General features: G+C 58.3%; 50 protein-coding genes and 4 pseudogenes (1 of these 54 only partly in view). 21 read left to right on the top strand and 33 right to left on the bottom strand.

All coding sequences use genetic code 11. The annotated features are described in order from the left end of the window. Positions 1 to 127: 127 nt before the first annotated feature. On the bottom strand, positions 128 to 583 hold the full coding sequence (locus AC56K1_RS11965) for a hypothetical protein (protein WP_497158066.1): 456 nt from the start codon (positions 581 to 583) through the stop codon (positions 128 to 130). Positions 584 to 714: 131 nt separating this feature from the next. Next, positions 715 to 1,722 carry a sodium-dependent bicarbonate transport family permease gene (locus AC56K1_RS11970; protein ID WP_497158067.1) on the bottom strand — a complete coding sequence of 336 codons (1,008 nt, stop codon included), beginning with the start codon at positions 1,720 to 1,722 and terminating at the stop codon, positions 715 to 717. Between the two features lie 92 nt (positions 1,723 to 1,814). On the opposite strand from AC56K1_RS11970, the gene AC56K1_RS11975 reads away from it, so the two are divergent. Beyond that, on the top strand, positions 1,815 to 2,720 hold the full coding sequence (locus AC56K1_RS11975; RefSeq protein WP_497158068.1) for a LysR family transcriptional regulator: 906 nt from the start codon (positions 1,815 to 1,817) through the stop codon (positions 2,718 to 2,720). Positions 2,721 to 3,275: 555 nt separating this feature from the next. Then, complete coding sequence (locus AC56K1_RS11980; protein ID WP_497158069.1) at positions 3,276 to 3,887, top strand: hypothetical protein; 612 nt, start codon at positions 3,276 to 3,278, stop codon at positions 3,885 to 3,887. A gap of 255 nt (positions 3,888 to 4,142) precedes the next feature. Here the strand turns inward: AC56K1_RS11980 and AC56K1_RS11985 are convergent, their stop codons facing one another. The 3 genes from AC56K1_RS11985 to AC56K1_RS11995 form a co-directional block, all read right to left on the bottom strand. Further along, entirely contained in the window at positions 4,143 to 4,532 is a 390-nt protein-coding gene (locus AC56K1_RS11985) for a YkvA family protein (protein WP_497158070.1), read from the bottom strand. Between the two features lie 143 nt (positions 4,533 to 4,675). Beyond that, positions 4,676 to 5,281, bottom strand: coding sequence for a DedA family protein (locus AC56K1_RS11990; RefSeq protein ID WP_497158071.1), 606 nt, complete (start codon positions 5,279 to 5,281; stop codon positions 4,676 to 4,678). Positions 5,282 to 5,404: 123 nt separating this feature from the next. Then, positions 5,405 to 6,889, bottom strand: a complete 1,485-nt coding sequence (locus AC56K1_RS11995; RefSeq protein WP_497158072.1) for a phosphoethanolamine transferase family protein — start codon at positions 6,887 to 6,889, stop codon at positions 5,405 to 5,407. Between the two features lie 794 nt (positions 6,890 to 7,683). On the opposite strand from AC56K1_RS11995, the gene AC56K1_RS12000 reads away from it, so the two are divergent. Then, a complete protein-coding gene (locus tag AC56K1_RS12000) occupies positions 7,684 to 8,178 on the top strand; it encodes a nuclear transport factor 2 family protein (protein ID WP_497158073.1) in 495 nt (164 codons plus the stop codon). Between the two features lie 353 nt (positions 8,179 to 8,531). Here AC56K1_RS12000 and AC56K1_RS12005 read toward each other — a convergent pair whose 3' ends face one another. Together AC56K1_RS12005 and AC56K1_RS12010 are read right to left on the bottom strand one after the other, a co-directional pair. Further along, a complete protein-coding gene (locus tag AC56K1_RS12005) occupies positions 8,532 to 10,127 on the bottom strand; it encodes a dienelactone hydrolase family protein (RefSeq protein WP_497158074.1) in 1,596 nt (531 codons plus the stop codon). A gap of 341 nt (positions 10,128 to 10,468) precedes the next feature. Next, positions 10,469 to 11,903 (bottom strand): annotated as a pseudogene (locus AC56K1_RS12010) (IS1182 family transposase); the annotation flags it as partial. A 416-nt stretch (positions 11,904 to 12,319) separates the two neighbouring features. Between AC56K1_RS12010 and AC56K1_RS12015 the strand changes: the two are divergent. From AC56K1_RS12015 to AC56K1_RS12025, 3 genes are all read left to right on the top strand, one after another. Further along, positions 12,320 to 14,275 carry a TonB-dependent receptor plug domain-containing protein gene (locus AC56K1_RS12015; protein WP_497158075.1) on the top strand — a complete coding sequence of 652 codons (1,956 nt, stop codon included), beginning with the start codon at positions 12,320 to 12,322 and terminating at the stop codon, positions 14,273 to 14,275. Between the two features lie 79 nt (positions 14,276 to 14,354). After that, positions 14,355 to 14,777 carry a YfiR family protein gene (locus AC56K1_RS12020; protein WP_497158076.1) on the top strand — a complete coding sequence of 141 codons (423 nt, stop codon included), beginning with the start codon at positions 14,355 to 14,357 and terminating at the stop codon, positions 14,775 to 14,777. Beyond that, on the top strand, positions 14,774 to 16,639 hold the full coding sequence (locus AC56K1_RS12025) for a putative bifunctional diguanylate cyclase/phosphodiesterase (protein WP_497158077.1): 1,866 nt from the start codon (positions 14,774 to 14,776) through the stop codon (positions 16,637 to 16,639). Before AC56K1_RS12020 ends, AC56K1_RS12025 begins: the two co-directional genes overlap by 4 nt. Positions 16,640 to 17,214: 575 nt before the next feature. Here AC56K1_RS12025 and AC56K1_RS12030 read toward each other — a convergent pair. Beyond that, a complete protein-coding gene (locus AC56K1_RS12030) occupies positions 17,215 to 18,315 on the bottom strand; it encodes a DUF4214 domain-containing protein (protein WP_497158078.1) in 1,101 nt (366 codons plus the stop codon). A gap of 842 nt (positions 18,316 to 19,157) precedes the next feature. On the opposite strand from AC56K1_RS12030, the pseudogene AC56K1_RS12035 reads away from it, so the two are divergent. Both AC56K1_RS12035 and AC56K1_RS12040 read left to right on the top strand, forming a co-directional pair. Next, positions 19,158 to 19,439: pseudogene (locus AC56K1_RS12035) on the top strand (IS3 family transposase); the annotation flags it as partial. A gap of 278 nt (positions 19,440 to 19,717) precedes the next feature. After that, complete coding sequence (locus tag AC56K1_RS12040; protein ID WP_497158079.1) at positions 19,718 to 20,092, top strand: hypothetical protein; 375 nt, start codon at positions 19,718 to 19,720, stop codon at positions 20,090 to 20,092. A 311-nt stretch (positions 20,093 to 20,403) separates the two neighbouring features. On the opposite strand, the gene AC56K1_RS12045 is transcribed toward AC56K1_RS12040, so the two are convergent. The 5 genes from AC56K1_RS12045 to AC56K1_RS12065 form a co-directional block, all read right to left on the bottom strand. After that, the gene (locus AC56K1_RS12045; RefSeq protein ID WP_497158080.1) at positions 20,404 to 20,805 is read right to left on the bottom strand and encodes a DUF7079 family protein; all 402 of its coding nucleotides are present in this window, start codon (positions 20,803 to 20,805) and stop codon (positions 20,404 to 20,406) included. A gap of 182 nt (positions 20,806 to 20,987) precedes the next feature. After that, positions 20,988 to 21,305 (bottom strand): H-NS histone family protein, encoded by a 318-nt coding sequence (locus AC56K1_RS12050; protein WP_497158081.1) that lies wholly within the window; start codon positions 21,303 to 21,305, stop codon positions 20,988 to 20,990. Between the two features lie 195 nt (positions 21,306 to 21,500). Continuing rightward, a complete protein-coding gene (locus tag AC56K1_RS12055) occupies positions 21,501 to 21,800 on the bottom strand; it encodes a hypothetical protein (protein ID WP_497158082.1) in 300 nt (99 codons plus the stop codon). Between the two features lie 230 nt (positions 21,801 to 22,030). After that, positions 22,031 to 22,552, bottom strand: coding sequence for a hypothetical protein (locus tag AC56K1_RS12060; protein ID WP_497158083.1), 522 nt, complete (start codon positions 22,550 to 22,552; stop codon positions 22,031 to 22,033). 667 nt (positions 22,553 to 23,219) lie between these two features. Continuing rightward, entirely contained in the window at positions 23,220 to 23,459 is a 240-nt protein-coding gene (locus tag AC56K1_RS12065; RefSeq protein ID WP_497158084.1) for a hypothetical protein, read from the bottom strand. A 390-nt stretch (positions 23,460 to 23,849) separates the two neighbouring features. Here AC56K1_RS12065 and AC56K1_RS12070 point away from each other — a divergent pair, with 390 nt between their 5' ends. Further along, positions 23,850 to 25,013 (top strand): GNAT family N-acetyltransferase, encoded by a 1,164-nt coding sequence (locus tag AC56K1_RS12070; protein ID WP_497158085.1) that lies wholly within the window; start codon positions 23,850 to 23,852, stop codon positions 25,011 to 25,013. Between the two features lie 660 nt (positions 25,014 to 25,673). On the opposite strand, the gene AC56K1_RS12075 is transcribed toward AC56K1_RS12070, so the two are convergent. Next, on the bottom strand, positions 25,674 to 26,009 hold the full coding sequence (locus AC56K1_RS12075) for an H-NS histone family protein (protein WP_497158086.1): 336 nt from the start codon (positions 26,007 to 26,009) through the stop codon (positions 25,674 to 25,676). Positions 26,010 to 26,149: 140 nt separating this feature from the next. Between AC56K1_RS12075 and AC56K1_RS12080 the strand changes: the two genes are divergently transcribed. After that, the gene (locus AC56K1_RS12080; protein ID WP_497158087.1) at positions 26,150 to 26,776 is read left to right on the top strand and encodes a tyrosine-type recombinase/integrase; all 627 of its coding nucleotides are present in this window, start codon (positions 26,150 to 26,152) and stop codon (positions 26,774 to 26,776) included. Positions 26,777 to 27,167: 391 nt separating this feature from the next. Here the strand turns inward: AC56K1_RS12080 and AC56K1_RS12085 are convergent, their stop codons facing one another. The 4 genes from AC56K1_RS12085 to AC56K1_RS12100 all read right to left on the bottom strand — a co-directional run bounded on the left by AC56K1_RS12085 (position 27,168) and on the right by AC56K1_RS12100 (position 30,856). Continuing rightward, on the bottom strand, positions 27,168 to 27,605 hold the full coding sequence (locus AC56K1_RS12085) for a hypothetical protein (RefSeq protein ID WP_497158088.1): 438 nt from the start codon (positions 27,603 to 27,605) through the stop codon (positions 27,168 to 27,170). A 75-nt stretch (positions 27,606 to 27,680) separates the two neighbouring features. After that, positions 27,681 to 28,349 carry a hypothetical protein gene (locus AC56K1_RS12090; protein WP_497158089.1) on the bottom strand — a complete coding sequence of 223 codons (669 nt, stop codon included), beginning with the start codon at positions 28,347 to 28,349 and terminating at the stop codon, positions 27,681 to 27,683. Between the two features lie 79 nt (positions 28,350 to 28,428). Further along, positions 28,429 to 29,319, bottom strand: coding sequence for a hypothetical protein (locus AC56K1_RS12095; RefSeq protein ID WP_497158090.1), 891 nt, complete (start codon positions 29,317 to 29,319; stop codon positions 28,429 to 28,431). A 1,147-nt stretch (positions 29,320 to 30,466) separates the two neighbouring features. Continuing rightward, on the bottom strand, positions 30,467 to 30,856 hold the full coding sequence (locus AC56K1_RS12100; protein WP_497158091.1) for a hypothetical protein: 390 nt from the start codon (positions 30,854 to 30,856) through the stop codon (positions 30,467 to 30,469). Between the two features lie 69 nt (positions 30,857 to 30,925). Between AC56K1_RS12100 and AC56K1_RS12105 the strand changes: the two genes are divergently transcribed. After that, positions 30,926 to 31,165 (top strand): helix-turn-helix domain-containing protein, encoded by a 240-nt coding sequence (locus tag AC56K1_RS12105; protein WP_497158245.1) that lies wholly within the window; start codon positions 30,926 to 30,928, stop codon positions 31,163 to 31,165. Between the two features lie 298 nt (positions 31,166 to 31,463). Here the strand turns inward: AC56K1_RS12105 and AC56K1_RS12110 are convergent, their stop codons facing one another. Genes AC56K1_RS12110 through AC56K1_RS12130 form a run of 5 tightly spaced genes read right to left on the bottom strand, consistent with a single transcriptional unit; the run spans position 31,464 to position 37,713 of the window. Beyond that, positions 31,464 to 31,691, bottom strand: a complete 228-nt coding sequence (locus tag AC56K1_RS12110; RefSeq protein WP_497158092.1) for a hypothetical protein — start codon at positions 31,689 to 31,691, stop codon at positions 31,464 to 31,466. 44 nt (positions 31,692 to 31,735) lie between these two features. Beyond that, positions 31,736 to 32,338, bottom strand: a complete 603-nt coding sequence (locus AC56K1_RS12115) for a hypothetical protein (RefSeq protein ID WP_497158093.1) — start codon at positions 32,336 to 32,338, stop codon at positions 31,736 to 31,738. Next, positions 32,322 to 34,772: a hypothetical protein gene (locus AC56K1_RS12120; protein WP_497158094.1), complete on the bottom strand. Its 2,451-nt coding sequence runs from the start codon at positions 34,770 to 34,772 to the stop codon at positions 32,322 to 32,324. Before AC56K1_RS12120 ends, AC56K1_RS12115 begins: the two co-directional genes overlap by 17 nt. Continuing rightward, complete coding sequence (locus tag AC56K1_RS12125; protein ID WP_497158095.1) at positions 34,769 to 36,334, bottom strand: hypothetical protein; 1,566 nt, start codon at positions 36,332 to 36,334, stop codon at positions 34,769 to 34,771. Before AC56K1_RS12125 ends, AC56K1_RS12120 begins: the two co-directional genes overlap by 4 nt. A 32-nt stretch (positions 36,335 to 36,366) precedes the next feature. After that, complete coding sequence (locus AC56K1_RS12130) at positions 36,367 to 37,713, bottom strand: site-specific integrase (protein ID WP_497158096.1); 1,347 nt, start codon at positions 37,711 to 37,713, stop codon at positions 36,367 to 36,369. Between AC56K1_RS12130 and AC56K1_RS12135 the strand changes: the two genes are divergently transcribed. The 5 genes from AC56K1_RS12135 to AC56K1_RS12155 all read left to right on the top strand — a co-directional run bounded on the left by AC56K1_RS12135 (position 37,693) and on the right by AC56K1_RS12155 (position 42,143). Then, entirely contained in the window at positions 37,693 to 37,944 is a 252-nt protein-coding gene (locus AC56K1_RS12135) for a hypothetical protein (protein ID WP_497158097.1), read from the top strand. The genes AC56K1_RS12130 and AC56K1_RS12135 overlap by 21 nt on opposite strands. Then, positions 37,866 to 38,285 carry an Hsp20 family protein gene (locus tag AC56K1_RS12140; RefSeq protein WP_497158246.1) on the top strand — a complete coding sequence of 140 codons (420 nt, stop codon included), beginning with the start codon at positions 37,866 to 37,868 and terminating at the stop codon, positions 38,283 to 38,285. The genes AC56K1_RS12135 and AC56K1_RS12140 overlap by 79 nt, the downstream gene beginning before the upstream one ends. 291 nt (positions 38,286 to 38,576) lie before the next feature. After that, on the top strand, positions 38,577 to 40,097 hold the full coding sequence (locus AC56K1_RS12145) for a Do family serine endopeptidase (protein WP_497158098.1): 1,521 nt from the start codon (positions 38,577 to 38,579) through the stop codon (positions 40,095 to 40,097). Between the two features lie 46 nt (positions 40,098 to 40,143). After that, a complete protein-coding gene (locus AC56K1_RS12150) occupies positions 40,144 to 40,806 on the top strand; it encodes a response regulator (protein WP_497158099.1) in 663 nt (220 codons plus the stop codon). After that, on the top strand, positions 40,803 to 42,143 hold the full coding sequence (locus tag AC56K1_RS12155) for an ATP-binding protein (protein ID WP_497158100.1): 1,341 nt from the start codon (positions 40,803 to 40,805) through the stop codon (positions 42,141 to 42,143). The genes AC56K1_RS12150 and AC56K1_RS12155 overlap by 4 nt, the downstream gene beginning before the upstream one ends. Here AC56K1_RS12155 and AC56K1_RS12160 read toward each other — a convergent pair. From AC56K1_RS12160 to AC56K1_RS12170, 3 genes are all read right to left on the bottom strand, one after another. After that, the gene (locus AC56K1_RS12160) at positions 42,140 to 43,219 is read right to left on the bottom strand and encodes a hypothetical protein (RefSeq protein ID WP_497158101.1); all 1,080 of its coding nucleotides are present in this window, start codon (positions 43,217 to 43,219) and stop codon (positions 42,140 to 42,142) included. The genes AC56K1_RS12155 and AC56K1_RS12160 overlap by 4 nt on opposite strands. Positions 43,220 to 43,436: 217 nt before the next feature. Beyond that, positions 43,437 to 43,832 (bottom strand): GFA family protein, encoded by a 396-nt coding sequence (locus tag AC56K1_RS12165; RefSeq protein WP_497158102.1) that lies wholly within the window; start codon positions 43,830 to 43,832, stop codon positions 43,437 to 43,439. 109 nt (positions 43,833 to 43,941) lie between these two features. Next, positions 43,942 to 44,277 (bottom strand): hypothetical protein, encoded by a 336-nt coding sequence (locus AC56K1_RS12170; RefSeq protein ID WP_497158103.1) that lies wholly within the window; start codon positions 44,275 to 44,277, stop codon positions 43,942 to 43,944. Positions 44,278 to 44,509: 232 nt separating this feature from the next. Here AC56K1_RS12170 and AC56K1_RS12175 point away from each other — a divergent pair, with 232 nt between their 5' ends. After that, a complete protein-coding gene (locus AC56K1_RS12175; RefSeq protein WP_497158104.1) occupies positions 44,510 to 45,649 on the top strand; it encodes a branched-chain amino acid ABC transporter substrate-binding protein in 1,140 nt (379 codons plus the stop codon). A 12-nt stretch (positions 45,650 to 45,661) separates the two neighbouring features. Next, positions 45,662 to 45,916, top strand: a complete 255-nt coding sequence (locus AC56K1_RS12180; RefSeq protein WP_497158105.1) for an antitoxin Xre/MbcA/ParS toxin-binding domain-containing protein — start codon at positions 45,662 to 45,664, stop codon at positions 45,914 to 45,916. Between the two features lie 292 nt (positions 45,917 to 46,208). Here the strand turns inward: AC56K1_RS12180 and AC56K1_RS12185 are convergent, their stop codons facing one another. From AC56K1_RS12185 to AC56K1_RS12200, 4 genes are all read right to left on the bottom strand, one after another. Then, complete coding sequence (locus tag AC56K1_RS12185) at positions 46,209 to 46,388, bottom strand: hypothetical protein (protein WP_497158106.1); 180 nt, start codon at positions 46,386 to 46,388, stop codon at positions 46,209 to 46,211. Positions 46,389 to 46,660: 272 nt separating this feature from the next. Then, positions 46,661 to 48,382: a response regulator gene (locus AC56K1_RS12190; RefSeq protein ID WP_497158107.1), complete on the bottom strand. Its 1,722-nt coding sequence runs from the start codon at positions 48,380 to 48,382 to the stop codon at positions 46,661 to 46,663. Beyond that, positions 48,369 to 49,859 (bottom strand): ATPase domain-containing protein, encoded by a 1,491-nt coding sequence (locus tag AC56K1_RS12195; RefSeq protein ID WP_497158108.1) that lies wholly within the window; start codon positions 49,857 to 49,859, stop codon positions 48,369 to 48,371. Before AC56K1_RS12195 ends, AC56K1_RS12190 begins: the two co-directional genes overlap by 14 nt. A gap of 234 nt (positions 49,860 to 50,093) precedes the next feature. Continuing rightward, entirely contained in the window at positions 50,094 to 52,508 is a 2,415-nt protein-coding gene (locus AC56K1_RS12200) for a TonB-dependent receptor plug domain-containing protein (protein WP_497158109.1), read from the bottom strand. Between the two features lie 218 nt (positions 52,509 to 52,726). Here AC56K1_RS12200 and AC56K1_RS12205 point away from each other — a divergent pair, with 218 nt between their 5' ends. Both AC56K1_RS12205 and AC56K1_RS12210 read left to right on the top strand, forming a co-directional pair. Further along, positions 52,727 to 52,852, top strand: a complete 126-nt coding sequence (locus AC56K1_RS12205; RefSeq protein WP_497158110.1) for an SDR family NAD(P)-dependent oxidoreductase — start codon at positions 52,727 to 52,729, stop codon at positions 52,850 to 52,852. Continuing rightward, positions 52,849 to 53,124 (top strand): annotated as a pseudogene (locus tag AC56K1_RS12210) (SDR family oxidoreductase); the annotation flags it as partial. The gene AC56K1_RS12205 and the pseudogene AC56K1_RS12210, both read left to right, overlap by 4 nt. A 125-nt stretch (positions 53,125 to 53,249) precedes the next feature. On the opposite strand, the gene AC56K1_RS12215 reads toward AC56K1_RS12210, so the two are convergent. The 3 genes and pseudogenes from AC56K1_RS12215 to AC56K1_RS12225 form a co-directional block, all read right to left on the bottom strand. Then, positions 53,250 to 55,082 (bottom strand): M61 family metallopeptidase, encoded by a 1,833-nt coding sequence (locus tag AC56K1_RS12215; RefSeq protein WP_497158247.1) that lies wholly within the window; start codon positions 55,080 to 55,082, stop codon positions 53,250 to 53,252. A 189-nt stretch (positions 55,083 to 55,271) separates the two neighbouring features. After that, a pseudogene (locus AC56K1_RS12220) lies at positions 55,272 to 55,481 on the bottom strand (RcnB family protein); the annotation flags it as partial. After that, positions 55,438 to 56,271 (bottom strand): PhzF family phenazine biosynthesis protein, encoded by an 834-nt coding sequence (locus AC56K1_RS12225; RefSeq protein ID WP_497158111.1) that lies wholly within the window; start codon positions 56,269 to 56,271, stop codon positions 55,438 to 55,440. The gene AC56K1_RS12225 and the pseudogene AC56K1_RS12220, both read right to left, overlap by 44 nt. A 98-nt stretch (positions 56,272 to 56,369) precedes the next feature. Here AC56K1_RS12225 and AC56K1_RS12230 point away from each other — a divergent pair, with 98 nt between their 5' ends. Continuing rightward, positions 56,370 to 56,700 carry the 5' end (the start) of an error-prone DNA polymerase gene (locus AC56K1_RS12230; RefSeq protein WP_497158248.1) on the top strand. Its footprint extends 2,852 nt past the window's final position, so the window shows 331 of its 3,183 coding nt (coding positions 1-331); the start codon lies at positions 56,370 to 56,372; its stop codon lies beyond the right edge, outside the window.

A 56,700-nucleotide genomic window follows, 5' to 3' on the forward strand; every position in this document is an offset into this window, starting at 1 on the left:
TCAGGGTCCAGCACCTGAGGCAGGTGCAGTAGTACGAGACCGGATATACGTGAGCAGTCGTACCTCACGGCCTGAAGACGGATTGTTTGCAAACGAGGAGGAGTCCATATACGGACGTTAAGCGCTACTAGGGATGATCGTGTATGCGCCATGTTCTGCTCTTCGGCACGTACGTCAAAAACGGCGTTTGCTCTGAGTTTTCAGGCGTGATGTCCGCAGCGAGTTCTAGAGCCTCCGCCAAGTTCTCGACAAATGACAACACCTGCTCATGTTCCAATGGACCGGTAATTTCCTTAGGTGAGATGTAGAGTTCTAACTGCTCGGCGACGAAGAAATGGCAGAAAATTTCAACCGGGCCGTCCAACGAAATCGACAACAGATGCGATCCTTCACGATTTCTCAGAACGTTGTGCGATCCCGGAAATGGAGCCGCCACTCCGTCAAAGGTGTACGAGCATTCGTATTCGCTGAGCAGTTGGTCGAAGCGATCCCAGTGCACAGCTTCGGTATCCTGCACGTAGATGTCCCGAAGCGACCCATCGCGTTCCCACAGTCCGGCTACTTCGTGGAAGTCTGGTTTCATGCAAGTGGATAATCGGCTGGTGAGTGTGGGTGTTGAATGTCCGCTCCTGGCCGGATGCTGCCCTACAGTGTATGGCAGCTGTCGACCCGAGGCGGACGCAGCCGAGTCTGTGCCGTAACCGGCCTTGTCCATCATCCCAAGACTGCCTGGGTAAGCATCGTGTAGGCTGGGATGCCGAACACGATGTTTAGCGGGAAGGTGATCCCGAGCGACATGCTGAAATAGATGGAAGGATTCGCCTCGGGAATCGAGTGGCGCACAACCGCCGGTACGGCTATATACGAGGCGCTGGCTGCGAGCACCATTAGCAGCACTGCGTTGCCGGTAGAGACACCAAACAGCATAGCCATCAACAAGGCCAGCCCGGCATGCAGCACCGGCGCCGCTACCGCATACCCCAGCAGGAGAGGAGACTGTCCACGCAAGGGCCCAAGATTGCGGGCCGTTTGCAGACCCATATCAAGCAGGAAGAACGCAAGCATGCCTTTAAACAGATCAACCGAAAAAGGCGCCATGACCTGTTTTCCTTGTTCACCGCTTGCCAAGCCTACCGCCATGGCGCCCAGCAGCAATAGCTGAGTGCCGTCGGTAAACGACTCATGCAGGATCTTGCCGAGTCCAGTCGGACGGGGCGCCCCGCCTGCCCCCAGCACAGCCACGCCACCGGTCGGCAATACTGCGCCAGCCTTCGCTGTTTGGCGCAGTGAATTGGCCAGCAGAATGGCAATGATGATCGCCGGCGACTCCATCAATGCCATCGCGGCAGCCATGTGTCCGCCATAGGCAAGCCCATGGCTGTCGAGGTACTGAGTTGCCGTGATAAAGGTGACGGCGCTAACCGAGCCGTAGGTCGCCGCCACGGCGGCGGCGTCGAATGGCGCTACCACCCGTTTGAGGAATTGATAACCAACCAGCGGAATGACGATTGCCAGCACAACCGCGCAGCCCAAGGTGGTCGCAATCTCCGCCGTCATGCCGGATTTGGCCAGGGCGAATCCGCCTTTCAGGCCCAGCGCCATCAATAGGTATAGAGAGAGAAAGCGCGCAATCGGCTGCGGGATTTCGAGATTGGATCTGACACAGCCGGCAACGAGGCCAAGGACGAAAAAAAGAATCGCGGGGTCGAGGAAATTCTGCATATTCTACGGACGAGTTGAAGTTGCGACATGCTAACGGCTCTCCGGGATAAAGAAAAATCGATTATCATGTATGAAAACATAGAGAAATTTCTATGAATGTCACCTTTCGCCAGCTCAAGATGTTCCTTGCGTTTAGCGAGCACATGAGCATCACTGCAGCGGCGCGCGCGTGCCACGTCACTCAGCCGACCGTATCTATGCAGTTGCGCCAATTGGCTGAGCAAATCGGGATGCCGCTGTACGAGCGTATCGGAAAACGGCTTTACCTCACGCCGGCCGGAGAAGCGCTAAAGCAGTCCGCGCGGGCTATGGTGCGCGAATGGGACAGCTTCACGCAACACATCGACGGCCTGCAGGGCAACACACGCGGTCAACTGCGCGTCGCCGTTGTGAGTACGGCCAAGTACTTCGTGCCGCGCCTGCTCGGGTCCTTTTGCGCGCGCTACCCGGACATCGACATCTCGCTCGAAGTGCTCAACCGTGACGGTGTGGTGGCGCGCCTGCGCGACAACCGCGACGACTTGTACATCATGTCGATGCCGCCCGCCGACATTGAATTGGAGCGCCGGGCCTTCCTAGACAACCCCCTCGTGGTGATTGCCCCGCTCCACCATCCGCTAGCGCAGAACAGCAGGATCGCGCTGCCGGCGTTGAGCCAATGGCGCTTTATCCTGCGCGAACTGGGTTCGGGTACGCGGCTGGCATGCGAGCAGCATTTCCGGCAGCTGGGCTGGCAACCGGACGTCAGGCTGGAACTGGGTAGCAATGAAGCCATAAAGCAGGCCGTCGCGGCGGGAATGGGACTGTCGGTGATTTCGCGTCATTCGCTGTCCGCCATACCGGCCAGTGAACAGTTGGTCGTGCTCGACGTTGCCGGGTTTCCTGTCATAACACACTGGTGGACGCTGCACCCAAAGGGTAAGCAGTTGGCACCGATCGCTCGGGAATTCCTGCAGCACCTCGAACGCAACACGCAGCAGTGGCAGCAGGCCGAGTGAATGCTGGGCGTGGTATCGATCGCTGCAGCGCTGCCGGCTTGTTGATAGCTAGCGAAAAATGTTGATCTTCGGAGGTCCGCTTCTGGCCGAAGTCGGCCGTTGAACTCAGCATAGCAGGCTCCCAGGCTTGAAAAATCGCAGACTGTCACGGAGGGCAGGAACCGACCCAAGGCAGACATTAAAATTCGCTAACGTACATGTGCTCGAATGGACTGGTACCAGCCTCGCTACGACGCGTTCGATACTCACTACCGCTGTCGGGCGCCAGTGTTGCCCTGCAGGTCGATTTCGATAGCTGAACCGGAAAGATGAGTTCTAAAGCGTTCCCCTCACGGTCCAGATGTGCTAGGTCATCGAGAACTAGGCAAGGCAGGGGTCTTGAACATACACGAACACCAACATAGCTCAAAGGTAAAATTGATGGAAATTAACGCAAATTTAACGTGCCCTGAAATATAATATAGTTAACGTCTATTTGCTTAAAGGGCGCATCTGCGAATATTTGGAGAGAAATTCAATGTTTCTAGTCACCTTATATTTAAGTGAAATTCTGCGATGAAAGATCTCTACACGTATATCGAGTCTTTGAGTCGCATGTCGAAACAATCTCGCTACTTCAGCAAATTTTTGATTGCAGTCGGGTTATTCTTGATGGCAGCCCTTGCTTGGCGTATCCTAATAGACCGCCCTTCAGCAGATGAACTCGAGAAAATGGACAAGGTACTCTTAAGGGAGGTGATCGAGTCGATTTCTAAGCAGGACTTGCGTAGGATATTGACACAATATGACAAAGATCCTGAAGTGAAGTTAAGTCTCTTCTCGTCTTGTGCCGATTCGAAGAGTTGCGTAACCCACGTAGAGATGATTTTCGAAGGGGCGATATCCCAAGTACCATCAGCAATTATTCGCGTCAACGCTCGCATGAAGTCAACAATTGATATTCCGTGCTCGATAAAAAACTTAAGTCGATATTGGCAATTGGAACTGGACGAACTACATTGGAACATCCGTGTAAACCCAACGTCGCATGCGTACAATCCTATAAACCATAGCGGGAAATTGAAGGGCGCCGATGTTATATACAAGATTGGCAATAGTGATGCTGCCACATCTATTGTAAAAGCAATTGCGCTCGGCTTGCAAAGAGGAAGCAATAGAAGCCACTGATAAAGTTTATAGCTAGTTAAACTGCAAGAGCCGCATTTTTCTAATTTTTAAATTGTTATTGGATCAGAGATCTGGACAGGAAACGAAGTAACGATGCACCCGGCTCTTTTCGGCCTGGCCAAATAATTGTAGGTACGATAATCCTGGAGGCGGTCAAAGGAGGAATGCCATATTTGGGCATCAATTAGGAACGTCATCAAGACAAGAACCTCCATGGCTTAGCCAATCCCTGCCCGACGCTAACCGCCCTCCAAATTAGGGGGATATCAGGTATTTCCAGATCGCCACGGACACGAGTATCCATACCAGCACGACAAAAACAATTCCCCAATTGCTTTTTGGCTTTCGGCCCTCGTTTGCCATCCATTCATCGGCCTGCAGCCTGCATTTAGCAAGGACATTCACTGGTATGAGTCTGACGGCCACCCAGATCAGGCATGGCAGCAGGATGACATCATCGAGGTAGCCGAGGACTGGAACAAAGTCGGGTATCAGGTCGATGGGGCTGAGGGCATAAGCAACGACCAGCACGCACAGAGCTTTGGCGATCAACGGTGTCCCTGGGTCCCTGCAAGCGAACCAGAGGGTGACCCCGTCATGCTTGATCTTGCGCGCCCAGCCACGCAGTTTGTCGGAAATGCCCACTTGGCGGCCCGTGCATGGAATGTCGATTTACTCAGTCTAGCTAACGCTGGCATATATTGCTCGGCGTGCACCCAAGTCATGCCCGGACATTGACGGCGTCACATGAGGCATGGCCACATGAAAACCTGGCGATAAGCCGCAGGTCAATTCGACGTCGATTTGCGATACGAGATCAGGCGCCAGATGTAGGTCACCACAATGGAGGCCAACACAATCTTTGCCAACGGATCGATATAACGCGCTACCTCGCGGTAATGGTCCTCGAGAACGTAACCGGCTACCATCAAAGTCGTATTCCACATGAGTGAACCGATCGTCGAATAGAGCAGGAAGCGCCCGAGCGACATCTCGGAAAGGCCAGCCGGGATCGAAATGAAGCTGCGAATTGCCGGAATCAGACGACCGATGATAACCATCTTGCGTCCATGCTCGCGAAAAACCTCGAGACCGTGATCGATATCGTCCATCGACAAGGTGAGCCAGCGTCCATGCCTGTCAGCGAAGTTACGAAGCCGACGATATCCAAACACCTTTGCCCCATAAAACCAGGGCAGCGTGCCACCGACCGAGCCCACAGTTGCTGCCGAAAGAACTCCGGCGATGGTCAGTTCTCCCTTCGCTGCGATAAAGCCTGCCAGCGGCATGATGAGCTCCGAGGGGATTGGCGGGAAAAGATTCTCGAGCGCCATCAATAAAGCAATGCCCCAGTATCCTGCCCCCTGCATCCATCCAATTAAGTTGTCGATCATATCAGTGCTTTCGTAGTGCCTGCGGCCGATTGCGTTTAATGAAAAGCCAAGTGCGGCTACGCGTAGACGTCGCAGTCTAAACCGACGATACAGCCGCCATTACCTTCGAAATGAAGAAGCACGCTATTCGGTATAAGTGCTCATCTCCATCGGTAATGTCGGTGGCTGCCAGCGATACTCTGCGCTAAGTACGTTATAGCGTGTTTCTCGCCCATGCCAATCGAGTTGCAATAGATCGCCCAGTACCCAGCCAGCCCAATCAGCACGAAACGCACGCTCATTCACGCCCGGACCAATTGCCCAAGGCTGGTTGTGCCAGATGAAAGCTGGAATACGGTAGCCAGCTTGCGTCGTACGGCTGTGCCCCGCGAAATCCGCGCTGTGGCCGACTTCCTGGCCATGGTCAGATAAGTACATCAAGGCATGCTTTCCCTTTTCACTTTGAAGAGAACCAGCCCGCACTATGTCCAGCAGACGTGCAACGATGCTGTCGTGATAACGCAGCGCAGAATCGTATTCCTTGCGCAGCACGCCGACACGCCATGAACGCCCGGCCGCATTCATTTGGAAATCGATCCGATCGTTCTGCGCGAAGGCGTCGGAGCCACTTGGATAGCGCAACCGATAATATGGATGAGCGCCCAACAGGTGCACAACGATAAACTTACGCTTAGCGCCATCAGCCATAGCAGTGTGAACGTTGCCCAACAAGTGTTCGTCAAGCCCACCACCAGAGCGACCAGGACTTCGGTTGACATTCTCGACGACGTCAGCCAGCTTGGCGTGCAGCTGGTCGATAGCAGTGTCGTCGTGATTACTGATCCACCAAGTACGATAGCCCGCTGCGCGCGCCACCGCGAGGATGTGCGGGTCTTCGCCGTTGTCATTGCCACTATCCAGAGCGAACATTTGATTTAGCGAGGGTAAGGTGCTCGCCTCGACCGACCATGCGTTTCGAAAAACTAACATGCTACTCCCAAGCTCCCGCTTCAGTCGATCTAGCGCCGGTGTCGTGGCTCGTGCATACCCGTATAGCGACATGTTGTCGCGATTGATGCTCTCGCCGATCACTAGTACCACGGTGGACGGCATATCGTTTGTAATCTGGGGCTGCAAGCTCGCTGCGAGCTGTTGCGCTCTTGCGCGGGCAGCGCCCTGCTTGCTCCAGCTATCGCGCATCTCTGCCACAGACTGGCTCCAGCTCGACCAGAACATGGCAGGATGCAATTTTCTCCAAGGCTTGAACGCGTACCCCAATGACGAAACTGCGAATAGCCCCGCGATCAAGAGGATTTCCATGGACGATAGACGGGTAGTGCGGTTTCCGAACGATGAAAAACCCAGTACCCCGAGAGTGCACAATGCCATTGCCGCTGCCCACTCAGCGAACACAGGAGTGAATGAACGTATATATTCGTCGCTTTCTCGCCAGCTGGTGTTGGCAACGGCAGTGGTGACGAAGGTGCTCTCAGGCGCTGCTCGGTAAGTTTCGAAAATAAACGCCCGCGCGGCGCTGTCCAGCAGAAACATCATCACCCAGATTGTCACAAAAGCCAGACGCAGCCGATGCGTTAGCTTCGTGCGCGTCGGCAACAGCAGTAGCAGCACCCCTGGAAGAAGTAGGGGTATCAGCTGCGTTGCGCGCAAGAGCGTATGCCCATATAGCAGGAACAGGGAGGTACCCGCACTAATAGTCACGGCGGCAAGCGTAGGGCTAGGCGTAGTGAGACGTCTTATTTTTTCGCCAACAGTTTTAAACATGTCTGATCGCTGCGATGGGAAGCCAGGCGCATCCAAATCTTTCTCCACAATCTACCTTTAATGTCTTTCTCATTGCCCGGACTCACTTACATGGACCGTATAGGGAAGCGCTACGGAAAGCGTACAGATCACTGCGACCTGTTGCGAACCGGAAATATCCGTCCTTAGGATATCCGGTGCAGCGTTAAATTCGTGTTAACACTGTTGAGGAAATGGCTAGAAATGCAGAATAGAACGGTTTGCTCTGTTAGACGGGGGGATCGAGCAAATCTTTTGGTGATCGCAGGCCTACCTCAGCGTCCGCTCTTGGCCGGAGTCGGGCGTTGAGCTCAGCATAGCAGGTCGCCAAGGCCGAAAAATCGCAGACTGTCACGAAGGGCAGCTACAGAGTTGCCCAGTGGTCGAAGGGCTCCTGTGACCGGTTCTGACCGACTTCATCATTGTCGTCGCTTCGGTTTCCTGGTGCGATTCCAGCATGCGCCGTTAACCGAATTCAGAACGGCAAAGTGATATAAATGCGGTACGTTCGCCCCCGCCATATTGCAATTTATACCACCGAAGCTACCGTTCATCGGAACGAGGCGGCAGCCAGACTGCGCCTGCATTAATCTGGTTTTCCATTGAACTTTCGCTTACTCGAAATGAAAACCTCTCTAGCCGCGGCAGCCGTAGCAGCGCTGTTGGCGCCGTGCGCCGCTTTTGCCGAAGTCACCAACGACAACTGGGAAGCCAGTGTTCGCCAATTCGACAGCGAATACTGGAAGGCGTTCAACGCCTGCGAAGTGCAGACACAGACAAAGATGAATGCGGAAGACCTCGAGTTCTATCACGACATTGGGGGGATTATGCGCGGCAGGGCAAGCTTTGCAGAATCGACTGCGAAGAATATTTGCGGACGCAGCGACTGGCGCCTGCGGCGCGCCGAGGTGCCAGGCACCGTGAAGCTCTATCCGCTGCGCAGCAATGGCAAAGTGTACGGCGCGGTCCTCTCCGGCGAGCACTACTTTTATCACACGAACAAAGGTCACCCTGAAACGCTGGAGGGAAAAGCGCGCTTTACGCATACCCTGCTGCTGAAAGAAGGCGAGTGGCAAGTGGCGCGCGTGCTCAGTTTCGACCACGGTCCTGCCAAGTGAAGCGTATCTGGCGGGCAGCTTGCGCCGAGGAGCCATCATCACGCGAGCAAGCGCGAGCCCTGCCAAGGGTAACGGTAAAGCCTTCTAGATCTTGGCCGACGAGCACTTTAGTCAGCATCGGGTAGGCTAGTATTAACAGCGTACCTTCCAATAGTCCAGTTTCTTAGGGTGACAGCGCTATCGCGACCGTCCGGTATAGCCGATCTCGGCCGTCCACAGTGCGGCAGCTCCCGACCCGAAGCAGACCAAGCGGCCACGAAAGCTTCCGCCGAAGTCTCGGAGGAGAACCTTGAGGTTCGAGCGATTGCAGGCAGTTCCAGCCCTTCCCACAAGCCTCGAGTCTCCTTTGAAGGTTAAGGTTTATTGGCGTTGACTGATCTGACCGAGCAGTTCTTTGATCGGGTATTCCACACGCACTCATTGTTTGATTGCCTGGTACTCAGTGCATTGATGCGCGCTGCGGCGTGGACGTTGGCGGGGTTGAGCTCAAGGGAGCGGCGGTAGCTAGCCAGTGCGCTAGCGTTGTTCTTCGCGGTTTCGTAGACTTCGCCCAGACTGTCGTACAGGTTGGCACTGTCCGGGTAAACGGTGGTCCCAAGCTTGAAGATAGCGATAGCCTTCGAGGTGTCCTCGTGTGCCGCCAGCAATTGATAGCCCCATTGGTTGAGCTCTTCTTCCGACAGCTCGAATGCCGGGTATGAAGCATGCAGGACCTTATAAAGCTCCAAGGCTCGGCTGAAGCCTTGCTTGGCCAAGGCCGCTGCGAAGCCTTCGCGTGTGGGCAGCGTGCCTTGCTTCGCCGGGGCATGGTCGAGACGGGCCATATGCGGCGGGGCGCCGTTCTGCCTAGGCGTGCGGCCGAGAAACGTCTTGGCGCGCGCGTCCTGCTTTAGGTAGGCATTTAGGAATTCCAGCGCGTACCTCGCGGTCCACGCGTACGCCTGCTCAACTTCGGCACGTGAGTAGTCGCTGAACCAATCAGGACGCTGGAAGCGCAGTATGGCTGAGGAGAAATCGACATGGCGCATGGGGTACATCACAAGCTGGTAGACGTCGGCGTAGCGCGCTTCGTTGAGCAGGCTGAACGAGGTCTCGATGCCGGCACGGCTCAGCTGCGCGACTGTCTCCGGGTGGCGTTGGATATACAGCCACGGCACGGTGACACGCTGCGGTGCGATCTTTTTGGTGAACTCCGGCTCGCGCGTGCCGTCGAAGCTAATCAGCGCGTCGATGCGATGGTCGCGCTCCGCCGCGAAGACGTTAGCCATGCCGCCCCAGCTCCAGCCCATTGCCGCGACACGCGTCATGTCAGCTTGCGGCAGCGTCCGCGCGTACGCGAGAAGAAATTCGATGTCGCTGACTTGCGATTCGATACCCACCAGGTCGGCGTTCATGCTGCTGGTGTGAGTGCCAAGACTCCGGCTGGAGATAACGATATAGCCGTGGCTGACCAGGAGTTCGGCAATGTCCGCAATTTCATGCGCGACACCGCCAACGCCCGGCGCATAGATCACAACCGGATACTTTCCCGGCAGCGGCGCGGCCTCGCGCACGGCCCACATACCTTGGGCGAGGGCCGCATCGGTCAGTCCGGCGCCGATGCGACTTGCGTATTTCTTGTGTTGCTCCAACAGGAAGTTCTCGACCCCGCTGGTCTTGACGCTGAAGTCCACGTCGCTGGCTTGCGTGCGCAGATAGTCGGCGTAGGTGAGGTGGGCGCCGCCCTTTTGCGCGGGGTACCAAACCAACATTTGAATGGGGCGCGCGGATTCGCCCTCCACCGGCTGGCCCGTGACTACGTCAACGCGACCGCGCCAAGTGCGTGTGTAGTCATACTGCTGGGCGACCCTAAAGCCAACGGCCTGCGGGCCGGCTTGAAGATGGGCAAAGCCTGTGTCGGCTTGGGCAAAGGTGAACAGGCAGGAGGACAGCAAAATAAGGAGACGCATTGGCACTCGGCAAATTTCAGAGGACAGTCAATGTAGCATGAGCTTTTGTCAATGTGCTAATTAAGCTAAAAGCTTCGCCACGGCTTATCGCCACGACAGCGAGTGCAATTGAATAACTCATGCAGCCTGATGAGAATTTGGCCTACGATTGGAGGCGTCTGCTTTTGGCCCAGCCTGTGTAACAACTCAAAATGAAGCATTGGCGGCCGATTTGTACGCGCCAACGCTAGTCCTGGAAAATAACGAAGCGTTCCCGCCGCGCAGTCCCACTTGGGAAGTTTCATCAATGCCAGCACAGAAAACGCTTCAAGCAGGGCTTGCAGCATCAGAAAACGGGCATACGCCCGGACTGCTGCCAGCATCTTCTCAATGCCCAGAACGCCATCAAGCGCCTGAAGTTATAGGCGAGCACTTGCAGGCTCATCTCGGCTTTCACACGCTCCAGGCCCTTTGTCAGGAAATGCGTCGCTCCCATCCACGCCTTAATTGTCGCGTACGGATGCTCGACAGTCGAACGTCGGATTCGCATGGCGTCTGGCTCCTGTTCAAGACGCGCCTGCATGTCGTCGAGCACGTCCTGATGTTCCCAGCGAGTCACGCGCCGCTGCGAGCTCGGCGTGCACTTATCCTTGAGTGGGCAGGCTTTGCAGTTTGAGCTTCAATACCGGTGGTTCGTCATGCCTTTTTCGACGCTTGCGAAACGCCATATCAGGGATTCGCCTGCCGGTCAGCGAAACTCATTCTTAAGTGGGTCGTAAATGAAATCGGCCTTATCGAATCGACCGTCGGCCTTGGCGCCGGAAGTTTTCGTAGGTGGCACCAGAGCTGAGATACCCGCCTCATGACAGGCCAGGATTTCTTCGCCCTTGAAGTAGCCGCCGTCGGCAATTGCTGTCAATGTCGTCGTGCCGATTGCAGCACGCGCCTTCTTGGCCATGCCGGACAATTGGTCGCGGTCGCTGCCGTTATTGGTTACCTCATGTTCGACAATCAAATGATGTTTGGCGTCGACGGCAGTTTGCACGTTATAGCCAACGATCCCTGAGCCGCGCGTCATCATCGAGCGCGCGTCCGGATCAGTGAGCGAGATCTGCGTTTCGCCAGCCTCTATCAGCTTCGCTTCGATTTCCTTGAGCGTCGCCATTTGCGATTTCATCGCCGCGATCTTGTCGTTCAGACGAGCGCTTTTCGACTTTGCAGTGCTGGTTCCTGACGGTCGGCCGTATCGAGTTCTGCCAGGTAGCGAGCGATATTCGCTTCGATCTCTGCCATCCTTCGCTTGAGTTTGGCATCGGTGAAATTGCGGTCGCTGCTGTTGACGGCCTTGAACTTGCTGCCGTCGATCGCGACGACTGCATCAGAGAAAAGGTCTAGCTGTTGGCACAGCACGACGAACTGTCGGCAGACCTTGCCGATCGCCTTGCCGTTATCTTTTCGGAAGTTTGCTATCGTCTTGAAATCGGGCGCAAGGCGTCCGGTCAGCCACATCAGCTCGACGTTTCGCTGAGCCTCCCGCTCCAGCCGCCGGCTCGATTGAATACGATTGAGATAGCCGTAAATGTAGAGCTTGAGCAGCACTGCGGGGTGGTAAGCGGGTCGACCCGTCTTTGCCGGTAGGACGCGGGTGAATCCCAGGGCGGCAAGGTCAAGATCTTCGACAAACACATCAACTACACGGACCGGATTACCCTCAGTCACGTAGTCGTCAAGGAGCTCAGGAAGCTCAGGAAGCAGCGTGCCTTGTCCGCGTTCTTCGCCTTCGATAAAGCGCTTTATGTGGCACCCGAAGTGATGAGATACTGAATCAACGTTTACCGATACGGTTTCGTTTACATGGCCTTACGTTTTTACACAGGCTGGGCCAATTGCGAACCTCTTGTAGCGTCCGCCTACGACCTAAAGCAGACCCAATCCACGGGCGGCTTTTACTTTTACCATGCTGTCAAGGCTCTTACTTCCGATAATGGATATCGCTCAGTCTACGAGCAAGTCCCTCGAGATCCAGCATCACGCCGATAAGAGTGTTGTTTTGTGTTTACACAATTGACACTTTCGGCTAGCACACTGTTTCTTTCGGTTATCATTGCTTCAGTGTAAGTCCCACCAATTACCACGCCCCCTCCCTCTCTTCTACCCCCCGTATTTCTATGCTGCGAAGTGTCTCAGCGTCCTATCCAAGCAATACTCGGTTGATGATTCGTTTCGCAGTTGTCTGGCTGCTGTGCGCCCCTTCGTTTGCTACCTCAGCACCTGCAGAGCTGGCGCAAGTGCCGCTGGAAGAGCTGATGGGCATGAAGATGGTGAAGGCCGCCTCCAAATTCGAGCAAGTGGTGGCCGAAGCGCCCGCCGCCGCAAGCGTACTGAGCGCATCCGACATCCGCCTGCACGGCTGGCGCACCCTGGGCGATGCCCTGGCCAGCCTGCCCGGCCTGTATGTCACGGACGACCGCAACTACACCTACCTCGGCGCCCGCGGCTTCCTCCGGCCCGGCGACTACAACAGCCGCTTCGTGCTGATGGTCGACGGGATACGCACCAATGATTCGACCTATGATCAGGCCATGCTCGGCAATGAAGGTCTGGTGGACATGGACATGGTGCAGCAGATCGAGTTCATTCCCGGCGCAGGCTCGGCTATGTACGGATCGAGCGCCCTGTTTGGCGTGATTAATGTCGTCACGCGCGACGGCAATGCGCTGGCGGGTCCACGCGCCGCTACGGCGGTCGGCAGCCGCGGCGAGCGGCGCCTGCGCGCCAGCTACGGCTGGCACGGCCAGCAGGGCGCCGACCTGCTGATGGCGGCCAGCGTCCTCACCGGCGACGGCGAAACGCTGAGCTTCCCCGAACTCGACGGCGAAGCGGTACGGGGGCGCGATGGCGAGCAGGCCCGCCAGTTCTTGGTCAAGGCCAGCTATGGCGGCTTTACCCTGTCCGCCAACCACGTTCACCGGACCAAGGGCCTGGCTACCGGTTCCTACGCTGCCATACCCGATGCCCCCAACCGGACGATCGACGCGCAAGGCGTGGCCCAGCTCGGATTCGGGCGCAGCCTGGCCCCGGGCCTGACCCTGTCGGCCCAGGCACTCTGGGGTCGGGCGGACTACCTCGGCTACTATCATTATCCCGACACCCAGGGCCGTCCGGCCGCGAACGTGGATGGTGGCCGTGCGCGCTGGTACGGGCTGAACCTGCACGTCACCCTGACCAGCATTGCCGGTCACAAGATCCTGCTCGGAGCCGAGATCCAGCGCGATGCACGGCGCGACCAGTTCAACTTCGACATCTCTCCATACCTGAGCATGCTGGACGACCGCCGCTCGGCCAACCGGCGCGCGGTCTTCGTAGAGGACGAGTGGCGCCTGGGCCCGCAACTGCTGGTCAACCTCAGCCTGCGCCATGACCACCACAGCACCGGCGCCCGCAGCAACAACCCGCGCGCCGCCCTGGTCTACCGCACGCCGCGGGGCGCTACCGCGAAACTCATCTACGGCAAGGCCTTCCGGGTGCCGAACGCCTACGAGATGTACTATCAGGTCCAGGGTGAAGGCGGCCAGCTGGCCAATCCCGGCCTGGCGCCCGAGCGCATCGCCACCACCGAGGCGGTGCTGGAGCAGGCCTTCGGTGCCAGCGGCCTCGCGCGCCTGTCGCTGTTCACCTACCACATGCACGACCTGATCTCGCAGCAGGAAGATCCCGACAGCAGCCTGCTGGTGTTCGGCAATGTCGACCATGCCCGGGCCAAGGGCCTGGAAGCCTCGGTCGAGCAGGTGTATGCCAGCATGGCCCGGGTCCGCGCCAGCTATACTTGGCAGCGCGCCACCGACGGCGGCGGCCAGACCCTGAAGTCCTCGCCGCGCCAGTTGGCAAAGCTGAACGTCGACCTGCCCCTGTTCGCCACCCGTGCATGGCTGGGCGGCGAGCTGCGCTGCATCTCGTCCCGTTTTACCGAACACAGCCGGGTCGGCGGCCATTGCGTGGCCGGCCTGACGCTGTCGAGCACGCGCCTAGTGCCGGGCGCGGACCTGTCCGTGAGTCTGTACAACCTCGCCGACCGGCGCTACGCCGATCCGGCCGGGCCGGCGTTCGTGCAGGAGGCGCTGCAGCGCCAGCGTCGTGCGGCCCTCGCCAAATTGGCCTACAGGTTCTGACATGCTGTCCCGCTCCGCCCGTCTGGCCGGCACGACATTCGGCAGCCTACTGCTCGCCGTCCTGCCCTGCCGCGCCGAGGTGCGCGATGTCGAACTGAAGGCCGCCTACATCTACAACTTCGCCCAGTTCACCTCTTGGCCCGGCGAGCGCGCCCGCCATCCGCTGGAGGTGTGCGCCGAGCGCTCTGGCGTGCTGTGGCAGGCGCTGCAGGCATACAACGGACGCCAGGTCGGCGGGCGCGCCTGGCGCCTGATGGACGCCACCGGACGCCAAGGCGGCCTGGGCTGCGACATTCTGGTGCTCGGACGGGCCGCCGAGACCCAGACCGGCCCTGGCGTGCTGGTGGTGCGCGACGGCGCGCGTCCAGGCGCCTCGCCCTCCGCGATCACGCTGGTCGACGACGACGAGCAGCTGCGTTTCGACATCAATACGCGTGAGACGGAACGTGCCGGCCTGCGGATGAGTTCCAAACTGTTGCGGCTCGCTAGGAACGTGATATGAACAAGGTATACGCCCCCCGCGTACCGGACATCGCGCGCATGCTCGGTACCGGACAGCTGCTCGCCGCCGCGGCCGGCCTCGTCGTTCTGGGCGGGCTGCTGTTATCGTACCAGTTCGTCACCTTGCGCCAGGGCTTACAAGCCGACCTCGAGATCCACGCCAAGGTGCTCGGCGAGAATATCTCCGCTCCCCTGATGTTCGGCGACCGCGAGGATGCCAACGATGTCCTGTATGCCTTCCTGGCCGACCCGGTCCTGATCGAGGCGGTCGTCTACGACGAAACCGGACGCGAGTTCTCCGCCTTCCGGCGCAGCCCCGCACCGTCCGGGGCGCTGGCGCGGCTGGTGCATGGATGGCAAGGCTCGGCCACGATCGAACATCCGATCGTTCACCGTGGCCGTGTCCTCGGCAGCGTACTGCTGCGCGCCGATACCGGTGCGATCGCTACCGCGCTGTGCAACCATGGCGCCCTGTTCAGCCTGTCATCGCTCGGCGCCTTGCTGGCCAGTACCCTTTTGTCGCGCCGTAGCCGCCAGCGCGTGGCGCGCGCCGAAGCCGACCTTGCCTATCTCGCCTACACCGATCCGGTGACCAGCCTACCCAATCGCCGCCGCGGACAGGACGAACTCGACGCGGCCCTGCTGCACGCCCGAGCGCACGGAGAGCGCGTGGGCCTGATGCTGATCGATCTCGACAATTTTAAGCTGATCAACGACAGTGCCGGCCACGCCGCCGGCGACCAGCTGCTATGCCAGGTCAGCGCCCTGCTGCGCGCGGCGGCGCGCGATAGCGACCTGGTGTGCCGCTTCGGCGGCGATGAGTTCATCGTCATCGCCAGGCCTCTTGCGTCGCACGCCCAGCTCGCCGTCCTCGCGGCCGCATTCAGGGAGCGCTTGCGCCGGCCAGTCCAGCTGAATTCGATGGAGGTGACCGTGACGGCCAGCATTGGTACCTGCCTGTTCCCCGACGATGCGGCAAGCGCGGAAGAATTCATGCGCAACGCCGATGCTGCCCTGTACCATGCCAAGGACGGTGGGCGCAACCGCATCAGCGAATTCCAGCCCGCCATGATGCACAGCATACAGCGCCGCGCCCAGCTCGAGCGCGACCTACAGCGGGCCTTGAACGCCGGCGAGCTGGCTGTGTTCTACCAGCCTCAGTTCGACTGCGCAGGCAAGGACATCATCGGCGTGGAAGCGCTGCTGCGCTGGATGCACCCCGAGCATGGCTTTGTACCGCCGGACGAATTCATCCCGATCGCCGAGGAATCGGGGCTGATCGTCGAGATTGGCGAATGGGTCTTGGAACGCGCCTGCGCCGATGTCGTGGACTTGCGAAAAAAAACCACCTACCCGCTGCACGTGGCGGTGAACGTCTCGGCGCGCCAGTTCCGCGAATGCGATTTCGCAAGCATGGTGGAGCGGATTCTGGAATGCACCGGCCTGCCTCCAACCTCGCTCGAACTGGAGCTGACCGAAAGCATGGTAATGCAGGATCGCGGCGCCGCCGTCGCATTCATGCACGCGATGCGCGCGATGGGCGTGCGCCTTTCGATGGATGACTTCGGCACTGGCTATTCCTCGCTGTCCTACCTGCAGTCCTTTCCGATCAATAGCCTCAAGGTCGACCGCAGTTTCGTGCGACCACTCCCTGACGCGGGCCAAAGGCTGGTGAGCGCCGTGATCGGCCTGGCGCATGACTTCGGCCTGACCGTCGTGGCAGAAGGGGTGGAGGACGACGCGCAGCTGGAATGGCTGCGCCAGGCTGGTTGTGAATACGCCCAAGGCTACTTGCTGGGGCGTCCGATGCCTGTTTCGGCGCTGCAGTCACGGCTGCTCGATCAGTCGCGATCGGTAGCTTGACCGACTGGCTGAGGCTCGCGGTTTTTAAACTCTTCATCAAGTACGTCAAAGGTTACGACCCCATACCAAGGGTAACGCTTTTTGCCTACATGTCCGTAAATCGGGTGTATTTAGTGTATGCCCAGTCTCATTCATAATTGCTTTGACACAGTCACCTGCTCGGAGAGAAACAATTAGCGACATTGAATTTGCCTTATATTTAACGAAATTCTGCTCGCGACCAAACAATTTCTGAATCTTCAACCAAGACGCTGATATCCCAAACCGCCTTGCTAGCTCTACAGGAAATCAAGTACTGCGCTGCGCTGCAGTCATATTGTGCTGCGTCCGCCGACGACCCAGAGCGGACCACGTAGGTTGCAGCCCAAGTAGTGTCTCGGAATAGATGTCGCGTGTCTTCGGCCGCAGAGTTAAGTGGTCACTCGACCGACTTTCCGGCACTGACCCGTACGCTGCGCTGACCCCGTACGCTGCGCGTTTGCTGCGATCCGCTAATCTCCGAACTGCATGACCTCGGCGGTGGAACATACGCCACCGGGTGACCGGCCACGTTTGCTCGACGGAGCGCGAAAGGCCTACCCCCAGGTCTGGAACACGATTCCCTGTTCCATCACACCGATCAGTTGGGCATAGTTTTCCGGGCTCTCGCTAAATGCGGTCAGAACGTCCGGCAGGGTAGCGCTGCGCGAATCAAGTACACTGACCCAGTAATTGACCCCGGCCACATCGGGCGCCCGGTGCAGCACGTTTTCGTACATGTCCTGCACAATGGAACGGTTGCTCGGGTTGGCGCCGTACATGAGGCGAAACTCGTTGGACGCGGCAAATTGCGAGGCGACCGCAGTCAGGCTCACGCCCCTGTCCAGCTGCGCAATCCAGTAGCCCAACCCGGCCTGATCGGGCGCGCGGTCAAACGCGGCCTGGTACAAGCGGAACGCCTCGCCTGCGTTGCCATTGATATCAAAAGCGACAGTGACATCTTTGAAGTCGAGCCGCTCGATATTGGAAAGCAAGTCCGTCCCTTCGGTGGTGGCGCGCGATCGCACCATAATGCGATCGAACGTGCCGGTCACATTGTAATCCGTTCTCACGCTGTTGTAGAAGGCCGAGTCAGTGCCCCTGCCACCATCGATGAAGTCGTCGCCGCGCCCGCCAAACAGCGAATCGTTGCCGTCATGGCCATAAACATCGTCGTCGCCGGTAGTGCCGTTGAGCGTGTCGGCCCCGTTGGTGCCATTGATGACGTAGCCCGCGAGCGAGCCGATGTCTTCCTGCACCGTCAGCGCTACCGCCTGCTGGGAGGCGAAGTCGCCTTGGACCCACGACGCATCGATGTAAAAAGTACCGGAGTAAGGAGCGACGAAGCTGATGTGATCAGTGCCGTAAGGGCCCAATCCATCGTCGTCCAGGATGGCGTAGCCTGCGTCGTCGAACACCAGGAGCACGTCAGGATCGAGATAACTGGCCGACGTAATCGAATAGATAGCGCCCGCGCGCGCGGTGAAGCTGAAGACCGCATCGGCCTCAGCACCGGCGTAGTTGGCCACATAGACGGCAGCCTGGTCGTACCCCCATCCAGCGCCTGGGACTGAATGTGGCGACAGCTTCAAATGCGGCGCATTAACCCGCTCATATGTGCTGAGGCGACCGTACAAATCGAGGGTTTGATAGTCCATGTGCGCTCCAGGTGATAGGGTCAAGCTCTGGCCGATCTTAGGGCAGGTCCCTAGCGCACCTAGAGAGATTTACAATTTGTTTCCGCAAACCGTATCGCTTACGTTCAAGTGCAGCTTTCAAAGATCTGAAAGGCAAGTTTCTTCAGTTTGTCCCAATCCAGACGGCCAGGTGTGGAGATTGCGGATTACCCGGTCTGGCAACAGACACCGTGGACATACGACACGCAGCTACGCTGCCGCAAGCTCGTGCTGATGATCCGTTAACTCCCCTGTTTGACCGACAGATCCCAGCCACACCGCCTTCGCTTCGGAAAGCGAGATGCCAATTACTTCTCGAACGGCACGAATGGCCGCAACGGGATTCCCGGTTTCCTTGAGAATCCGTGTGTGTTGGCGCTGGCGCCGAATTGACCCAGCCTGCTGATGTAAACTGACCCACCCTCGGCCAGGTACCTACCGCTCTGGTTCTACGTTTGCCGTTTACGCGGGTGGGTCAACTATTTCCAGCGGACTGGGTCAATTCAGGGGCAGCGCCAACACTCAGCCGCATCCAGCACCACGCGCGGGTACAGGGCGCTATGCAAGATGCCGCCACAGTGCTTACAACCGGCACTGCGCACCCTCGCGGCTATGTCCTGATCAACTGCGAACAGAAATCGGCGCAGTTTGTCGCCGTCTTGAAATGTGGCTGCCATTGTCTGCCATTGAAATGGTTGGTAACAGTCCAAATCTGCCGCACGGTGTCGCCATGGTCAACCATTTCGCGGTCATGCAGGTTGATGGGTACATCCGCCAGCCATCACGCTACGTGTTCAAAAATGGACTGAAACCGTAAGCGACAGGAGGCGCAGGCATGGACGCAGAAATTCGTGCGCTGGTACAACCAGGATCACAAGCACAGCGGCCTGAAGTTCGTGACACCGGCACAGCGCCACTGCCGCCAGGACGCGGCAATTCTGGAGCGCCGTGATCAGGTCTATCACGAGGCCAGAAACCGCAAGCCGCAGCGCTGGTCATAGGGCATCAGGAACTGGGGGCTGGAAGACCAAGTCCGGTTGAATCCGGAACGGATTCAACCAGAAGCACTAAGCAAGCAGCTTGAGGTGACGCGACAGCTACGTTGACAAACACCGGACTCGCAGCGATCAGTATCGACGCTGGCTACCTCGGCCGCCAAGCACAGGGGAAAGTGGCTTAGCAATTCCGCGAACGCTGCGTACAACCACGTGACGACGCCGATCGCTCCCAGCACCGCTGGAAATCGCGCATCTCGCTAAGCTCACCTGTAAACGTCCTTACTCGCTGTTACATCTGTTGCCACTTCCTGTCACATCACATTCCACCGACGTTCTAAGCTCTATGAATGGTCGGCTTGCATGTAAAGCCGTTAAACGAGAGGAAGATGATGAAAAACCATACGAAGGCATTCATTGCGGGTGTACTGACATTAGCATTCGTCGGCAGCGCCGCAGCGCAGGTGCGGGTTGGCATATACGCTAGCACGGTTCAACCTTATTATCCCCAAGTTTTAGAAGCGCGCCCACAGTACGTTATTCCTAATCAGTATTATTTGGAGGGTGAAGAAATATACGTAGAGCCAAGCTGGCAAGAGCGTCGCGAATGGCGTGAACGGCGCGCATGGAGACGCGCGGAGCGGCTGCGGCGGGAGGAGTGGCTAAGAGAACAGTGGCGCAAAGAACAGTGGCGCAAAGAACATTGGTGCAACGAACACGGGCGTTATGAGCAGGATCGGCGTGATTGGCATGACAGGGATTAGGGCCTACCGCCATACGACAATGATGCGGTCAGGTAGCCGGTTGCGTACAAAACTCGGGGGGAACTCTTTGACGTACCGGTAAATGATCGCCGTTCCCTCAGCTTCGTTTCTGGAAATAGCGGTAGCCCATACTTGCGCACTGGATATTTGGGACATGAGAAATAGTGTTGAAAAAGTAAGAACTGGAGAACGATGGCGGGGTTTCACGGAACTCTTTCGCACTTGAGGTCATACATCTTATTGCGACACATCTCAAACCCCTGAGATCCGAACGACTGCCTCCGAACCATTGCGGACATCGGCATTTCCTTCTATAAATTTCCACTGCGCAATTTCTGAACACGAGGTAAAACTGCGCGCCAGTAGCGAGCGGTGAAGAGCCAGGAGAGCGGTCGCTGCAAAAGTACACTGATCCGGTATCTGTAGGAGGCGCGCCTGCGCGCAATCTCCGTGCTTCTCGACTTCAACCACTCTGTATCGAAACCCGCCCACTCGCCAGCCATACTGAAAAGGTTAATGCACACAACCGGGGCTACCTCATAGTTGTGTATCGAACGCACTTCAGACACGCTATACGGAGAGTCGGCGATAACGCGAGCGATCCAGTCGAGCTGAAACTCACATAATTCCGTGTCGAGCCAGAACTCGGAAAGAGCCTCCCACAGCAGTACTCGCTGCTCTAGCTCATCATCGGTTAGCGTTATTGCATTCATCCTTCTACTCAATAAAGTTACGGTGCGTGGTCATCACTAGCCTCGTTAAACCCGGCTAGTTCAATGCATTGGGATGTCCGCTTCTGGCCGAAACCGGTCTGTCGTGACCGGTCACTGCGATCTGAAGCGGCGTTAAGCGATTACGGGCCTGACTAAAGCACCTAGATCAAGCGCAGATAGCATTACGCTTTCGCGTCCTCGAGGGACTTTCCAGATGCAACCCAAGCCTTGACCCATGCTGGCTGGCGTCCACGACCACTCCATTGCTGGGTCGGATCTTCTGGATTACGGTACTTGACCTGCACGTTGCGTTTTTTTGACGCGTTACCGACTTTGATGGCACGAAGCTGCTTCTCAGACAGGCCAGCGTTCCGAGCAATGTGAAGAATTTGTTCGCGCGCCTTACTGATACTAAGGAAGTGTTGAGTTTTCAACTCATCGATCACTTGTACTTCTAGGGCGCGAAGTTGAGCCAGCGAATATTTTGATATGTCGTGCATTTTGCGTGTTGTCTTCCATGGATGAAGCTGCACCCTACCATGAACGAAGAGCCAACTGAAGCTCACCGTCCAAGTTCCGACCGCACGCGTTCGGTGGCCTTAGGCTGATAGATCATTGAGTGCTATAGTGTCACGGAGCGACGACGTAAGTACACGGACTCTGGCGACAGCGATCGACCCAAAGCGAACACCGCTTTAACGAAACTTGCGTGCGACGAGGTACGAGATAGCGGTCCCGCCAATAAGCGCACCAAGAGCTATTGCAGAAAGATAGACAGTGACCTGTGTTGTTGACGTAAGCGTGGCATCAGTTCCCATTGCCAGAGCAAGTACCCCTCCAGACAGCGTCGCGCCGATACCGGTTCCTATCACAAACCCACCTGCGCGCCGAAGCGCATCAGCGGTGCACAGGAACATTCGCAACACGAGAAATACCACCGCAAACAGTGCTGCCGATGCCACCGCTATCAATACCAGCGAGAACAGAGGTCCCATTGACGCTCCTGTGAGAGAAGTACTGGTTTCGTTGCAACCGTCTGCTTCTGGCCGATCTCGGCCGTTGAGCTCAGCATAGCAGGTCGCCAGGGTCGAAAAATCGCAGACTGTCACGAAGTGCAGGAACCGACCCATAGCGGCCCCGAGAACCCGTACGACCAGCTGCTACCTATCGGAAAGCATATGACCGGGCAGAATAGCTACCCGGTCATTTTTGAGATAGTATCCCTTTATGTTCTTTTCTCTTTAAACCGGCGGCTAATGCTTAAATATAGCCAGCGCAATGCTGTCCATTCCAGCATGGCTAGGGCAAGGCAAAACACCCATACAACTATCGTTCGCGCAATAATGCTCTCATTACCTAAAATGTTCGCTAACGAAGCAAGATTGGGATATGCGAACGGAACAGTTATGGACACGGGAAACACCATGATACTCACCGCGTAAGTGAAAATGAGTTCGCCCGTTCTGGCAGCTTCGGTGCCGAGTTTCGAAAATGCGACTGTGATTATTAAGATTAGTAGTGCGCCGACAAAAAAATTCGTTCTCGCCCTTGCGCGGTTCCAGTCGTTCATGCCTGGTCCCACGAGCAGGCAGTAAAGCGACAGCACTGAAACAGGTAATATGGCCAACATCGACGCGCCGAAGGATCGATCGGTTAACAGGTCGTAGATGAGCGCCGGCCCACAAATGAGCCCGTAGCCCACCAAAATCCAGTTTATAGAGCGTACGGCCTGTGAAGGAGGTTTCATCGCTTGCCCTTGCAAGTTGACTGGCACTTCGACATGGTGCTATCGGCCCGTCCTTGGCAGTTCTGTCCACCTTCATGGGAAGGTAGATGAGGTTGAGACCATCTGGATGTCTGCTCCTGGCCAAAGCCGGCCGTTACGCTCAGCATATCAGGTCGTCAGGCCGGAAAAATCTCGGACTGTCACGAAGGGCAGGAACCGACCCTAAGCGGACGTGGCCGGTGTCAGACGGAAGTTGTAGTGAACGTAGTTTCGTCTCGCTATTCCTACGCAAGGTCCGCGTACAAACTCCGGAGTACTGCGTCGCCTGCGTCTGAATTCGCAAGCAGGTAACTACCGCTCCAGTTGTCCCATCCGGCAGAAATCTCAAGTTCCGCACGTAGAAACGACGGACATACACCTTCGTCAAGTCCAGCGACAATGGTCCCCTGCCTAGAAAATCCGAGTTCGTTTTCAAGTTTGGCGCACACCTGCTGGTATGCCACGGAATCGTAACCGCCGAATTCTAGGACCACGTGTCCGTTCGCGGCGATGTACAAGGATGGGTTCATAGCTATCCGTTTATGGCTGAGCTCACACAACAATCCATTTGCGCCGCAGGTCCGCTTCTGGCCAAATCCGGCCATGAGCTCAGCAGAGCAGGTCGCCAAGGCTGAAAAATCGTAGACTATCACGAAGGACAGGAACCGACCCGGGCCGGAAATTCAGCAGCGGACTCGAAACCGACGCCTTCGTTTACATCAGCACCTTCTGTGGACGGGTCATCAGGACTAAACGCTGCGGTAGGATTGTCCTTGTAGCGACCGACCGTCTGCCGTGGCGATGCATATGATGCAAAATTGAAATGTTTAGTACAAGTCAAACCTGACTTGGCGCCATTGAATTTAGTGAGAGCAATAGAGAGCAGCATGTGCTTTGATAATTATCAATCCCCTTAATGGATCACCGGTAAAAAAAGCTCGTAACATTTTATAATTTAGCAAACTCAAGTGGTCTTGGCCCTTTGAAACAACATTAGAGCCGCCTAACTCTGCAGGCGACAAATAAGATGTACATCTTGTGCGCGCCTATTCTAGGCACGCTGGTTTCATTTCCCTGAGGCAGGAGTCCAATTCACCTCAACTTCCACCATGTAAGCGACTAGCCTAAATTCGCTTTAGTCACGATCCTCAACAGTGCGTTGCACTTCTCCTATGCATCGAACCAACAGTTCCGAACGACGTTAATTTTCCCGAATGCGATAGCTGAACGCGAGCCGACCTTCCACCACCGCAATCCAAACCTGCAAGTGGGGACGACCATGACAGATTTTTCTGCAATAAATATTGACGTTCAAACTGTGAAAGATCTTGTTAATGAGAACCGACCCAAGACAGCCAATACTGGAGCCGACGAGGAAGTAGCTTTCTACGAAGGATGGATTCCAGATTTCGTAGAAGGTGAGTTGGAGAGGCTGTATTGTAGCGTGATGACAACTTTAGCGCGCTTCTCAATCTATAACGCTGCTCCGGATGCAAGCACCTACGTTGTTCGTCGAAGCGGCGTTGTGCATACTCTGATTTTATTCAGACGTGAACGCCGCTATGTCAAAGTTTATAATGAACAAATAAAATTGGATCAAGCGGATATTGCAAATTTCGTGAATCGAACCCTTTCGCGGTACCCATCGGTAACCCGTGTATCCTTTTATGCGATTGACTCGGAGACCGACGCTATTCCCTATCCTCTCATGAAGTTTGAGTGTCTTGAAGACATCGTGCTTCCATTACCCGAAACCGAAAGTGAATATTTTGCCTGCCTGGAGAAACATACACGAGCTAGTATCAAGCGACGGCACAAAAGAATCTTGCACGACTTCCCTTCATTTCGCTTCGATGTAGTTAGTAAAAATACAGTCACGTTGGAGCAAATCGAAAAGATAATCAGTTTCAGCCAAGCCAGAATGCTTGCAAAAGGGGAGACATGCTACCATACTAAGCAGTCAACAGAAAAACTAGTTAGTTTAATCAGAAAATATGGGGTAGTGTGCCTTGCTGTCATCGATGGGCGCCTCTGCGGCGGGGTCATTGGGCATCGCCTGGGAACACATCACTTTGCGCAAATAGCTGCACATGATCCCATGATGGATCCATACGGTTTAGGCATATTGTGTAATTATTTAGGCATTTGCTTGGCGATTTCAGATGGAATTAAATTGTTTCACTTTGGATGGGGACGTTCTGATTATAAATACCGACTCCTCGGTAGAAATCGGAACCTTTTCCGCATTGACATTTATCGCAACCAGATTTCTAAGTTGACGCACATTAATCATATTTTTCGTACGATTCGAATAACGAGAATACGTCACTTCAAGCTATGGCTATCGAATATCGAGCATGGAGAAAATCCAAGTACTAAGCGTATCGTCGAAGTCATCAAATTTTTAAGGAAAATCAAGCGAAAATTCATTTTGAAGAATTGACTGAGGACAGTTCATGAAAATAAACTTCCGCTCACATAATTGATTGCCAACCCTACGATTACTTAGCGAGGTTAGCGACTAATCCAATCACGACGGTTCCGAAGCAGCTTACTGTGCTCAGAAAGGAATTTGCTGCCATTAGCATTATCGTCCGATCAATACAACCAGCCGAAGCAGCTTCTGGATGCTTGATTGACAATAACGGCTTGGATAGCACCCTGCTTTTTCCAATTTATTTATACCTCATGCTTGCACGCGAGATGAATGAGGCAACCTCGCGAATCTCGAAGTACGCCGTATACGTCTGGTTTTGGCTGAGTGCAGACCTTCGCACCTCGCGCACCTAAGCGCACGCGCCCAACCTTATGCGGCATTGATCTACGTCATGGTCGCGACAGACGAGTTCTCTATCATAGACCGATGACTACGCAACTTGAACCCAACCTCCACCGCAACGCTAGGTTGCTGGTCGCTGCAGTCCAGTTACGGAAGACGCATGGGCTGCTTTACGCCATGCGATTCCTCGAGGATCACGACTTCAGCAATGTAGTCATCTGGGAAGTACTGAACCTCATCCCACCTAGAACAGTGGGAGAGGTCCCGCAGCACTAAGCGGCGTGAAAGGGCGCAGTCGGTAGGAGTGAGGTCAATGCGGTGCTCTTAGATTCGGAAGTCGTCAATTGACTTTCCGCCAGCGATGCCTTCTGCAATCCACTTTGGCTGACGCCCGCGACCCGTCCATGTTTGAGTTTTGTTTCCTGGATTTTGGTAGCGTGCCTGCACCTTCTGCCCTTTCCCTTTTCCTTGTTTCAGCTTCTTGTCGCCGGTAGCTAGCAGTTCCTGAACCGATACACCAGCCTCTTGGGCAATCGCCAAAATCTGCTCGCGCGCCTTCTGCAAGTCTTGGTGTTGGCGACTCTTGATTTCCTTTTCAATGTCGTGTTGAAGACCCTTTAGTTCGCTGAGGTTGTAGCCTGACAGATCGATGTTTGCCATTGATTAGATCCCTTAAAGTTAGTGTATCTTTTCCAGTACTGCTTTCATTCTACTATGCGACCAACGTTGGCTTGACTGCGGATGTAATGTCCTGGACTAGCTAGCGTCAAAATCGGACCTTGCTCACTGAGGAGGTCATCATGAACACAACTAGCGCCACCACTTGCCAGCGCGTTCCATGGAACAAAGGACGTCTGATCGGTCAGAAGCTTCCCTTGAAGTTTAAGGAAATTTGGGCCATTAGGATTCGACTGCAGCTCGCGGAACGTTTGAGAGATCTTGCGCTGTTTAATCTAGCAATCGACAGCAAGCTCCGCGGTTGCGACCTGGTCAGTTTGAAGGTCAACGACATCGCTCAAGGTGGCAACATATTTCACCGTGCGATTGTCATGCAGCAGAAGACCCATCGGCCTGTTCAGTTCGAAATTACAGAGCAGACTCGTCAGGCACTTCAAGGCTGGATCGCAAGCCGTGAGCTCGCATCAAGCCACCATCTGTTCCCAAGCAGATCGATGAACACCCGTCACCTGTCGACTCGTCAGTACGCACGTACTGTCGTCAAGTGGGTCAGATCCATCGGTCTAGATCCAACGGCGTATGGCACTCATACGATGCGACGAACGAAGGCAACATTGATCTACCGCCGCACGAGAAATCTTCGTGCTGTACAGCTGCTTCTCGGCCATACTAAGCTAGAGAGCACAGTGCGGTATCTCGGCATTGAAGTTGACGATGCACTCGAGATCGCTGAGCAGACCGAGGTCTGATTTACGCTAGAGCAACTGTTTGCTCAGGACGGTTTGGAAGTGGTTCTCAGTGAGGGCCGCTTTCGGCCATGAGCGGACCTTCACTACCCCTAGATACCTGCTGAGAGATAACGATGATTGTTGAAGTGAGCGCGAAGTTGATGCGCCGGCATTTGGCGAGGATACCAGCTTGTTCTTGGACAGCGGCCGGATGCGGCATGACTTTGATCAAGAAGTACACCGAGAGCTATTAGTCGTCGGCCCCGTAATTGCGTACTTAGATCGAAGGAATGACTGAACGCTTGTGGACCGCTGCGGACAAATTTAGCAATTCCCGCATCGGGACCGCAACTGTCATCTTCTCGTCAAACTGGAATACCGTTACAGGACAGTTTCCGTCATCAAAGGAGCTTTAAATCGTCCACGACTCAAGAAATGCCGATTCGACATCATGATTTGCTAACTGGCGAAGCCCGAGGACGAAGTTGTCAATCAAAACCGGTTCAGTTCTGAAATAAAAATCTGCATGCGTAAAAACGCTCCTGCCTAAAAACATGCAAGGCTCACCCCGAGTAGTAATTGACAGAGCCACCCGAGCATTAGGCATAGTTTCGAAACTCAAGCGACCCGCACCGCCGGCAAGACCACCATCCATGTCACCAAACGAAATATCAATCTTTTGACCAGATAAAGTTGAGTCAAGCATCTCCAAGCAATCAGCATTCTGCAACAAAACTTTTGGAGTCAAATAAACGAAAAATGAATGTGACAAGCCTTCGGCATTGACTTTCAGATAGAACTGACTAAAACCTTCATCTCGATTAATTTCAGTAAGCCAAAATCCGAACATTTTTCACCTATAGAGCTAACAACACACCAAAAACTGAGGCCTTAGGCCTCAGATCCAACGAAGCTTCAGCTCCTTCTAAGACTTGATTCCAATGCAGCCAGCTTCAAATGAGTTCTTGAGCTTAACCTGCTCGACCGCTTTTGTCAAATGGTTGTACATGTAATGCATCGTATGTCTTTTTCGCGCAGCGAAATATCCAGGAGCTTCGCCCGTAATATCAACTGTGTCGCTGATTTGATATTTTGTCCAATTGCCACCCGAATAAAGCGGATCTCCGAAATCAGTCATGATTGGAATACCAGCTGGCTCACCATTCGCGTGTATGACTGCCACTTGAGACTCCACCCATAACTGCTCAGAGAGGCATCCAGGCTGCCGACCAGGAACATCCGCTTTGCCACGTGTTCCATCGTCATACCAAAACGGTGTATATCGCCCATTGCCATTTCCTCCGCTTAAAGGGATTACTGGCATTTCTTCAATGAAAATCTCAAAATATCCGTTCTCGCTCGGAAGACGCTGTCCGGTAACGATAACCGTTTGAATCTCGACCTCAGGGCAGGTCATTGTGATGTATTCACCCTTGCTCTTCTTGACCTTGACTTCTTTCTTTACACTTGTTGAAGAGCTGAAGCTCGTCAAAGGTGACGATACTCTCTCTGGATTTAATGTTATGTCACATTGTGCGCTAGCGAATCCAGAGACCAGCATTAGCCAAAAAGCTACCATGAATGATTTTTTCATACTTTTCCTTAGTGTAAATATTTACCTGCGAAAAGCCGCTCTTCCCTTCCTGCCGCCACAACAACCTCTGTGAAGTGTATTAAAATGGACTTAAAATGGATGAATTCGCGCCTGGGCAACCAAAGGCTATCTGCTGTCCTCTAGACAATGAATCTGGGCCTAACTGACCCGCGACTTTCTGAAAAAAATCTTGAAAGCCAGTCATCGAACTCAACGTTTTTACATTCGCCTCCTGAAGCGGCAGCATGTAGGCATATGTCATCGTCGAATCGCGCGTTCCAAATAGCCCGGTGTAGTAAGCCCTAGTCATAAACAAAAAGGCTTCGGCAATACCGGCCTGCGCTGCCTCTCTACCATATTGCTCGGATTTTTGCTGAAGGTATTTTGCTGCAATAACAGATTCGTTACTGTTGAGTGACTGCAGTATGTTTATGTGCGTCACTGCATTAATTGCGTAGACATACTTCGCATGAGCTGATCCTTGGGAGGCACCGGCTTCAAGTATGGAGAATCGATTACGAACAAGTGACTCCGGCAATGGGGCGCAATTTGGATTGCCTGATATTAATTCATCCCTATTTTCATATACCTTTTTTCGACTAAAGCAACCTTCGATAATTTGAAAAAGCGCTATCCCTGCCCGCGTATTACCAGATGAAATTAATTCGGTGAGGTTTGACGGGGATGCGAAATACTTCTCATATAACTTGTTAACCTCCGCTTCTTCTGCCTGAATCGAAAGGATTGGAGTCTGTGCCAGTTTCATGTCTGGATTCTTAAGGAAACATTTTTTCTGCTTGTCCAAAGAATGAATTTCGTTTCCTTGGGAAACGCTTGGCAAATCGGGCTGCTGCGCCTGAATTTTTAATGGGATGGCCGGTTCATTTGAAAGGGAAGGTGGAAACTGAAAAAGCAAAACAGACATAAATATCACAAACCCAACACCCGCATATAAAGCCTTGTTCTTCATATATTTTTCATTGATAACGTTCGATTGGCTCGAGGCAGAGAAATTTGATTCGCCAAGCACAAACTAATCCTTGAATTCCAAATTCTTCGAAGGCCGGATTTTGTTCTAATTCAGAGCGTTGCCGAGCCGATGCGAAGCAAATCTCAACACGTTAGATCGTTTCATCAAAATTTTTTTGCCCGATTGTTGGTGCGATATTACACAGAAATCACGCTCGTACGCTTGGGGTAGTAAAATTATTTACCTCGCATAGAAAATTAGGACCTAGCAAAAACAATTGAACACAATCAAGATGTAATATCTATTAATCTTTTCGTACAAGTCATGTTCTGACTGTGTACTACAGGAAGGTAGTAGCTGAATTGACGAAGTTGACTCTAAAGAGTAATCGCGCGCCCAAACTGAAGACGTTCAATGACCATCGTGGCTCACGGATCGCTGTCCATCTGGCTTAACATGTAGGCGAGCTTGCGTTGCCAGCCGAGCCGCAGGCATGGGTATAGCCATATTTTTAGTGACGAATTGATGCAGTTATGTCCGGGCCTTAACATGCCTAATAAGACTTCCTATTTGCTCCGGCAACAAGAACTCCGTAAACTACGCCGATGTCGGCTATCCGCCAGGATGGAACCTTGCTTGAAGCCGTTTCGCCTGAACAGGGCATTGTGCCGACGTTTAGGCAGCTTGCTCAAGGGGCGGCTTGGAACGATGTTGTTTCCTTTGGCTTCGAATGCCAAACATGCGGTAAAGCGTTCCGCCTTCACGCAGAGACGTACCACGGATCAGGCGGATATTGGGAGCCCGTGTGAGCGTTGGGATCGTCTGCTTTGGGTCGTTTGCGGACGTAGACAGCCTCAGCGCGGGCGTCAAGATCGCGGCCGTGTTCGCGGCCAGCAAGATGCCATAGCCCGAGCATTTTTACCTGAAGTCCTCTAATCTCTCATCACCACTCACCTGCTCAATCATCATCTATTGCCCAAAGGCAGACGCCCGCGTGTCAGGGATTGCGCGGCGCTGATGGGGATCTTGGTCCGCGTCAAGGCTGCAGTACCGTGGGAATATCTACCGCGTGAGCTCGGCTACGAAACCATTACGACTTGCAAAAGTCGCCCTCACGATGAGTGCGATTAGCTGTCTGCCAGCGTGTTCATGAGGCCGCCTTGCGTCGGCTGCGTGGGCTCTTAGGGGAATGGAAGATAGTCTTTTTGTCAGCCGCTGGAGCTAAAGCAACACCCCACCGCCTCAGCTTTTCCATTGCTAATTCCATTCGATACAGTCCCAAATAGTCAAAAAGCTTCTCATCTGACATCACAATCGCGCCTGATGCCAATTCTTGACTTAGCAAATGCAGCACCAGGTCCACAGGAATACGCACGAGTTCGAAGTCTGCTTTCTCATCAGCTTGAATTATTCGCTCTGCTCCCTGAAGTGCGGTATCTAGCCAACGGTCGGTCAAATTTGACGGTAGCGCGGCAGAGGGTGAGCTGTGTAGTACCTCATGCGCAAGTTGAGAACGTAGGCTGATCGAATTGTTCACGAGGCTCCCCTGAGGAAATGAGGCGTAGATGCCGTGGTCTATTTTGCCCCAAAACCTAATGATTGGGGGATGAGACTTGGCGGATATGAAAATTTTGAGGAGCTGGTGGCAATTGGTGCGGCCATACGAACTCGTCGGCGGAACCAGGGAATATCTCAAGAGCAACTTGCTTATATGGCTGGGATCGACCGAAGCCATATGGGGAAGATTGAAAGAGGGGAACGCAATGTAAGTGTGTTGAACCTCATCCGCATATGTACCGCATTAGAGGCTCGTGCGTCGGAACTGCTAGCGGCTGCAGACTGCTAAGCTATGCGTTCGACGATACAAAACTGCCGGATGATTCCGGATTAAGGCCGCAGCCGTCGCAGAGACGCCGCATGAATACGCTGCCAAGCGCCGGCATATATTCGTCGTGGAGTCGATGCCAGCATATCCTTCCACTGCCGAAGCCGAGTTCGCGCAGCAGATATTCCCACGGTATTCTAGTCCTAAGCACGCACAGGCTTTGGTCAGCGTCGATAGATCTTCTTCACCTGCGCCTCCGATGATGCAGACCGGCGCGGGTCCCGCCGAATAACCTCCACTGGATTAGCAACTCGTGGCATCAGGACGCCAGGTCTTCAGGCTGACGTATCAGCGCAGGCCAGATTGTCTCGTATCTCAGGATTCGTGTAGAAGACGTCGCGTTCAGGCCGCACTCGCGTGCCACCCGGCTCACAGAAAAAGTGCCCTGATACACGTAGGGCTTGAAATCGGCGATTTCAGTCTGACAATCAAGGAAGCGGTTCGCATTGGCGATGCCGTCCATCACACCATTGCTTTGATCACCCACGGGTCGCCTTTCTTCGTGCATGTGCCATAAGTTCGTCTCCCGAATTAGTCATCAGTGGACTCCGAAGCTGGGCGTTCGATCGTTGCATCAGATGGTTTCACCGCCTTGCGTCGGGGGGAGGTAGCCTTCTTGCCTACGAGTGAGAGGGCCATTCCGGGGTTCGGCCGCGGATCATTGTTGTCTTCCACAGTTTGCTCGGCCATGGACTCCACCACCCGGTGCAGTGGAGTCCGTATGTCCAGCAAAGAGTGGGCCTCGTCATATTGTTGTGCCCTTATCTTGGACAGTTGTTCACGCAGGACCAGATTTTCGGCTTGCAGCTTGGCAATAATCAGCCGCAGGCGTGAGCGCGGGTTATCTGCGTACTTGGGGGCTTTCTCCTTGAGCATTCGTTTCTGGATGTTTTCAGCTTCGTCGAATGCGATCGCAATAAGTTTGTCGCCGCTCCACTCCTTCTGCGAAAGAGTGTTGCGGTGGAACTTGACGCCGTAACGTCGGTTGACCTGCTCGATGACGTTCTTCCAGTTGACCTCGATTCCGGCATCCGGGAACTGTCGAACCATATTGGCGATCTTTTTTGCCAAGTCCTGTGTCAGCGTTTCCTTGCGCCCGGCCTTGCCCTCGGCTTGCTTAAGCTGCTTCGTCATATCCCGCTCCTTCATCATCGTCGCCATCTAACAGATGGCGCTCGTCCTGCAGGCCCAAGTTTGCTGGAGCCAGTTCGGGATTTTGCTGATAGAAGAGCTCACTTTGGCGGTGCATCTCCTCGCCGCTGCCGAAATGCGCCTCCATGGCAAGCTCGTGGCCGGGCGCAGCATGCCGCTTGGGATTCTGGTACTTGATCAGTGCTCCGGTTGGAATCTCGGGGTCATCCAACCTCTTAACTACACCACGGGCGACGAATGCTTGCTCAAGTTGGTGCCTAAAACTAATGTCGCGGATCTGGTCCTTGATTTCGTGGAAACTGTCGATGAGCTCATTGGCCATTGGCTGCGGGTCAAGCCCGTGCTGGACCAGCGTCATCAAGTGAGCGTCGAGCATCTGAGGGTCGTCGGCGATGCCTCTGTTGCGTGCCGTGATCAGGGCCTGCAGCTGATTGACAATGCTTCGGTTTGTCAGATTGGCTTCCTTGCGCCATTCCTCATTGGTTGGCAGATGTCCTTTAACCGTGCGCTGCTCATCGCATGGAGTACATACGTAAGAGCGGCATGGCTTTTCGTGGTGTTGATGCACGCATGCACCGAACCTCGTCGGGTACAGGATAAGGATTTGCCCGCCTGTACGTGCCACGGGGCGGCCCTCGGTAGCTTTACACACCGCTTCCATGCTCGTGACCGAAATTCCCTGTCCATGCGCAACCACTATTTCTGTAGACAACCCATATTGAGAGGCCTGTTCTTCTAGCTCTTGTAGACTTTCGCTAAGGTCCGTCAGTTCGCTCGGAAGGGGCGTGGCAGCTTGCTCTGCCTTTTGTTCATCCGATCTGAGGTCATACGCCTGTAGTTGCCCGAGACGCAGACGGTTGGCCCACTTATTGATCAGGACATCGCTCAACCGTTCGCGCGCCGCAAGTGCCTGTGTGGTTAGCCACCGTCGTGGGTCGTGCGAATTTAGGTAGCAATCTACCTCGTTTCCGCCCTGGCTCATCCTAAGACCAAGCCTGACGAAGATGCTGGGTTGCCTATTTTTTTGGGACTTGAGCCGAGCCCGGATCATCTCGTCGCTTAATGCTTGCGGCGCGTAAGGCGTAATGTTCGCATCCACGAGCACGAGCATCTCGCTTAAGAGGCCGTCATAGTGATTTATGAGCGTTATCCTACGCATTCTAGCCATGCGTTCATGCACCTCTTTCAATAGATATGCCTCCACTGGCTCCCAAGGCAGGGCTATGATTTCGCCCGCTCTCATACTGTCTGGATTACTGGGCCGGATTGTATCGATCTTTAAAACCTCGGCTGGCACCCGGCCATCCTTGGGGTCGACGATATGGCTCCAGTAGTTTAAGGAGATACCACTTAGTTGATTACGGCTCGGCTCCCCAGTTGACAGGTTGACGATCTGCCAGAGTGAACGTCTGGAGACAGGCTTGCCTCGAAGGTGTTCAAGTTCGCGCGGCAGGTATAGCTGTTGCGGGTGTTGTTCGTACCATGTCGCGAGCATGCGCGAGCGCTTGCCCCCATCAAGCAGGATCTGCCAGCATTTTTCTACCAGCGCGATCATGAAGTTCAGGATTGGCTTAGGCGACCACTCAGCGCCTTTGCTCCCCTTCATTAAGAGCAACTGATGGGTGCTGTGCATAACGCTGGTTTCACGGTCATTGGAACGTTTCGCGTAGTCCTCGATCGTGAATCGGTCGCTGATTTTGCAGCTCAGCGCTTCGTTAATCCGCGAGGGTGCGCACATTAGTATGTTGGTTAATGCGACGGCTGAGCGGTCAACTTGGTCGAGTCTTTCGTCGTCCAGCAACATTGCAGAAGTCACTTCTGAGAACGCTTCTATTTGCCGGTCCAAAACCTCAGCTTTTTCGAGCTTGAAAGTCTTTCTTCGGTCACGCGTCAATTTCTTCAGCGTTCTCTTCGTCTCAACGCTCGGTTGCCACATGAACCGATCTACGACGCCCTCCCGAGCCAAATAGTCGAGATTGGTAGTAAGGGCGCTGAGTGAAGAATTCGTAGCAGTTGCAGACCCTGGGGTCGCCTCGTGTACTGCCTTGGATTCCATTTCTAACAGGTGATCGCGTCGCAAGGCTGCGAGGTGGACAGGGAGTGCCAGATGGGATGCGAGCAAGCGCCATGGCAACTCCAGTCCACCCCAAGTTGCTTTCTTACCTTCGAGTACAACTAAGGCGACCAGGCACCGTAGGGCAAGCAGATAGCCCTTGTCCCAGCCAGCGAAGGAGGCGATTGATGCACCGAACCGCACGTCGCACATAACCGTTTTGTAGCGTGTCCTGAGTGGCCAGATGTCGGCGTCGAAATCGATTTCTGGCCAACGCTGCCTCATGTCCTCTCGAAGCCTGAGGGCCAAGTTTTGTAATGCAGTCGTGCGCCTAACGAAATCCAAGTCGGCTGTTTGATTCATTTAAAACCCTTCATTGGCACGGTCGAACTCATGGCAGCACGCTTGAGCTCGCATACATTGATGACCGTGCGAATACGGTTGGCGATGTGCGAATAGCGCTTCACATCGGTCTGCCGTTGCAACCCTCCGCCAAGAGCGGAGTTGATTTCTTCAGTGATTAGGTCAAGGTTGATGTTGTGGTCCGCGTCGTAGGCAGGTTTGAAGCGATGACAGTCGTAACAGCTAAGCGGTGCGTACTCGCAGATTCGACGGCGCCCGCACGCGCCCGTAATTTCATGCCGTATCCGATCTGTTGAGTGCGAGACGATACGACTTTCGGGATTGATCGGGTCGTTCGTAGACACGAACTCCTTAAAAACTGGGAAGTGATTTATGAAAGCGTCTTCCATCGAGTCGCTGAGTTCATCGATCACCCCCTCGAAGATTAGGTCGACGTAGACCCGTGCGGTATTGGTAGTGGCATGGAGCAAGACTGCTGCAATCGTACCCGCTGAGCACCCAGAGATGGCCAATTGGGTGGCCATTGTGTGCCGCATGGCGGTGCAGGTTAGGCGCTTGCCGGTGAGGTTTTTGAGAGGCTCGACATACGCCTCTGTAAAGGCAGCGCTATTAGGATACATGCCAAGTCCGGATGCGGTCTCTTTCTCAATTCGTTTGTGGCGCACCACTGGGAATAGCGGCAGGTCACCTACCGTGTAATTTGAAGACTCGGCCAGTTCTTTGCTGAGCGTGGCGTTCTTGCTTTCCACGAGATATCTTAGACGACCGACTACTGCTTCCCGTTGCTTTTCGAGCAGTTGCCCGACTTCCCGGTGAATTGACACCGCTGCCTGAGGTCTAGTCGCTGTTTTCGCCTTAGGGATTGTGAGTGTAAGGAAATAGGACTTGACACCGCCGCTGATGTCCACGCGCAGATCCTTGCACCTCAAAACCCTGTAGGTTTCTGGTCGTGCAGCCCTACTAAGCATTAGGCGGCTAAAGGCGTAGCGCGCGATGCTCAACTCGCCAGTCTCATAGGCTGCCTCAGTAACATTAAGAATTTCTACGAGTACTGAACGGCTCATTGCGGTAGTAAGCACCGACTTTCGGAGTCGAGCCCATTGTCCTTCGTCATTGGACCTCGTTGGAAAGTCACCAAGATGCAGATTAGGCGCGAAGAGTACTGCGTTGTCGCTGTTCTCGGTGTAGAAGGCTCTGAGCGTCTTTAGGTAACTGCTCGGCACCTCGTTTTTGATCGCTGAAAGGCCTAGGAGGAAGACTGAGTCGATGCGCTCAAACACGACTTGGGAAAGCAACTCTTCCTTACAAACCTTGGCGAAGTGATCTTGGCAAAGCACGGCCACGCGGTAAAGTTTGAACGATGTGTCCTTGATACTTTTTGTCTTGATCTTTAATCGCATATTGACCAGCACCTCTTTAAACGCAAGCAGGAAGGTGTGGCTGTAGCCAGTAGACAATGGCATCAGATCGAAGGAGGTTGTCGTTTCGAAGGCATGCTTACCCTCGCCGAGAGTTTCGCTTAGCCTCCACCGTAACGGTTCATCGTCGTGCCACTCGATCATCGCATTACCGGCCGGCTGTCTCGCTACACTCATTAGGAAATTCTCTTAGTTGCGTTCTTAGCAATCGCCGCATCAGCTAGCAGCGCTTCCAAGAAGTCGTCTACTGTCAAACTAGCCTCATCGCTCATTGCCCTCCGAGCGTAAACCCTTGGCATGCTGCTCTGTTCCGACCAGCCGAACCGCAACTTCATCAGGTCTTCCACGACTTCGCCCTGCAAGCGCGGGATCTTGCTTGAGTAGAAGAGCGTCGCCGCAGAGTGCCGCAGTAAATAGGCGCTGAAGTTGTATTTCTCGCCTTCAAGGTACGGATCGTTTTCATCCTTGGCCAGCATGCCAAGTCGCTGCAGGCCAATGCCGGCGCGTTTGAAAACCGTAGAGATCGTTGAGCGGTCCCCGATCGCCCCGCCATGTTCAGCGAGGAACAGGAATCCCTCGCTTTTGTTTCGCAGGGTACGGCCGGTAATCTCCTGCCTCTCGCCGTCGATGTAATCCCGAACCGCCTGGGCTGTTGTTGGCCAGATAGATATCATGCCCTCGGAGTTGTAGTTCTGACGGCTCCGAGTGCCTTTTTGCACGGGCGTGGCAGTGGAGAGACGCTTGGAGCGCCTAGACGTATTGTCCTCAATCGCGATGTGGCCGCGTGCTTTGCCGCCGGGCCACTTAAAATTCGCGAGGGCGATATTTCCTATGGCGCCGGGTCTAATTCCTTCAGCGGCCAGAAGGACCATAGCGCGATCCCGCATGAGGTTACTGCCGGGCCGGCCGCTATCGGTCAGCAATATGTCCTCCGGCCTGGAGTAGACCGCCGCATAAACTTCTAAGAACCTTCTGGTCGGTACCGACCTGATCCTGTGTGGATGTAACGACTTAGTGCCAGCCACTGCCCGCTTAAGTTCCTTCGCGCATAACTCGTACGCGCGCCGCAGTGCCTCGATCACGGGTGATGCCAAGGGAATGCGCGGCTCCAGCACCTTTTTGTGATACCAGAGCAAGAAGTCTGCGATCTGGAAGAGTTGCTTGACTGCCGTGTTCGGCTCCACAGCCCCCCGGATCCGAGTAGTGTCCTTGTTTTTCTGTGCCGATGCGATCAACCGCACCGTGCGATCAGACATAGCCTCAATCTGCTCAATGGGGTAGAACACGAGTTGATAAAGAGCTTTCTTCTCTCCCTCGGTCAAGCAACAGGCCTCGAGCGCGCGGGATGCAATATCAATGTCAAATGCGTCGACAAAGCGACTGAAAACTCGTAGCCCCCGCGCCGCCGCGATCACCGTGTGTGGGTTGTCATAACTGCTATTGAGATACAACGTGAACGGCACATGCACCACCCCGTCATCAGTAGTCAGGAGGATGCGTGAATGAGCCAGTTCAATCTTCATTTTTGTGCAAAATCAGGTAAATTCAACGGCATAAAAAATCAATATACCAAAAGTGCAACATATTTGCATCAGAAATTTTTAAATCATTGTTTAGAAAGGTATATTTGGATTGGAGTGCAAACCGGGGGTGTCATTCACCATGACGTTCCGCCATTGGTTTCGATCGCCTGGCCAACCTGCTCGAGCAGCGCGGCGAGCCAAGCTACCCGCCGTACAACATCGAACTGGTGAGCGAAGACCAATACCGCATCGTGATGGCCCTGGCCGGCTTCACCCGCGACGAAGTGGAAATCGTGACCGAGCGCGACACGCTGCACGTCACCGGCCGCAAGCAGAAGGACGAGACCCAGCGCACCTTCCTGCACCGTGGCATCGCCGCCCGCGATTTCGAGCAGCGCTTCCAGCTGGCGAACCACGTGAAGGTCACCAGCGCGTCCTTCGACAACGGCATGCTCACCATCGAACTGGTGCGCGAAGTGCCGGAAGCCTTCAAGCCGCGCAAGATCAACATTGGTGACGCCAACGGCAATACCGGCAACGTCCAGCAGCTGGAGCAGCGCGACGCAGCTTAAAGCAGGGCAGTAGTATGAAAGAGGGCGTCCTGCGGGGCGCCCTTTTGACGATGGGTTAGCGGTCTTTCGCAGGGTGGGCAGGTTTCCAGGTGTTCGAATCACCGTAATGAACACGCGCCGTGTTTATTCCCCGTTCGTTGAACGCGCGGTCGGCAGAGCCGACCACCCTACGTTAAGGCCAACCTAAGCCCCAAGCTTGCCAGCTTAAGCATGGTCTAAGCCAGCCTTGCGAAGATACACCCATCGATAGACACCATCATCGGTCAACCATTTTTCATCAGGAGCACAAACATGCGTAACGAAGGTGCCGTCACTGTCATCACTGCCAAACGCCTCACGCTGGCCTTGTGTGCCGCGGGCGTCGTCGGCGGAGCGGTCGGTGCGCTTGCCGTCAACCACAACAACGTTGCAGCCGAAACCGCGCCAGCCGCCGTCGCTGCACCGGTGCAGGCCGTCCTGCCGGCTCCCGCCCTTGCCGCTGGCGTCCCGGCGGCGACGGTAACCCTTCCTGATTTCACCCGCATCGCCGCCAGCAACGGCAAGGCGGTGGTGAACATTCGCGTCGTCGGCGGCACCAAGACCGCGAACCGCGGCAGCGTGCCGCAGATGGATCCGAGCCATCCGCTCTACGATTTTTTCCGACAGTTCCAGGATCCGCGCTTCGGCGGCGGCCGCGGAGCTCCCGTTTTCGGCGCCGGATCGGGCTTCATCGTAAGCCCGGACGGCGTCATCCTGACCAACGCCCACGTGGTGCAAGGCGCTGACGAGGTCACCGTCAAGCTGCAGGACCGCCGCGAATTCCGCGCCAGGGTCCTCGGCACCGACCCGCGCACCGACGTGGCCGTATTGAAGATCGATGCCAGGAACCTGCCGGTGGCCCCGGTCGGCAAATCGCGCTCGCTGATGGCTGGCGAATGGGTGCTGGCCATCGGCTCGCCGTATGGCCTGGAAAGCACCGTCACCGCCGGCGTGGTGAGCGCCACCGGCCGCTCGCTGCAGGACGGCGTGGTGCCCTTCATCCAGACCGACGTCGCGGTCAACCCCGGCAACTCGGGCGGCCCGCTGTTCAACACACGCGGCGAAGTGGTGGGCATCAATTCGCAAATCTACAGCCAGACCGGCGGCTACCAGGGCCTGTCGTTCGCGATCCCGATCGATGTCGCGGTCAAGATCAAGGACCAGATCGTCGCCACCGGCAAGGTGCAGCATGCCAAGCTTGGCGTGAGCGTGCAGGAAGTCGGCCAGGCCTTTGCCGATTCCTTCCGCCTCGAGTCGCCGGAAGGCGCGCTGGTGTCCAGCGTCGAGCGCGGCGGGCCCGCGGAGCGCGCCGGCCTCAAGTCCGGCGACGTGATCCGCCGCGTGAACGGCACGGCGATCGTGTCCTCGGGTGACCTGCCGAGCATGATCGCGCTGGCGCGTCCGGGCGAGCGCGTGGCGTTGGACGTCTGGCGCGACGGCAAGCTGGTACGGGTCGATGCGACCCTGGGCGACGCGGCCGAGAAGGCCAGGCGTGGGCAAGAAGAATTGGCGGCAGCGCCCGACAACAGCGCGCGACTGGGCCTGGCCCTGCGTCCGCTGGAGCCGATCGAGCGCCGCCAGAGCGGTATCGCGTCCGGCCTCGTGATCGAGGAAACCTCGGGGGCGGCGGCGATTGCCGGCGTCGAGCCGGGCGATGTACTTATTTCAGTTAACGGCCGGGCAGTCAACTCGCTCGACCAGGTCCGCGACGTGGTGGCGAAGGCCTCCAAGTCAGTGGCCTTGCTGATCCAGCGCGGGAGTGACAGAATCTTCATTCCGGTGCGGATTGGTTAAGGAAGCGTAGCGTCCTCGGCCCGCTGGTTTCAAGAACGGGGAATTCATGCGGCTATTGCTGGTGGAAGACGATACGATGATCGGCGAAGTAGTGCTCGACCTGCTAAGGGCCGAGCACTACGCCGTCGACTGGGTCAAGGACGGCGAAATGGCCGACACGGCTCTCCTGCAAAACCAGAACTATGACCTGGTGCTGCTCGATTTGGGGCTGCCGCGCAAGGACGGCCTCGAGGTACTGCGCACCATGCGCGCCCGCAAGGACCGCACGCCGGTACTGGTCGCCACCGCGCGCGACTCGGTGGCCCAGCGCATCGCCGGGCTCGATGCCGGCGCGGACGACTACGTCCTCAAGCCCTACGACCTCGACGAGATGCTGGCGCGCATCCGCGCGCTCCTGCGCCGCGCCGCCGGCCGCGCCGAACCGGTCTTCGAATACAAGAACCTCACGGTCAATCCCGCCACTCGCGAAGTGCTGGTGGACGGTGCCCCGGTCTCGCTGTCGGCGCGCGAATGGGCCGTGCTCGAATCGCTCGTGGCCCGGCCGGGCGCCGTGCTTTCGCGCGCCCAGCTGGAAGAAAAGCTGTACAGCTGGCGCGACGAAGTCTCGAGCAATGCGGTCGAAGTCTATATCCACGGCCTGCGCAAGAAGCTGGGCAGCGACGTGATCCAGAACGTGCGCGGCGTCGGCTACATGGTGCCCAAGGCATGAGGTTCACCCCGAGAAAGGTGACCCACTCGCTGCGTGGGCGCCTGCTGTGGTACTTGCTGGCGGCGATCACCATCGCCGCGCTGGCGCAGGCCTCGATCGCCTACCGCACCGCGCTGCACGACGCCGACCAGATCTTCGACTACCACATGCAGCAGATGGCGCTCTCGCTGCGTTCGGGCACGCCCCTGTCGAACACCGAGGCCCAGGCGCGCGTGCAGGCCGAAGGCGGCAGCAACGACATGGTGGTGCAGATGTGGTCCCCCGACGGCGTGCAGATGTTCCACAGCGTCTCGCGCGCCCAGCTGCCGCAGCGCGCGGTGCTGGGCTTCTCCAACGTCAAGGCCAACAACACGGTCTACCGCGTGTTCTCGATCCAGACCGAAAACCAGACGGTGCAGGTTGCGCAAGACCTGGCCGTACGGCGCAACATGGCGGGCAACCTGGCCTTGCGCACGCTCGGGCCGATCGCGGTGATGATGCCGATCCTGATGCTGGTCGTGTGGTGGGTGGTGAGCGGCTCGCTCGACCCGGTGGCGCGCGTGCGCAAGCAGGTGGCGTCGCGCCAGGCCGACGATTTGTCGCCGGTGTCCGAAGCCGGCCTGCCTGACGAAGTGCGTCCCCTGGTGCAGGAGCTGAATTTGCTGTTCGGGCGCGTGCAAACGGCATTCGACGCCCAGCAGAATTTCGTGGCCGACGCCGCCCACGAACTGCGCACGCCGCTGGCCGCACTGCGGCTGCAGGCGCAAAGCCTGGACCGCGCCGAGTCGCTTGACGCGCGCAAGGTCGCCGTGTCGCGCCTGACCGCCGGCATCGACCGCGCCACCCGCCTGGTCGAACAGCTCCTGGTGCTGGCGCGCCAGGAAGCCACCGCCGCCACCGGCGCGGCCTGCCGCCAGGTCGACCTGGCAGACCTCGCGCGCCGCACCGTGGCCGACCTGGCCGGGGTAGCCGCGGCCAAGGGCGTGGACGTGGGCGTGCAGCAGGCCGACCAGGCCAGCGTCGAAGGCCAGCCGGACGCGCTGCAGATCCTGCTGCGCAACCTGGTCGACAACGCGATCAAGTACACGCCGGGCGGCGGCACGGCGGATATCTCGGTGCGAAGGGAAGCGGGCAAGATCGTGGTCACGGTCGAGGACAGCGGGCCCGGCATCCCGCCAGAAGAACGCGAGCGCGTGTTCGACCGTTTCTACCGTGTGGCCGGCAGCGAGGCCGCCGGCAGCGGCCTGGGACTGGCGATCATCAAGGCCATCGCCGAGCGGCATGGCGCGAGCCTGGTGCTGGGGCAGTCGGAACGCCTGGGCGGCCTGTCGGCGACCGTGGCCTTCAAGAGCGCCTAGTGGCTTTCGGCCTCGCGATGCGTGAACTCGCCACGCTTTGCGATACCGAACAATTCCTTGAGCGCGAGGAGCGTCAACAGCGTCGTGATCGCCAGCAGGGTCACGAATGCCCAGTTGGGCACCGTCGTCCGCACCAGGGCGATGGTCGCGATCGGCAGGGACATGAAGAGGGCCAGGACCAGGCCGCCGAGCACGGTCATCGATTTCACCAGCAGGCGCTCCAGTTTCCCTCGTGGCTGGCATGGCTCCACCAGCAACCATGGTTCATCGCGCTCGATACCGGCGTCACGGAGCCTGAGCATGCCGTGCATGAACAGGACCGACAGGTACAGGGCTGTGATGGTCAAGGCAAGCCCGGCGAACGACCAGGGTATCTTCCCTCCCACCACCGGCAGGGTGAGCTCCTGGGACCGGTATGATTTCAAGGTTTCATAATAGGACTTGCTGGCGTCTTTCTGGAATCCGGCCCAGGGAATCGCGTCCTTGACGGCCTTTTCCCTGACCTCGTCCATGTCGATGAAGACCGACGGATCTTCGCCAACGACTGTCCAGCCGCTCTTGATCTCGTTTTGTGCACCCGTCCAGGACACGGCGCCATCGGCCAGCAGGACGTCGTGCCGCTCGCCTGGGAAGGCCAGTGAGGCGATGCTGTAGGCCGCATAGCGAATCTTGTTCGTGCCGGCATAGAGCTTCTCGTAATCCTGGTGGTCCTTGCGCTGCCGAGCCAGCGCTGCAGTCGGTGGTTCAGGGTAATAGCGAAAGCCGGCCAGTTCTCCGAACGGCATGCGCAACTGCCCCTCAAGGACAGGTTTGTCGCGGTAATGATCGCGAATGATGTCGACAACCAGGCCCTGCCGCGGCGCCATCATGGGTGCGAACCCGAATGCCGCCTCCACCACGGGAATGCTCGCCTGGTCCGGCCACTGCGCTGAAGCCAGGGCCGACACCAGGGCGTAGGCCTCGATGTTCCGGAGTGTCCTGGACAGCCGTATCGGTTCCGGTGTGAGGGTAAAGGCGCCGAGAAACAGCAGGAGCGACGCCAGTGCGACCCCCTTGATCGATTTCACGTTACTCATGGCTCACCTTGTCTGGCGATGATGAACGTCGGGAGAACCTCGGACCACGGCTGGTGCAAGCCGGCGTCCAGTCCCTGATCTCGCCTTCGACCAGCCTGGCCAGCACCGCGAGCGAATCCTGCCAGGGCAGAGGACGGTCCTCTGCTGCGACGACGAACCGCGGCACCCAGATTCGACATGCATGCGCAGTTTTTTAACGCGCCTGCCGCCGTCGCACTCATGGGAAATGCTCGGCGTCAGGCGGCGGCACGACCCAGGCATGCATGCGCGCTTCATAGACCGACACCGTCGGGGCTGGAAAGGCCGGATCGGCAAAGGCGCCGACCGGAATGCCTACGAAGCCGCCGAACACCTCGGGTTCATACCAGACCGTGGAACCGCATTGCGGACAGAAGTGGAAGCGGGCGCGCGTGCCTTCGTCCCCGGTGCGGACGTATTGCGTCGAGATGCCGCTGGTCGTCACCTGCTCCCGCGCGAAGCGTGCCTGCTGCGCGAAGGGGCTGCCGGTACGGCGCTGGCAAGCCAGGCAGTGGCAGATCGAATTGCGGACAGGATCGCCGCTCACCTGGGCCGACAGCTGGCCGCAACTGCAGGATGCCGTTCGCGTAGTCACGTTCACTCCTGAAGAACCTGGCGTTCAGTTGATGACGTATGGGGGATCAATTCAAGCTCTCATTGGATCGCATGCATGCCCAAACGACTGCAATCCTACCCGAGAAAAGCTAGCAGTCCAGCTTTTCGTAGCGCTTGCGCAGGATGAACAAGTCCTGCTGCACCGATTCGATCATCGGCGAGCGCGGTCCGCGCTCGGCTGCCTCCGATTCGAGGATGGCCGTCTTCAGGCGCCTGCATTCGTCCCTGGTCTCGGCGCCGGGCTGTTGCCGGCGTGCTGGCTCGGCCGGCTTTTTCCCGCCGGGGCAGTGCTGTGCCGATACCACCTGGCGGCCCCCGCTGTCGCAGCGGTAAGGCGGCTGGTTGGGCGAGGGCTCGCCGGCCCGGGCCGGCACAAGGACGAGGGACAGCGAAACGCTTGCCGCAAGCAAGGCAAGGCGAGGCATGGATGGGGTAAGAATGGTGGTCTCCGCGGGCTTGGAGGGGCCTGGCAGTGCCGGCCCTCTCTTTCTGCAAGCTGGGCAGAATACAAGAGTTTCCATGTTGGATTCTATCCAATTGTCACCCCTAGTCCAGGGCGCGCATGGGGTCGTCGGCAGGCCTTGCGCGCTGACGTTAGAATGCTCGTTTGGGCCTGCCGGAGCCGCCGGCCCTGACGGATAAATTGACGAGGAATCGATGAAGAAGCAAGCAGTCCTGTTGGTGGCGCTATCGGCCGCCGCTGTCGTGAACACCCCGGCCTCGGCCCAGGAAGTGGTCCGGATCGGCCACGCGGCCGCGGTGACGGGCCCAGTGGCCTATTTTGGCAAGGACACCGAAAATGGCGCCCGCATGGCGATCGAAGCGCTCAACGCCCGCGGCACGAGCATCGGCGGGAAGAAAGTGCGCTTCGAGCTGCTGGCCGAAGACGACGCGGGCGACCCGAAGCAGGCCACCAGCGTGGCGCAGAAACTGGTGGATGCGAAGATCCACGGCATGGTGGGCCACGAGACGTCGGGCACCACGATTCCCGCCTCGAAGATCTACCACGCGGCCGGCATCCCGCAAGTGTCGCCCTCGAGCACTAGCCCGAAGTACACGCAACAAGGCTTCCACACCGCCTTCCGGGTGGTGGCCAACGACGTGCAGCTGGGGCAGGCGCTGGGCCGCTACGCCATCAAGAGCATGCAGGCCAAGCGCGTGGCGGTGGTGGACGACCGCACCGCCTACGGCCAGGGCCTCGCGGCGGAATTCTCGCGCAGCCTGCAAAAGCAGGGCGGCAGCGTGGTGGCGCGCGAATTCACCAACGACAAGGCACTTGAATTCAGCGCCATCATCACGCGCATCCGCGCCACCAAGCCTGACCTGGTTTTCTTCGGCGGCATGAGCGCGACCGCCGGCCCGATGCTGCGGCAGATGAAGCAGCTCGGCATGAACGTACGCATGATGGGCGGCGACGGCATCTGCTCGGACGAGACCCACAAGCTCTCGGGCGGCACCATGCTCGATGGCCAGGTCGTGTGCGCGGAAGCGGGCGGCGTGCAGGGCGAGGCCAGGGCCGGCATGGACAAGTTCCGCGCCGATTACAAGAAGCGCTTCGGCATCGACGTGCAGATCAACGCCCCCTATGCCTATGACTCGGTGATGACGGTGGCCGAGGCCATGGTGAAAGCCGGTTCGTCGGCGCCGGCGACATACCTGCCGGTGCTGGCGAAGATCCAGTACAAGGGCGTGACCGGACCGATCGCTTTCGATGCGCGCGGCGACATCCGCGACGGCACCATCACGCTGTACACGTTCAAGGGCGGCAAGCGTTCGCTGCTGTCCGTCACCAAGTAAAGCAAGCTCGCCATGACAGACGACAAGCAGCTCAACCCGGATGCCTTTGCCGCGCTGCGCGAGCGTTTCGGGCGGCAGTCGCGCAAGGCGCAGGCCTATTACACGGTGATGCACGCAGTGCGCGGCATACTCGGAAGCGATGACGCGGCCAGCGCCTGGATGGACGAACCGCAGGCTGCGCTGGGCGGGCAGTCCGCGGCGCAGGCCGTTGCAGCCGGCCGCGAAGAAGAAGTGCTGGCCCACATGCGCTCGCTGACAGCTCGGTAATCGTCGCAGCGATTCGCTGGAGCGTAGGGTGGGCGGGGTCATTTCGGGCAATGCCCGGAATGACGAACGCCCACGTGGTGATAGTTCCGGCCTGAACAGCCGCGCGGGCGGCAGTACTGTGATGTGAACGCGTGGGCAAGCGACTCTTGAGTGACCGGCCTTGGGCTGCGTCCCGGTTTACGGGCCCAGCCCTAGAAAACGCCCAGGAACAGCAGCACCAGCAGCGTCAGCACGACCGACACCACGATCGAACCGAGACAACCGAGTTTGTTCGAGAAGAAGAGGAACATAGTCAGTCGCCCGGTCCATCGCCCGGCATCGTATCGGCCATCAGCCTGAGCTCCTCCGGCGTCAGGTCTTCCGGTTTCTTGTCCTTCAGGCCGTCGACCTCGTTCGACCCGGCTTCGGCTTCGTGCGCCTGCTTCTCATGGACGTCTTCGTCCTGGTTTTGCGTGTGCGGTTCGATACCCATGTTGTGCTCCCCAATGCGTGTGAATGAAGTGAAGGCAGTGTGGCACAGACTGGTTTTCGACGGCGTCCAGGTCGCCTTGCCGACGCAGGGCGGATGGAATGCGGCTGTATCGGGCGGATGTGAGAATTGATGACTTTAGCTGGCCGATGCCGGTGCCATGCTCGGACCTGTAAACAGATCGCCTGCAGATCGCCTGCCGCGCCTTGTGCGGTCCTGTCCACACGCCACCGTGGCCCTTTTGTATGCGCCGGCCGGAATGACAGGGGCGCCGCTCAGCGCGGCAGCGCTTCCTGGGCAGCGCGCTCGAGCGCCCGTTCGACGCTCACCGCCAGCTCGGCCAGCTGGAAGGGCTTGCGCAGCAGGATGTCGTGGCCGAGCACCTCGTCGATCGCATGCATGTCCGCATAGCCGGTCGCGATGATCATCGGTATTCCCGGGAACACCTCGCGCGCGCGCAGCATCAATTCCGCCCCGGTGATCCCCGGCATCAGGTAATCGGTGATGATCAGGTCGGGACGGGCGCGCTGCAGCTCGCGCAGGCCGGCTTCGCCATCGGCGGCCTGGGTCACGACGTGGCCGAAGGCCTCGAGCGAGGACACCATCGATTCGCGCACAAAATTGTCGTCCTCGACGATCAGGATGCGCGCTCCCTGCCTGACCTCGGGCAGGGCGGGCGGCAGTGCCAGCTCGGGTTCGTGCAGGCCGCGCGCGGCCGGCAGCCAGATCTCGACCGTCGTTCCGGCGCCCGGCTGGCTGAGGATGCGCGCCGCGCCGCCCGATTGGCGCGCCATGCCGTACACCTGGGAGAGGCCCAGGCCGGTGCCTTTGCCGACCGCCTTGGTCGTGAAGAAGGGCTCGAACACCTTGGCGATGACGTCCGGTCCCATGCCCTGGCCGCTGTCGGTGACCGCGATGCGGACATAGTCGCCCGGCGGCAGCAGCCCGTCCGGCGCCTGCGCATCGCCCGCGTGGAAGGACAGTTCTCCGTGGCCGTCCATCGCGTCGCGTGCGTTGATGGCCAGGTTCAGCAAGGCCATCTCCATCTGGTTGGCGTCGGCCAGCACGCTGGCGCAGGGTTGCGCTACCTCGAAATGCAGGCGGATCGCCGAGCCCACCGAAGTGGCCACCAGTTCGCGCACGCCGTCGAACAGGGCGCCGACTTCTGACTGGCGCAGGTCGAGGTTCTGGTTGCGGGCAAAGGCCAGCAGCTGGCTGGTGAGCTTGCCGCCGCGCTGGCAGGCGCGCCGCGCGATCTCGGCGCGTCCCTTCGCGGTTTCGTCTTTCGACAGCAGCAGGATCAGGTCCATGCTGCCCTGGACCACGTTGAGCAGGTTGTTGAAATCGTGCGCAATGCCGCCTGTCAGGCGGCCGACCGCTTCCATCTTCTGGAACTGCACCATGGCCTGCTGCACCCGCTCGCGCTCGATGACTTCGTTCATCAGGCGGTCGTTGGCCTGGGCCAGGGCGCGTGTGCGTTCCTCGATGCGCGACTCGAGCGTCTCGTTCAGGGAGAGCAGGGCGTGCCGGCTTTGCTGCAGGCTGGCCGCCGTGCGTTCGCGGTCGGCCAGCAGGTCGCGCGCATGGTACTGGCGGCGGCGCGCGCGCAATGCGGAATTGGCGGCGCTGCGCAGGGTCTGGGCGTTGAGCGGACGCTCGAGCAGGATGATGTTGCCCAGCTCTTCCACCCGTTCGCGCGCACTTTCCTGCGGCAGGCCGATGGTCTTGGCCAGCAGGATCACGAAGGGGAAGTCCGACCAGGGCTCCTGGCGCCCCAGCCAGGCGTACAGCGGCGCCAGGTCGACGCCATGCAGGGCTTCCTCGGCCACGATCGCGGTGCCCGCGCCCTGTTCGATGCCGGCGGCCAGTTCGGCGAAACCGTGCACGACCTCGCAATGGCTGCTGTCGCGCTTCAGTACAGAGCACATGACCTCGGCGTCGCGCCCACGCGGCGCCAGGATCAGGACGCGCTCGTCCTGCACACTAGCTGGCTGCATGCGGCACGGGCGGCATCATTGGCGTGGTGCCGCGGTAGCTCGGCAGGCCGGTGAGGACGCCTTCGAAACCTTCCAGCGGGGCGCCGATGCGGATGCCGCCGTGGGCCAGCTGGAGTTCGTGGATGGTTTGCGCATTCTCGGCGGCCCGGCTCTTGATCACGGTGATGGCGCGGCGCAGGCGGCCGTTCGATTCGAAGAAGCGCATCAGGACGGTGCTGTCGCTCAGGTAGCTCAAGTCCAGGTCCGAACGCACCTCGCCAATCGTGCCGTGCTGTCCCAGCACCAGGATGGTGGTCACCCCTTTCTGGTTCAGGTAGGACAGCAGCTCGTGCATCTGCAGCATGAGGAACTGCTCGCCGGGCATGGCCTGCAGGTAGGCATTCAGGCTGTCGATGACGAGGAAGCCGACGCCTCCGATCTCGACGGCATCGCGCAGCATTTGCGCGAATTCGCCGGGCGACAGCTCGGCCGGGTCGATGTGGTGGATGGTGAGTTGGCCCCGTTCGACAAACGGTTTCAGGTCCATCCCCAGCGCGGTGCTGCGCGTAAAATAGGTGCCGAGCCCCTCGTCGAACAGGTAGAACGACGCCTTTTCGCCGCGCTCCAGCGCCGACAGCAGGCAGCGCGTCGACAGGGTGGTCTTGCCAATGCCGGACGGACCGACGATCAGGGTATTGGTGCCGCGCACCAGGCCGCCGCCGAGCAGTTCGTCGAAGCCGTCCGACCCGGTAGGGCGGACCTCCGCGGTAAAGTCGCTGCCATGCTCGGCCGCCACCAGGCGCGGATACATCGTGATGCCGCCGGTGTCGAGCGTGTAGTCGTGGTAGCCGCCGCGGAAGCGCAGGCCGCGCATCTTGATGATGTTCACGCGCCGGCGTTCCTTGCCGAATTCCTTGGCGATCTGCTCCAGGCTGATGACGCCGTGGGCAATGCTGTGCAGGTGCTGGTCGGCCTGGCTGGTTTTATCGTCGAGCAGGAGCACGGTGCAGGCGCGCGCCGAAAAGAACTGCTTGAGCGCCAGGATCTGGCGGCGGTAGCGCAGCGGGTTCTGGGCCAGCAGGCGCATCTCCGACAGGCTGTCGAACACGATGCGCACCGGCTTGACCACGTCGACCTGGTTCATGACCTTGCGGGTGGTCTCGCCCAGTTCGACTTCCGACGGGTGGAACACCGACTGCTGCGCATCGAGGTCGAGTTCGGAGTCGTCGGCCAGCTCGAACAGCGACAGCGCGTCGATGGTCCAGCCATGGCTGGCGGCGACCGCCTTGAGCTCGTCGGCGGTCTCGGACAGGGTGATGTACAGGCCGGATTCTCCCTTGGCGACGCCGTCGAGCAGGAACTGGAGGCCGAGCGTGGTCTTGCCGGCGCCGGGCGAACCCTCCACCAGGTAGACGCGCTGGGGGGTGAGTCCGCCGCCGAGGATGTCGTCGAGCCCGGTGATGCCGGTGGAGATACGGTTGGTGACAGCAGTGTTCATGGACGGCCTATTGCTGCCGCGCAGTGGGCGGGGCATATTCATGGAGATCGTTGCATGTATTCAACGACAATTATTGAGGACATTATACGCATGCGCCTCCCTGATTTCTGTGCTCTCGCGAACGCAGCTCATCCATAAAGCGGGGCCAGGGCGAACGGGGGCTCCCAGGCCTGCCCGCCCAATAAAAAGGGGCCCGCGAGGGCCCCCATCATGCTGCCAGCCGGCAGTGCCGGATCAGAACCGGTGCGACAGGCGCGCAAACAGCGCCGCGCCGTTCAGGCCGAACTGCACGCTCTCATACTTGAAGCCGTTGTCGGTCTCGTTCGCATCCTGCACCGTCGGCTTGACGTTGAAGATGTTGGTGCCACCCACGGTGAACTTGGTTTTATCGCTAAACGCCCAGGTGAAGGACAGGTCGGCCGAGGTCTTCGGTTCGTAGTACTGGTTCGGCACCGGCGGGCCCGAGAAGGTGCCCAGGGTCTGGGGGCCGAAGTGCACGATGCGCAGCGAGGACTCCAGCTTGCCGAGCAGGTATTCGAAGCCCAGCGTGGCCTTGCGGCGCGGCGCGCCTTCTTCGATGAACAGGCGCTCACGCTCGGACAGCAGCACGTCCTCGAAGCCGGAAAGTGCGCTCGGGGCGTGCACGCCGGTCACTTCGGTCTTGGAGAAGTTCAGGGCCAGGAAGGTGGTCAGCTTGCCGGGGCCGACGTCCGCACGGTTCGACACCGTCAGGTCCAGGCCCTGGGTCTTGGTGTCCACCGAGTTCACGAAGAACTGCGCCTGGCCCACGCCGAGGCGCTGCAGGGTAGCGCCAAGGGCAGGGTAGTTGTCGGCGTCAAAACGCCCCGACAGCACGATACGGTCGTCGATGTTGATGCGATACAGGTCGGCCGTCACCGAGGTGGCCGGGGTCGGCGCCCAGGTCAGGCCCAGCGTATAGCTCTTGGACTGCTCGTCCTTGAGCTGCGGGATGCCGGCGGCATTGGCCACCGGGCCGCCGTTCGGCGCCAGCACCACGTCCAGCGGCTGGCCGCTGACGAAGTCGGTGAAGGTCGACGAGAAGTAGACCTGCTGCAGCGAGGGCGCGCGGAAGCCCGTGCTGGCCGAGCCGCGCAGCAGCACCTGCGGGTTGATTCGGTAGGCGCCGGCCAGCTTGCCGGTGGTGGTCGAACCGAAGTCCGAATAGCGCTCATGGCGCAATGCGGCCTGCAGCTTGAAGCGGTCGGTGACGTCGGTTTCGATGTCGACATAGCCGGCGCTGGAATGGCGGTCGGCATCGGTCTCGTCGCCGGGCTGGAAGCCCGGGAAGCCCTGGCTGCCGGCGTTACCCCCTATACCCACGCCGTCGGCGTCGATCCAGGAGCCGGTTTCGCCGGCAAAGATCTTGTAGTTCTCGCGGCGATGCTCGAGGCCGAAGGCGACGTTCATGCCGTTCATGACGCCGCCGTAAAAACGGCTGACGTCGAAGTTGGTGGTCGCCTGGCGGAACGAGAAGCCGCCTGCATCGAACGCGGAGGCACTGATGCCGCGGCCGCCGCGGTTGAGGTCGAGGTTCGCGATCGACGCGTTGAGCGTGTTCGCGATGTTGTACATCAGGCGGTTATAGCCATAGGTCTGCGACAGGTCGGCATTCCACTCGCCCACGCTCCAGCGATAGCCGACGGTGCCCCAGCGGTCATCGACGTCGCCGTTGATGAAGGGGACGAAGCCGTTCGGGTACATGGCCGCCGAATTGCGCGACGGGATATCGTCCGAACCGAGGCCGCCGCGCGCGAAGGCCGCCGACGATGCGTCGCGCGTCTGCACGCCCGCGGTGACATACAGCTTGCCGGGACCGGCCGGGAATTCGCCGTTCACGTACAGGGTTTTATTTTGCGCCTTGGTGTCGCCGATGATGCGCGGGTTGCCTTCTTCGGCGCGGTTCGAGCGTCCGCGGTCGTAGTATTCGCCGGTGATGCCCAGCACGCCGCCGGCCACGGCCACGCCGCAATAGGCCGAGGCCAGATAGTTCTCGCCGTCGCCTTCGCTGTACTGGCCATAGCCCAGCACCGATTCGCAGCCCAGCGATTTCTTCATTTCGATGTTGATCACGCCGGCGATCGCGTCCGAGCCGTACTGTGCGGCGGCGCCGTCGCGCAGCACCTGCACGTTACGGATGGCCATCAAGGGCAGGGCGTTCATGTCGGTGCCGGTGTTGCCGCGGTTGCGCGCACCGAACAGGTTGACCAGCGCGGTGGTGTGGCGGCGCTTGCCGTTGACCAGCACCAGGGTCTGGTCCGAGCCCAGGCCGCGCAGCGCAGCGGAGTCGACCAGGTCGGCGCCGTCGGCGCCGGTCTGGCGGGTCGAGTTGAACGAAGGGGAAACGTTGTTCAGCACCTGGGCCAGGTCGAACTGGCCGCCTTGCTCGGTCGCCTTGGTCATCGGGATGAAGTCGACCGGCACCGCGGTGTCGACCGACGAAGCGTTACCGACGCGGCGCGAGCCGACGACGGTCACGCTCTGCATGGCCTCGGGTTGCGCCGCGACCGGCGCCGTCGGCGTCGTGGATGCCGTGCTCTGGGCATGGGCGGCTGGAATCAGGGCAGCGAATGCGGCGCCGCCGTACAGGGCGAGCAGGACCGACTGGGGAAGACGTTTGAGTGTGAGCACAGATTTCTCCGGGGGAAAATTGAATACTAAACAATCCCTGCAGGAGTACCAAGGCGATGTGGTATTAACACAACGTTGTAAAGATATAACTACGTCTTATTGCCGCTTCCAGGCATTGCCGTTCTATCCCACCTGATGGAAGAGGCGCCCGCCGCCGCCATCGCCGCGATCCGCGCATTCATCGATTGATCCAACCACCCTCATATCAAAGGATAGCCATGAAACGTTTGCACGATAAAGTCGCCATCATCACCGGCGCCAGCGCAGGCATCGGCCGCGCCGCTGCCCTCCTGTTTGCCGCGGAAGGCGCGCATCTGGTGCTCGGCGCACGCCGCGCCGCCTGATCGGGCTGACTCAGGCCCTGGCTACGGAGTTCGGACCGAACAATATACGCGTCAATGCTATCCTGCCTGGCGCCGTAGACACAGCCATGTACCGCGAGATGAACGACACGCCCGACAAGACCGCCTTCATCACCCGGCTGCATGCGCTCAAGCGCGTGGCAAGCCCGGAGGAACTGGCGCGCTCGGTGCTCTACCTGGCGTCCGACGATGCGAGTTTCGTCACCGGCACCGCCAGCCTGGTCGACGGCGGCCTGTCGATCAACCGTGCCTGAAGGCCAGTCTCGGGAATGTGAGCCGGCCGGGCGCATGCCCTGCATGCGCGAGGGATAAAAAAACCGCGGCGCCGGTGCTGAACCGGGGCCGCGGTTTTGCCGCAAGCGTTTAGCGTACGAATGAATTACTTCTTTGGCGCCTCGGCCTTCGCAGCGTCCTCTTTTGGCCAGGCTACGCCCAGCCATGCCGCATTCATCGCCTTCTGCGCGGGATTCGCCTTGTCCAGCACCTTGATCTTGGCCTTGCCCTTCGGCTGCAGCACTGGCGCGAGCGGCATCTGCAGCAGCGCGTCGCGGCGGAACAGGTGCAGCTTGAACTGTCCGCCTTTCGAGAGCGACATCTTGTCGCCGATGTCCTTGGCGGACACGCGCAGGCCGTTCACCGCCACCAGGGTATCTCCGGCCACCACGCCGGCCTTCCATGCCGGGCCGTCGCGTTCGACGACGGTGACCACGGCTGGGTCGCTGCCTTCGCGCAGGGTCCAGCCGGCCCACCATTCTGTTTTTTGCTCCTGATCCTTCGGCACGTCGATGAGTTTTTGCATCCCGACCTGGGCCAGCAGCGAGTCGAACGGGATCTCGGCGGTGCCGTCCACATACCGGCTCCACCAGCCGCTCCAATCCTGGCCGCTCACGGCGCGCAGCGCAGCCTGCACGTTGGCGATGTCATAGCCGCCCTGGGCGGTCGAATGCTTCTCGAACAGGATGCGGTGCACGTCTTCCAGGCCTTTCTTGCCGCCGGTCTGGCGGCGCAGCTCGATATCCATCATCAGCGCCAGCAGCTGGCCCTTCGAATAGATGTTCACCGAGGCGTTGCGCGCACGTTCTCCGCCGACCGCGATCCACTCGTCGAAGCTGGCGTCGGCCGCGCTTTGCTGGAAGCGGCCCGGCTGGTGCAGGTAGTCGTCGACCAGCTTCGCGTACTCCTCCATGAACTCGTCGCGCTTTTCCAGGCCGGCGCGCAGCACGATCAGCTCTTCGAAATAGGAGGTGTGGCCTTCGGCGATCCACAGCAGGCGGTTGTAGTTCTCGTTCTGGTAATCGTAGGGCACCATCTCTTTTGGACGGTAAGCCTTCACGTTCCAGGTGTGATAGAACTCGTGCGCCGCGACGCGCACGAAGTCGAGGTATTGCTTGCGCGGCGCAAAGCTCCAGCGGGATTTTTGGATGACGGTGGAGTTGGCATGCTCGGTGGCGCCGCCCACGCCGTCGGTGGCATGGACGATGAACAGATAGCGCTGGAACGGATACTTGCCGCCGTAGAGCTTCGCGGTCTCGGCGACGATCTTCTTCAGGTCGACCATCATCTGCTTGCCGTCGTGGTTGCCCTGGCCCCAGAGCGCCAGTTCGATGGTGCGGCCGTCCACCTTCTCGGTATGGAATTCGTGGATGCCGGTTTCGATCGGTGCGTCGATCAGCACGTCGTAGCTGGGCGCGACGAAGCAGTGGCCGCAGCTGCCTGCGTCCATGCCCGAGCGCGACTGCCAGCCCTGCGGCACATCCAGCTTGACCGTTACCTTCTCCTTGCGGAAGGGCGCAGCGTAGACGAACACGCCGCTGGCATCGAGGTAGGCGTGGGTGTCGTCGATGTGGCGGGTGCGCTCGCCCAGGGTGTTGGCATACAGCTCGTACTGGACGGTGACCGCGTCGCCCGGTTTCGTGCGGACCTGCCAGGTGCCCTTGTCGGTCTTGGTGACAGGCAGCGGCTCGCCCTTGGCATCGAAGGCCTTGAACATGCGCACGCCATTGGCCAGGTTCAGGATGTTATAGCGACCGGTGCGCCAGTTCGGCATTTGCACGTCCAGCGTGGTGCTTGGCGTCGCCGGGAAGCTGGCGCGCACCTCGGCCAGGTGCTGGGCCGCGTCGGTGATGCGCAGCTGGTAGTCGACGTCGGCGCGCGCGCAGGCAGAGGCGCCGAGCAGGAACAAGGGGAGGGCGTAGGCAAGTAGGTTTTTCATGTCCGCGGTATGAAGTAGCTCGATAAGAGTGCGCGGAAGTGTATACCAGCTTGCCTCCTCCGGACAGCATCGGCTGGCCTGTATGGACAGTGGCTGTGACCCTGGACGAAAAAAAGGCCGCGCCCTGTTCCGGGTGCGGCCTGTGTTTCGAGTGACGGCCTGATTGCCCGGCAAGACCTGGGCAATCAGGCCGGTGGCGATGGCGGCGAGCACGTAGTCGTTGCCGGCACGGACCCAGTGATGGCCGCGCGGCGGCGCGCTCAGGCGGCGTGCGCGCCAGTCGTTGACGACGTAGCGGTGGTCGCGGTGCTCATGGCCCAGGCGCTCGCCACGGCGCAGGTCGTAGCGGGGACCGTTACCAAACCTTGTTTGATTTTTCGGCGGAGCCAGTAACAACAATTTGGGGCCAGGCTTCTGCGATGGCGGCAGCTTCCGCCCGGCCGCCGACCAGGATCGCGCCGTTCTCCACCCGCGTGTTGATGAGGCAGGGCTGGCCGGTGGCGTGGCCCTGCAGCAGCGTGAGACCATGCCCGAGCAGCGCGGTGAGTGCGCCCGCCGCCACGCCGGTGGCGCTGTCTTCCAGCTGCGGATCGAGGTGGTTGAAGTTGCGACCCTCGTAGCGTCCATCGGGCAGGCGGCACCAGGCATAGATGCCGTTTATCCCGGCTTCCTTGCCCCAGGCGGTAATGGCTTCCAGGCCAGGGTGCAGTCCGTGCAGCGTCGCGGCATCCGCCACCTCGACCAGCAGCTTGGGGCTGCCGACCGAGGCCACGCGCGCCGGCGACACGGGCGCGAACCCGGGCGTCGCCAGCAGGCGCTCCAGCAGGCCCGGCGCCGGCTGCGACTGCGCGGTGTCCTGGGCCTGCAGGCGCACGAAATAGTCCGCACCGTCACGCACCAGCACCAGGGGCTGGCCACGCATCGCGGTCGTCACCGCCAGCAGCGATGCATCGGGATGGCGCCCGAACAGCACATGGGCCACCGCCAGCGTCGCGTGCAGGCAGAGCGGACTGCGCATGTGCGGATAGTAGAAGTCGACCACGTCGCCATCGAGGAAGACGCAGGTGGTGTTGCGCGATCGCGCCAGGGCCCGCCGCGCCGCTTCGTCAAGGGCACTGCCCTCGATCACCAGGGCCGGGTTGCCGCCGCCTGGCGCTTCGCCAAAACACTTCAATGCACGAACTTGCATGACTTTTCCTTGTTGCGGGGGGCGGCTCGGTTATACTGTGTTTTTGTACAGTGTTGCCAGTTATCCAGCATTGTAGCCTGCTCGATGACCGCATGCCGATGACCGATCTGTTTTCACCGCCACCCCAGGCTTTGCCAACCTATGCAGAGCTGTTCTGCCTGTCGAACTTCTCCTTTCTGGAAGGAGCCTCGCATGCGGAAGAACTGGTGGCGCGGGCGGTGAAGCTCGATTATTTTGCGCTGGCCCTGACCGATGAATGCTCGCTGGCCGGCGTGGTGCGGGCCCACGCCGAAGCAAAAAAGGCCGGCCTTCCCCTGGTAATCGGCGCCCACTTCCACCTCGCCAATCCGGACGGCAGCCCGGCGCTGTCGCTGGTGGTGCTGGCCAAGAACCGCAACGGCTACGGCAACCTGGCGGAGTTCATCACGC

It is taken from the genome of Telluria sp. ZB4P37, from assembly GCF_059685855.1.

What these genes read in the sequence shown, in the direction of transcription:
- AC56K1_RS11965 (WP_497158066.1), bottom strand. Translation starts at nt 583, where the DNA reads ATGAAACCAGACTTCCACGAAGTAGCCGGACTGTGGGAACGCGATGGG.
- AC56K1_RS11970 (WP_497158067.1), bottom strand. Translation starts at nt 1,722, where the DNA reads ATGCAGAATTTCCTCGACCCCGCGATTCTTTTTTTCGTCCTTGGCCTC.
- AC56K1_RS11975 (WP_497158068.1), top strand. Translation starts at nt 1,815, where the DNA reads ATGAATGTCACCTTTCGCCAGCTCAAGATGTTCCTTGCGTTTAGCGAG.
- AC56K1_RS11980 (WP_497158069.1), top strand. Translation starts at nt 3,276, where the DNA reads ATGAAAGATCTCTACACGTATATCGAGTCTTTGAGTCGCATGTCGAAA.
- AC56K1_RS11990 (WP_497158071.1), bottom strand. Translation starts at nt 5,281, where the DNA reads ATGATCGACAACTTAATTGGATGGATGCAGGGGGCAGGATACTGGGGC.
- AC56K1_RS12000 (WP_497158073.1), top strand. Translation starts at nt 7,684, where the DNA reads ATGAAAACCTCTCTAGCCGCGGCAGCCGTAGCAGCGCTGTTGGCGCCG.
- AC56K1_RS12005 (WP_497158074.1), bottom strand. Translation starts at nt 10,127, where the DNA reads ATGCGTCTCCTTATTTTGCTGTCCTCCTGCCTGTTCACCTTTGCCCAA.
- AC56K1_RS12015 (WP_497158075.1), top strand. Translation starts at nt 12,320, where the DNA reads ATGATTCGTTTCGCAGTTGTCTGGCTGCTGTGCGCCCCTTCGTTTGCT.
- AC56K1_RS12025 (WP_497158077.1), top strand. Translation starts at nt 14,774, where the DNA reads ATGAACAAGGTATACGCCCCCCGCGTACCGGACATCGCGCGCATGCTC.
- AC56K1_RS12030 (WP_497158078.1), bottom strand. Translation starts at nt 18,315, where the DNA reads ATGGACTATCAAACCCTCGATTTGTACGGTCGCCTCAGCACATATGAG.
- AC56K1_RS12040 (WP_497158079.1), top strand. Translation starts at nt 19,718, where the DNA reads ATGATGAAAAACCATACGAAGGCATTCATTGCGGGTGTACTGACATTA.
- AC56K1_RS12045 (WP_497158080.1), bottom strand. Translation starts at nt 20,805, where the DNA reads ATGAATGCAATAACGCTAACCGATGATGAGCTAGAGCAGCGAGTACTG.
- AC56K1_RS12050 (WP_497158081.1), bottom strand. Translation starts at nt 21,305, where the DNA reads ATGCACGACATATCAAAATATTCGCTGGCTCAACTTCGCGCCCTAGAA.
- AC56K1_RS12055 (WP_497158082.1), bottom strand. Translation starts at nt 21,800, where the DNA reads ATGGGACCTCTGTTCTCGCTGGTATTGATAGCGGTGGCATCGGCAGCA.
- AC56K1_RS12060 (WP_497158083.1), bottom strand. Translation starts at nt 22,552, where the DNA reads ATGAAACCTCCTTCACAGGCCGTACGCTCTATAAACTGGATTTTGGTG.
- AC56K1_RS12065 (WP_497158084.1), bottom strand. Translation starts at nt 23,459, where the DNA reads ATGCTGCTCTCTATTGCTCTCACTAAATTCAATGGCGCCAAGTCAGGT.
- AC56K1_RS12070 (WP_497158085.1), top strand. Translation starts at nt 23,850, where the DNA reads ATGACAGATTTTTCTGCAATAAATATTGACGTTCAAACTGTGAAAGAT.
- AC56K1_RS12075 (WP_497158086.1), bottom strand. Translation starts at nt 26,009, where the DNA reads ATGGCAAACATCGATCTGTCAGGCTACAACCTCAGCGAACTAAAGGGT.
- AC56K1_RS12080 (WP_497158087.1), top strand. Translation starts at nt 26,150, where the DNA reads ATGAACACAACTAGCGCCACCACTTGCCAGCGCGTTCCATGGAACAAA.
- AC56K1_RS12085 (WP_497158088.1), bottom strand. Translation starts at nt 27,605, where the DNA reads ATGTTCGGATTTTGGCTTACTGAAATTAATCGAGATGAAGGTTTTAGT.
- AC56K1_RS12090 (WP_497158089.1), bottom strand. Translation starts at nt 28,349, where the DNA reads ATGAAAAAATCATTCATGGTAGCTTTTTGGCTAATGCTGGTCTCTGGA.
- AC56K1_RS12095 (WP_497158090.1), bottom strand. Translation starts at nt 29,319, where the DNA reads ATGAAGAACAAGGCTTTATATGCGGGTGTTGGGTTTGTGATATTTATG.
- AC56K1_RS12105 (WP_497158245.1), top strand. Translation starts at nt 30,926, where the DNA reads ATGAGACTTGGCGGATATGAAAATTTTGAGGAGCTGGTGGCAATTGGT.
- AC56K1_RS12115 (WP_497158093.1), bottom strand. Translation starts at nt 32,338, where the DNA reads ATGACGAAGCAGCTTAAGCAAGCCGAGGGCAAGGCCGGGCGCAAGGAA.
- AC56K1_RS12120 (WP_497158094.1), bottom strand. Translation starts at nt 34,772, where the DNA reads ATGAATCAAACAGCCGACTTGGATTTCGTTAGGCGCACGACTGCATTA.
- AC56K1_RS12125 (WP_497158095.1), bottom strand. Translation starts at nt 36,334, where the DNA reads ATGATCGAGTGGCACGACGATGAACCGTTACGGTGGAGGCTAAGCGAA.
- AC56K1_RS12135 (WP_497158097.1), top strand. Translation starts at nt 37,693, where the DNA reads ATGAGCCAGTTCAATCTTCATTTTTGTGCAAAATCAGGTAAATTCAAC.
- AC56K1_RS12130 (WP_497158096.1), bottom strand. Translation starts at nt 37,713, where the DNA reads ATGAAGATTGAACTGGCTCATTCACGCATCCTCCTGACTACTGATGAC.
- AC56K1_RS12145 (WP_497158098.1), top strand. Translation starts at nt 38,577, where the DNA reads ATGCGTAACGAAGGTGCCGTCACTGTCATCACTGCCAAACGCCTCACG.
- AC56K1_RS12150 (WP_497158099.1), top strand. Translation starts at nt 40,144, where the DNA reads ATGCGGCTATTGCTGGTGGAAGACGATACGATGATCGGCGAAGTAGTG.
- AC56K1_RS12155 (WP_497158100.1), top strand. Translation starts at nt 40,803, where the DNA reads ATGAGGTTCACCCCGAGAAAGGTGACCCACTCGCTGCGTGGGCGCCTG.
- AC56K1_RS12160 (WP_497158101.1), bottom strand. Translation starts at nt 43,219, where the DNA reads ATGAGTAACGTGAAATCGATCAAGGGGGTCGCACTGGCGTCGCTCCTG.
- AC56K1_RS12170 (WP_497158103.1), bottom strand. Translation starts at nt 44,277, where the DNA reads ATGCCTCGCCTTGCCTTGCTTGCGGCAAGCGTTTCGCTGTCCCTCGTC.
- AC56K1_RS12175 (WP_497158104.1), top strand. Translation starts at nt 44,510, where the DNA reads ATGAAGAAGCAAGCAGTCCTGTTGGTGGCGCTATCGGCCGCCGCTGTC.
- AC56K1_RS12180 (WP_497158105.1), top strand. Translation starts at nt 45,662, where the DNA reads ATGACAGACGACAAGCAGCTCAACCCGGATGCCTTTGCCGCGCTGCGC.
- AC56K1_RS12185 (WP_497158106.1), bottom strand. Translation starts at nt 46,388, where the DNA reads ATGGGTATCGAACCGCACACGCAAAACCAGGACGAAGACGTCCATGAG.
- AC56K1_RS12190 (WP_497158107.1), bottom strand. Translation starts at nt 48,382, where the DNA reads ATGCAGCCAGCTAGTGTGCAGGACGAGCGCGTCCTGATCCTGGCGCCG.
- AC56K1_RS12195 (WP_497158108.1), bottom strand. Translation starts at nt 49,859, where the DNA reads ATGAACACTGCTGTCACCAACCGTATCTCCACCGGCATCACCGGGCTC.
- AC56K1_RS12205 (WP_497158110.1), top strand. Translation starts at nt 52,727, where the DNA reads ATGAAACGTTTGCACGATAAAGTCGCCATCATCACCGGCGCCAGCGCA.
- AC56K1_RS12215 (WP_497158247.1), bottom strand. Translation starts at nt 55,082, where the DNA reads ATGAAAAACCTACTTGCCTACGCCCTCCCCTTGTTCCTGCTCGGCGCC.
- AC56K1_RS12225 (WP_497158111.1), bottom strand. Translation starts at nt 56,271, where the DNA reads ATGCAAGTTCGTGCATTGAAGTGTTTTGGCGAAGCGCCAGGCGGCGGC.